General features: G+C 36.5%; 55 protein-coding genes (1 of these 55 only partly in view). 28 read left to right on the forward strand and 27 right to left on the reverse strand.

Annotated elements, in window-relative coordinates:
- Window positions 1–897: 897 nt before the first annotated feature.
- From AC27H3_RS10060 to AC27H3_RS10080, 5 genes are all read left to right on the forward strand, one after another.
- Window positions 898–1,278: an ACT domain-containing protein gene (locus AC27H3_RS10060; RefSeq protein ID WP_487105878.1), complete on the forward strand. Its 381-nt coding sequence runs from the start codon at window positions 898–900 to the stop codon at window positions 1,276–1,278.
- Window positions 1,279–1,290: 12 nt separating this feature from the next.
- The gene (locus AC27H3_RS10065; RefSeq protein ID WP_487105880.1) at window positions 1,291–1,635 is read left to right on the forward strand and encodes an ArsC family reductase; all 345 of its coding nucleotides are present in this window, start codon (window positions 1,291–1,293) and stop codon (window positions 1,633–1,635) included.
- Window positions 1,636–1,651: 16 nt separating this feature from the next.
- Window positions 1,652–2,800 (forward strand): succinyl-diaminopimelate desuccinylase, encoded by a 1,149-nt coding sequence (gene dapE, locus AC27H3_RS10070; RefSeq protein ID WP_487105881.1) that lies wholly within the window; start codon window positions 1,652–1,654, stop codon window positions 2,798–2,800.
- Window positions 2,793–3,488 carry a M15 family metallopeptidase gene (locus tag AC27H3_RS10075; RefSeq protein WP_487105883.1) on the forward strand — a complete coding sequence of 232 codons (696 nt, stop codon included), beginning with the start codon at window positions 2,793–2,795 and terminating at the stop codon, window positions 3,486–3,488. Before dapE ends, AC27H3_RS10075 begins: the two co-directional genes overlap by 8 nt.
- 134 nt (window positions 3,489–3,622) lie before the next feature.
- Window positions 3,623–3,871, forward strand: a complete 249-nt coding sequence (locus tag AC27H3_RS10080) for a hypothetical protein (protein WP_487105885.1) — start codon at window positions 3,623–3,625, stop codon at window positions 3,869–3,871.
- 48 nt (window positions 3,872–3,919) lie between these two features.
- Here the strand turns inward: AC27H3_RS10080 and bamC are convergent, their stop codons facing one another.
- The 4 genes from bamC to AC27H3_RS10100 all read right to left on the reverse strand — a co-directional run bounded on the left by bamC (window position 3,920) and on the right by AC27H3_RS10100 (window position 7,529).
- Complete coding sequence (gene bamC, locus AC27H3_RS10085) at window positions 3,920–5,005, reverse strand: NlpB/DapX family lipoprotein (RefSeq protein WP_487105887.1); 1,086 nt, start codon at window positions 5,003–5,005, stop codon at window positions 3,920–3,922.
- 570 nt (window positions 5,006–5,575) lie between these two features.
- The gene (locus AC27H3_RS10090; RefSeq protein ID WP_487105888.1) at window positions 5,576–6,133 is read right to left on the reverse strand and encodes a DUF7010 family protein; all 558 of its coding nucleotides are present in this window, start codon (window positions 6,131–6,133) and stop codon (window positions 5,576–5,578) included.
- Window positions 6,134–6,334: 201 nt separating this feature from the next.
- The gene (locus AC27H3_RS10095) at window positions 6,335–6,574 is read right to left on the reverse strand and encodes a CDGSH iron-sulfur domain-containing protein (protein ID WP_487105890.1); all 240 of its coding nucleotides are present in this window, start codon (window positions 6,572–6,574) and stop codon (window positions 6,335–6,337) included.
- Between the two features lie 163 nt (window positions 6,575–6,737).
- The gene (locus tag AC27H3_RS10100; RefSeq protein ID WP_487105892.1) at window positions 6,738–7,529 is read right to left on the reverse strand and encodes a PhzF family phenazine biosynthesis protein; all 792 of its coding nucleotides are present in this window, start codon (window positions 7,527–7,529) and stop codon (window positions 6,738–6,740) included.
- A gap of 185 nt (window positions 7,530–7,714) precedes the next feature.
- Here AC27H3_RS10100 and AC27H3_RS10105 point away from each other — a divergent pair, with 185 nt between their 5' ends.
- Both AC27H3_RS10105 and bcp read left to right on the forward strand, forming a co-directional pair.
- Window positions 7,715–8,245, forward strand: coding sequence for a glycine cleavage system transcriptional repressor (locus tag AC27H3_RS10105; RefSeq protein WP_487105894.1), 531 nt, complete (start codon window positions 7,715–7,717; stop codon window positions 8,243–8,245).
- A 59-nt stretch (window positions 8,246–8,304) separates the two neighbouring features.
- Entirely contained in the window at window positions 8,305–8,766 is a 462-nt protein-coding gene (gene bcp / locus AC27H3_RS10110) for a thioredoxin-dependent thiol peroxidase (protein WP_487105896.1), read from the forward strand.
- 205 nt (window positions 8,767–8,971) lie between these two features.
- Here bcp and cobA read toward each other — a convergent pair whose 3' ends face one another.
- The 3 genes from cobA to AC27H3_RS10125 form a co-directional block, all read right to left on the reverse strand.
- Entirely contained in the window at window positions 8,972–9,802 is an 831-nt protein-coding gene (gene cobA / locus AC27H3_RS10115) for a uroporphyrinogen-III C-methyltransferase (RefSeq protein ID WP_085304893.1), read from the reverse strand.
- A 610-nt stretch (window positions 9,803–10,412) separates the two neighbouring features.
- Entirely contained in the window at window positions 10,413–11,486 is a 1,074-nt protein-coding gene (locus tag AC27H3_RS10120) for an AI-2E family transporter (RefSeq protein WP_085304896.1), read from the reverse strand.
- Between the two features lie 5 nt (window positions 11,487–11,491).
- Complete coding sequence (locus AC27H3_RS10125; RefSeq protein ID WP_085304898.1) at window positions 11,492–11,716, reverse strand: sulfurtransferase TusA family protein; 225 nt, start codon at window positions 11,714–11,716, stop codon at window positions 11,492–11,494.
- 117 nt (window positions 11,717–11,833) lie between these two features.
- On the opposite strand from AC27H3_RS10125, the gene AC27H3_RS10130 reads away from it, so the two are divergent.
- The 6 genes from AC27H3_RS10130 to AC27H3_RS10155 all read left to right on the forward strand — a co-directional run bounded on the left by AC27H3_RS10130 (window position 11,834) and on the right by AC27H3_RS10155 (window position 18,271).
- The gene (locus AC27H3_RS10130) at window positions 11,834–12,430 is read left to right on the forward strand and encodes a hypothetical protein (protein ID WP_487105899.1); all 597 of its coding nucleotides are present in this window, start codon (window positions 11,834–11,836) and stop codon (window positions 12,428–12,430) included.
- Window positions 12,431–12,474: 44 nt separating this feature from the next.
- The gene (gene bepA / locus AC27H3_RS10135; RefSeq protein ID WP_233131422.1) at window positions 12,475–13,929 is read left to right on the forward strand and encodes a beta-barrel assembly-enhancing protease; all 1,455 of its coding nucleotides are present in this window, start codon (window positions 12,475–12,477) and stop codon (window positions 13,927–13,929) included.
- 56 nt (window positions 13,930–13,985) lie between these two features.
- The gene (gene arsC, locus AC27H3_RS10140; protein WP_487105902.1) at window positions 13,986–14,336 is read left to right on the forward strand and encodes an arsenate reductase (glutaredoxin); all 351 of its coding nucleotides are present in this window, start codon (window positions 13,986–13,988) and stop codon (window positions 14,334–14,336) included.
- A 1-nt stretch (window position 14,337) separates the two neighbouring features.
- On the forward strand, window positions 14,338–14,730 hold the full coding sequence (locus AC27H3_RS10145; protein ID WP_085304904.1) for a DUF2069 domain-containing protein: 393 nt from the start codon (window positions 14,338–14,340) through the stop codon (window positions 14,728–14,730).
- A 444-nt stretch (window positions 14,731–15,174) separates the two neighbouring features.
- Window positions 15,175–17,139 (forward strand): hypothetical protein, encoded by a 1,965-nt coding sequence (locus AC27H3_RS10150; RefSeq protein WP_487105904.1) that lies wholly within the window; start codon window positions 15,175–15,177, stop codon window positions 17,137–17,139.
- A gap of 847 nt (window positions 17,140–17,986) precedes the next feature.
- Window positions 17,987–18,271, forward strand: a complete 285-nt coding sequence (locus tag AC27H3_RS10155; protein ID WP_487105906.1) for a hypothetical protein — start codon at window positions 17,987–17,989, stop codon at window positions 18,269–18,271.
- 88 nt (window positions 18,272–18,359) lie between these two features.
- Here AC27H3_RS10155 and hda read toward each other — a convergent pair whose 3' ends face one another.
- Together hda and AC27H3_RS10165 are read right to left on the reverse strand one after the other, a co-directional pair.
- Window positions 18,360–19,070 carry a DnaA regulatory inactivator Hda gene (gene hda, locus AC27H3_RS10160; RefSeq protein ID WP_487105908.1) on the reverse strand — a complete coding sequence of 237 codons (711 nt, stop codon included), beginning with the start codon at window positions 19,068–19,070 and terminating at the stop codon, window positions 18,360–18,362.
- On the reverse strand, window positions 19,067–20,188 hold the full coding sequence (locus AC27H3_RS10165; RefSeq protein ID WP_487105910.1) for a DUF2066 domain-containing protein: 1,122 nt from the start codon (window positions 20,186–20,188) through the stop codon (window positions 19,067–19,069). The genes hda and AC27H3_RS10165 overlap by 4 nt, the downstream gene beginning before the upstream one ends.
- A 141-nt stretch (window positions 20,189–20,329) precedes the next feature.
- Between AC27H3_RS10165 and purM the strand changes: the two genes are divergently transcribed.
- Genes purM through AC27H3_RS10180 form a run of 3 tightly spaced genes read left to right on the forward strand, consistent with a single transcriptional unit; the run spans window position 20,330 to window position 22,796 of the window.
- Window positions 20,330–21,376: a phosphoribosylformylglycinamidine cyclo-ligase gene (purM, locus tag AC27H3_RS10170; RefSeq protein WP_487105912.1), complete on the forward strand. Its 1,047-nt coding sequence runs from the start codon at window positions 20,330–20,332 to the stop codon at window positions 21,374–21,376.
- 6 nt (window positions 21,377–21,382) lie between these two features.
- Window positions 21,383–22,027 carry a phosphoribosylglycinamide formyltransferase gene (gene purN, locus AC27H3_RS10175; protein WP_487105914.1) on the forward strand — a complete coding sequence of 215 codons (645 nt, stop codon included), beginning with the start codon at window positions 21,383–21,385 and terminating at the stop codon, window positions 22,025–22,027.
- A 25-nt stretch (window positions 22,028–22,052) separates the two neighbouring features.
- Complete coding sequence (locus AC27H3_RS10180) at window positions 22,053–22,796, forward strand: DUF3108 domain-containing protein (protein ID WP_487105916.1); 744 nt, start codon at window positions 22,053–22,055, stop codon at window positions 22,794–22,796.
- A 139-nt stretch (window positions 22,797–22,935) separates the two neighbouring features.
- Here the strand turns inward: AC27H3_RS10180 and AC27H3_RS10185 are convergent, their stop codons facing one another.
- Window positions 22,936–23,724, reverse strand: coding sequence for a class II glutamine amidotransferase (locus AC27H3_RS10185; RefSeq protein ID WP_487105918.1), 789 nt, complete (start codon window positions 23,722–23,724; stop codon window positions 22,936–22,938).
- Between the two features lie 330 nt (window positions 23,725–24,054).
- On the opposite strand from AC27H3_RS10185, the gene fadE reads away from it, so the two are divergent.
- The 3 genes from fadE to AC27H3_RS10200 all read left to right on the forward strand — a co-directional run bounded on the left by fadE (window position 24,055) and on the right by AC27H3_RS10200 (window position 30,220).
- Window positions 24,055–26,472 carry an acyl-CoA dehydrogenase FadE gene (fadE, locus tag AC27H3_RS10190; protein WP_487105920.1) on the forward strand — a complete coding sequence of 806 codons (2,418 nt, stop codon included), beginning with the start codon at window positions 24,055–24,057 and terminating at the stop codon, window positions 26,470–26,472.
- Between the two features lie 535 nt (window positions 26,473–27,007).
- A complete protein-coding gene (ushA, locus tag AC27H3_RS10195; RefSeq protein WP_487105922.1) occupies window positions 27,008–28,645 on the forward strand; it encodes a bifunctional UDP-sugar hydrolase/5'-nucleotidase UshA in 1,638 nt (545 codons plus the stop codon).
- Between the two features lie 522 nt (window positions 28,646–29,167).
- Window positions 29,168–30,220: an aldo/keto reductase gene (locus tag AC27H3_RS10200; protein WP_487105924.1), complete on the forward strand. Its 1,053-nt coding sequence runs from the start codon at window positions 29,168–29,170 to the stop codon at window positions 30,218–30,220.
- A 47-nt stretch (window positions 30,221–30,267) separates the two neighbouring features.
- On the opposite strand, the gene AC27H3_RS10205 is transcribed toward AC27H3_RS10200, so the two are convergent.
- From AC27H3_RS10205 to AC27H3_RS10220, 4 genes are all read right to left on the reverse strand, one after another.
- Entirely contained in the window at window positions 30,268–30,660 is a 393-nt protein-coding gene (locus AC27H3_RS10205) for a DUF1801 domain-containing protein (protein WP_487105926.1), read from the reverse strand.
- 159 nt (window positions 30,661–30,819) lie between these two features.
- Entirely contained in the window at window positions 30,820–32,640 is a 1,821-nt protein-coding gene (locus AC27H3_RS10210; protein WP_487105928.1) for an acyl-CoA dehydrogenase C-terminal domain-containing protein, read from the reverse strand.
- A 357-nt stretch (window positions 32,641–32,997) separates the two neighbouring features.
- Window positions 32,998–33,417: a hypothetical protein gene (locus AC27H3_RS10215; RefSeq protein WP_487105930.1), complete on the reverse strand. Its 420-nt coding sequence runs from the start codon at window positions 33,415–33,417 to the stop codon at window positions 32,998–33,000.
- Between the two features lie 96 nt (window positions 33,418–33,513).
- Window positions 33,514–34,041 (reverse strand): hypothetical protein, encoded by a 528-nt coding sequence (locus tag AC27H3_RS10220; protein ID WP_487105932.1) that lies wholly within the window; start codon window positions 34,039–34,041, stop codon window positions 33,514–33,516.
- Between the two features lie 335 nt (window positions 34,042–34,376).
- Between AC27H3_RS10220 and AC27H3_RS10225 the strand changes: the two genes are divergently transcribed.
- From AC27H3_RS10225 to AC27H3_RS10235, 3 genes are all read left to right on the forward strand, one after another.
- Window positions 34,377–34,880 (forward strand): hypothetical protein, encoded by a 504-nt coding sequence (locus AC27H3_RS10225; protein ID WP_487105933.1) that lies wholly within the window; start codon window positions 34,377–34,379, stop codon window positions 34,878–34,880.
- A gap of 112 nt (window positions 34,881–34,992) precedes the next feature.
- The gene (locus tag AC27H3_RS10230) at window positions 34,993–35,463 is read left to right on the forward strand and encodes an SPFH domain-containing protein (protein ID WP_487105935.1); all 471 of its coding nucleotides are present in this window, start codon (window positions 34,993–34,995) and stop codon (window positions 35,461–35,463) included.
- A gap of 52 nt (window positions 35,464–35,515) precedes the next feature.
- Window positions 35,516–36,475 (forward strand): SRPBCC family protein, encoded by a 960-nt coding sequence (locus AC27H3_RS10235; RefSeq protein ID WP_487105937.1) that lies wholly within the window; start codon window positions 35,516–35,518, stop codon window positions 36,473–36,475.
- A 32-nt stretch (window positions 36,476–36,507) separates the two neighbouring features.
- On the opposite strand, the gene AC27H3_RS10240 is transcribed toward AC27H3_RS10235, so the two are convergent.
- Both AC27H3_RS10240 and AC27H3_RS10245 read right to left on the reverse strand, forming a co-directional pair.
- A complete protein-coding gene (locus tag AC27H3_RS10240) occupies window positions 36,508–36,849 on the reverse strand; it encodes a hypothetical protein (protein WP_487105938.1) in 342 nt (113 codons plus the stop codon).
- Between the two features lie 81 nt (window positions 36,850–36,930).
- Window positions 36,931–37,821 carry an alpha/beta fold hydrolase gene (locus tag AC27H3_RS10245; protein ID WP_487105940.1) on the reverse strand — a complete coding sequence of 297 codons (891 nt, stop codon included), beginning with the start codon at window positions 37,819–37,821 and terminating at the stop codon, window positions 36,931–36,933.
- Window positions 37,822–38,476: 655 nt separating this feature from the next.
- On the opposite strand from AC27H3_RS10245, the gene AC27H3_RS10250 reads away from it, so the two are divergent.
- Window positions 38,477–39,646 (forward strand): hypothetical protein, encoded by a 1,170-nt coding sequence (locus AC27H3_RS10250; protein WP_487105942.1) that lies wholly within the window; start codon window positions 38,477–38,479, stop codon window positions 39,644–39,646.
- 107 nt (window positions 39,647–39,753) lie between these two features.
- Here the strand turns inward: AC27H3_RS10250 and AC27H3_RS10255 are convergent, their stop codons facing one another.
- Entirely contained in the window at window positions 39,754–40,617 is an 864-nt protein-coding gene (locus AC27H3_RS10255) for a MipA/OmpV family protein (RefSeq protein WP_487105944.1), read from the reverse strand.
- Window positions 40,618–41,122: 505 nt separating this feature from the next.
- On the opposite strand from AC27H3_RS10255, the gene AC27H3_RS10260 reads away from it, so the two are divergent.
- Both AC27H3_RS10260 and AC27H3_RS10265 read left to right on the forward strand, forming a co-directional pair.
- Window positions 41,123–42,958, forward strand: coding sequence for a GNAT family N-acetyltransferase (locus AC27H3_RS10260; protein WP_487105946.1), 1,836 nt, complete (start codon window positions 41,123–41,125; stop codon window positions 42,956–42,958).
- A gap of 91 nt (window positions 42,959–43,049) precedes the next feature.
- A complete protein-coding gene (locus AC27H3_RS10265; protein WP_487105948.1) occupies window positions 43,050–43,973 on the forward strand; it encodes a histone deacetylase family protein in 924 nt (307 codons plus the stop codon).
- Between the two features lie 322 nt (window positions 43,974–44,295).
- Here the strand turns inward: AC27H3_RS10265 and AC27H3_RS10270 are convergent, their stop codons facing one another.
- The 5 genes from AC27H3_RS10270 to AC27H3_RS10290 form a co-directional block, all read right to left on the reverse strand.
- Entirely contained in the window at window positions 44,296–44,745 is a 450-nt protein-coding gene (locus AC27H3_RS10270; RefSeq protein WP_085304957.1) for a hypothetical protein, read from the reverse strand.
- A 179-nt stretch (window positions 44,746–44,924) separates the two neighbouring features.
- Window positions 44,925–45,221: a DUF6172 family protein gene (locus AC27H3_RS10275; RefSeq protein WP_487105950.1), complete on the reverse strand. Its 297-nt coding sequence runs from the start codon at window positions 45,219–45,221 to the stop codon at window positions 44,925–44,927.
- Between the two features lie 294 nt (window positions 45,222–45,515).
- Window positions 45,516–45,851: a ribosome hibernation-promoting factor, HPF/YfiA family gene (hpf, locus tag AC27H3_RS10280; RefSeq protein ID WP_487105952.1), complete on the reverse strand. Its 336-nt coding sequence runs from the start codon at window positions 45,849–45,851 to the stop codon at window positions 45,516–45,518.
- A 145-nt stretch (window positions 45,852–45,996) separates the two neighbouring features.
- The gene (locus AC27H3_RS10285; protein ID WP_487105954.1) at window positions 45,997–46,935 is read right to left on the reverse strand and encodes a DUF808 domain-containing protein; all 939 of its coding nucleotides are present in this window, start codon (window positions 46,933–46,935) and stop codon (window positions 45,997–45,999) included.
- A 42-nt stretch (window positions 46,936–46,977) separates the two neighbouring features.
- On the reverse strand, window positions 46,978–47,322 hold the full coding sequence (locus tag AC27H3_RS10290; RefSeq protein ID WP_085304965.1) for a YajD family HNH nuclease: 345 nt from the start codon (window positions 47,320–47,322) through the stop codon (window positions 46,978–46,980).
- Window positions 47,323–47,540: 218 nt separating this feature from the next.
- Between AC27H3_RS10290 and AC27H3_RS10295 the strand changes: the two genes are divergently transcribed.
- The 3 genes from AC27H3_RS10295 (at window position 47,541) to AC27H3_RS10305 (ending at window position 49,424) form a co-directional block, all read left to right on the forward strand.
- Window positions 47,541–48,068: an Mpo1 family 2-hydroxy fatty acid dioxygenase gene (locus AC27H3_RS10295; protein ID WP_487105956.1), complete on the forward strand. Its 528-nt coding sequence runs from the start codon at window positions 47,541–47,543 to the stop codon at window positions 48,066–48,068.
- A gap of 248 nt (window positions 48,069–48,316) precedes the next feature.
- Window positions 48,317–48,907 (forward strand): TetR/AcrR family transcriptional regulator, encoded by a 591-nt coding sequence (locus AC27H3_RS10300; RefSeq protein ID WP_487105958.1) that lies wholly within the window; start codon window positions 48,317–48,319, stop codon window positions 48,905–48,907.
- Window positions 48,908–48,923: 16 nt separating this feature from the next.
- The gene (locus AC27H3_RS10305) at window positions 48,924–49,424 is read left to right on the forward strand and encodes a YqhR family membrane protein (protein WP_487105960.1); all 501 of its coding nucleotides are present in this window, start codon (window positions 48,924–48,926) and stop codon (window positions 49,422–49,424) included.
- Window positions 49,425–49,497: 73 nt separating this feature from the next.
- Here the strand turns inward: AC27H3_RS10305 and AC27H3_RS10310 are convergent, their stop codons facing one another.
- The 5 genes from AC27H3_RS10310 to AC27H3_RS10330 all read right to left on the reverse strand — a co-directional run.
- Window positions 49,498–50,814 carry an outer membrane protein transport protein gene (locus AC27H3_RS10310; RefSeq protein ID WP_487105962.1) on the reverse strand — a complete coding sequence of 439 codons (1,317 nt, stop codon included), beginning with the start codon at window positions 50,812–50,814 and terminating at the stop codon, window positions 49,498–49,500.
- A gap of 565 nt (window positions 50,815–51,379) precedes the next feature.
- Window positions 51,380–52,069 (reverse strand): glycerophosphodiester phosphodiesterase, encoded by a 690-nt coding sequence (locus AC27H3_RS10315; protein ID WP_198946918.1) that lies wholly within the window; start codon window positions 52,067–52,069, stop codon window positions 51,380–51,382.
- A 130-nt stretch (window positions 52,070–52,199) separates the two neighbouring features.
- Entirely contained in the window at window positions 52,200–54,170 is a 1,971-nt protein-coding gene (locus tag AC27H3_RS10320) for a tetratricopeptide repeat-containing sulfotransferase family protein (protein ID WP_487105963.1), read from the reverse strand.
- Between the two features lie 116 nt (window positions 54,171–54,286).
- A complete protein-coding gene (locus tag AC27H3_RS10325; protein WP_487105965.1) occupies window positions 54,287–56,686 on the reverse strand; it encodes a TonB-dependent receptor in 2,400 nt (799 codons plus the stop codon).
- Window positions 56,687–57,109: 423 nt separating this feature from the next.
- Window positions 57,110–57,671 carry the 3' portion of an MFS transporter gene (locus tag AC27H3_RS10330; protein ID WP_487105967.1) on the reverse strand. Its footprint extends 788 nt past the window's final position, so the window shows 562 of its 1,350 coding nt (coding positions 789–1,350); its start codon lies beyond the right edge, outside the window; it ends in the stop codon at window positions 57,110–57,112.

Consider the following 57,671-nt stretch of genomic DNA (forward strand, 5'->3'; position numbering starts at 1 on the left):
GAGAATATTTCCTTTTTATTGGATGAAAGCAGGAAATAGCACCAAGCTGTACAAAAATACAGTGCATTTTATTACATAACAAAATAAATATAAACTGCGGAGTCAGGTTCATTGAAATATCAGCAATATGCTTAAGACGAAATATTAGTCGAGTTATACTACGTCTGCTTTAGGCTCACAATTGCCATAAAATAAATGAATAATTACATCTTTATTCTAAATGCTTAAAGATTTTAGGGTGGCAAACTTAAATATAATTTGCTAGCAACGATAAATGCAATTCGGTGGCACTGATGATCGATATTTCCAACTTATTAAACTTATATTAAATCAAACCTACTAATCGTAGAAAATTATTACTTTTATCTTGCCTTGTGAGTAAAAGTGCATTAATGCAAAAAAAACTATGGTTACAAATCACACGTATTATTACTCTACTCTGTGTATTCATGGTTAATATTACGATCTACCCTGATAAAAATACGATCTTTTAGCACTTTGATTACAAATGGGATATTTTAATAACTTATCTAAAAATTATTTTTTTAAATTGCACCTGTCACTTTTTAACCAACACGACAAGGGCTTTACAAACAAACACTTACACAGTTAAACAATAGTTGTACACAATGATACCCACAGCTTATGTGGATATCATTAAATGCACAATTTTTAAATTAGTACATTTAAATAACTTTATATTTAACTCTAGACATATAAATACACTAGCTTGACAGCAATAATTCATTTAATACGACCTAAGCACAGGTTAACCAGTTTATTAAATAGCAACTTAAGCATACTAGGTTGCACTGTATTGCATGATAATCGCTAGAGATCATACGTATTAACCGTTATAGTAATGCCCACAAGATTTAAATTATCGAGAAGTTATTTATGAGCAATTTAACCCTGCGCCGTTTAACTGAAACATTTGCGATTCATAGCTTACAGCATGAAAGTGCTATACCCGATGCGGTATTTAATGCGCCAATATTTTTTCTAGCCAAAACCTATGATGAAATTTCAATTGTGTTACCTGAACACATTGAAATTGATAGCGAAGAAGCTGAACTTGGTTGGCAAGCATTTGAAGTGGTTGGCCCATTAGATTTTAGTTTAACAGGCATAATGTCAAACATATCTACAGTTTTAGCGAATGAAAAAATCAGTATTTTTGCTATTTCTACGTTTGATACCGACTATGTGCTCGTAAAATCAGATAAAATAGCAGCAGCGACAAACGCCCTTATAAAACATAATTATCAAGTAATATAATCAGGAAATAAAATGACAATACTTTATGGCATTAAAAACTGCGATAGCGTAAAAAAAGCAAAAAAATGGTTAGAGCAAGAGAATATTCCTTACCAATTTCACGACTTTAAAACTGACGGTTTAAGCGCTGAATTATTACAAGAATTTATTAGCGCTTCAGATTTAACTTCCTTATTAAATAAACGCAGCACTACATTTCGTAATCTCAGTGATGAAATTAAAAACAACCTTAGCGATGAAGTTATAAAAGAAAACATTCTAGCACAACCTACGTTAGTAAAACGTCCACTGCTTAAACATGACCAAGCATTTTTAGTCGGCTTTAAAGACAGTCAATATCAAGAAATTTTCTGCTAGTTATAACGGTACCTTCATGACAAAACATACAAATATTACCATCTCATTAGCCCAAGCATTAATTGAACGTCCTTCTGTAACCCCAGAAGATTTTGGCTGTCAGCAGCTTATGTCTGAGCGTTTAGCCAAATTAGATTTTAATAATGAAAGCATGGTATTTGAAGATACCACCAACTTATGGTCTCGACGAGGTAACACTGGCCCGGTATTTTGTTTTGCCGGTCACACTGACGTTGTACCCGCTGGAAACCTTGACAGTTGGCATACTCCTCCATTCGATCCTGTAATTACTGACGGCATGCTTTATGGTCGAGGTGCTGCAGATATGAAAGGCAGTTTAGCCGCTATGATTGTCGCTACAGAACGTTTTGTTAACAATCACCCAGATCATAAAGGCTCAATTGCATTTTTGATCACCAGTGACGAAGAAGGCCCATTTATCAACGGTACTACGCGCGTTATTGATACTCTTGAAGCACGAAATGAAAAAATTGATTATTGTATTGTTGGTGAGCCTTCAAGTACGAGTAAACTAGGTGATGTTGTTAAAAATGGCCGTCGAGGCTCTATATCAGGTGAATTAACTATACATGGTAAACAAGGTCATGTCGCCTACCCTGAACATGTTATTAACCCTATTCATAAAGCTATGGCCGCATTAGATGAATTAAGCAAACTTCATTGGGATAACGGCAATGAATATTTTCCACCGACAAGTTTTCAATTATCTAATATACAATCAGGCACCGGGGCAACTAACGTAGTACCGGGTCATTTAACTGCCTTGTTTAACTTAAGATATAGCACAGAATTAACAGCAGAAATGATAGTAGAAAAAGTTGAGGCACTTTTAAATCAGCATCAACTCGACTATGACATAAAGTGGGTATTTAACGGCCAACCTTTTATAACTGAACCGAGCACACTGGTTGACTCTGTTGTTCAAGCGATTAAAACTTGCTGTAAGATTACTCCTGAACTCTCAACCAGCGGCGGCACATCAGACGGCAGATTTATTGCGCCAACAGGTGCACAGGTTATTGAGCTTGGCCCTTGTAATGCAACTATTCATCAAGTTAACGAATGCGTTGCAGTTCAAGACTTAATTTTATTAACTGATGTTTATTACCAAACCTTAGTTAATGCATTAACCGACCATGCCTAACATACCTAACATGAGCGAACTTGAGTTAATATTAACCGGTAAAACTGAGCGTCATATTCATTGGTTAACGCAAAATGTGGGTATTCACCATGAAATGCTATCAGCATTCGCTCAGTTAACATTAGCTGCTAAAGCTGCCGGTTTCGAGCTTTGTATAGCAAGCGGTTTTCGTAGCTTTGATAGACAGTTGGCCATTTGGAACAATAAGTTCTCGGGTATTACTGCTATTAAAGATAAAGCCAATCAAACATTAGCCATTGAAAAACTCAGTGAGCGTGAAAAAATAAACGCCATTATGTTATTCTCCGCATTGCCTGGTGCGAGTCGTCACCATTGGGGCTGCGACATTGATGTATATGCAAAAAATTTATTACCTCAAGATCAAGCGTTAGCACTAGAGCCATGGGAATATCAAAGCTCCGGCTATTTTTATCCTTTAAGTGTGTGGCTTAAAGAACATGCAAAATCGTTTGGCTTCTTTTTACCTTATGATAAATTTCGTGGTGGTGTTGCACAGGAGCCCTGGCACCTTTCGTACCTGTCACTATCGAAAGAATACAAAAAAGTTTATAGCGAGAAACTCTTAGCTGAGACATTGTTAAATACTGATATTCAGGGAAAAAACGAACTTTTACATTTATTACCAGAACTATATCAACGTTACATCATTAACACTGCTAAAGCTTAAAAGTAGCAAACAGCAAAACAGCATTCTTAACTAAAATAAACTAACAGTTTTGGTAAACATAAGATTTAGCCATAAACAGTTTCATTACGACAATAATGAAATTAGATTTATACCTGTATTTGGAGTATTACACTATGACCACTATGAGCACTATGAGCAGCATATTAACTGAAGCTTGGGTTGCACCCACCATTGTCATTATTGCCTTAGTTATATTAATTGGTAATTTAAGTACCTTTCAAAAAAGTGCAAAAACACCTTTGCGTAAAAAAAGTTTAAATGACTTAAAAGAAACCCTACCTAGAACACAAAAATCAGCTCACAAAATGCCAACAGTAACCAAAGAAAGTGATTTAGCCCAGAAAACAAAAAACTCCGATTAACGGAGTTTTTTATCACAATTTATCGCTGAGGATAATTCATTCAACGCATTAAAATGTATCTTTAAATGACAGTCCTGATTCCATAACGTCAAATATTTTTTCTAACGTTGCTTCAGGTAATGCATTGCCTTCACTATCAAATAGGGTAACAACAGATTTATCTGCCATTTTTTCTAGTTGAAATTGGTATTTACCATTCGGTAAATCTACAACAGGCACGCTATCGCCCCAAATACTATCCCAAAAACTGGTTTCAGGTTTAACATAATCAACAAAGTAAATTTTGGTTGATTCGTTAAGATCTTTAATTGTAAAGCCATGCTCTTCAAAGAACAACGGTAAATTAGACCACAACAAGTCTTCGTCAATTTCAACAATAAACGCTGGCTCGCCAGAAACATTTTCACCTAAGCTAACAAACTTATGATTAGCGCGTAACAAACGGTTTTCTTGTTGTTTTAAACGATATTGGAAATCAACTTGTGCAATAATTTCATTTAGCATGTTCATTTCAGCACGTTGTTGGTCAATAATATCTATTTTTTTACTGCCACCTGATTTATCGGTTTTCATGTAATCAAGTAACTCAACCACTAAAGCAACACTTCGTCCGTGCGACTTACTTTCTAGTAAGAAACGATATTTAATGCTTTCAGCAATGGTTATTTCTTTAAATAACCAGCTACCTTCTTCTACTTCTTTATGATACCAGTCTGATTCGAACTCAAAACCCTCTTCGTCGATTTGGGTTAGTTCAACGTTGTCTGATGCTAACTGGCCTTTTATGGCTTTTATGATAAAAGCACGTAAGTCTTCATCGTCAAGCACTTGGTCGAACCAAACTTTAGACGCTGAGGTAGTATTTTCTGTTCTTGTAGATGCGGCAACCGGCAATACAAGCGAAGGTGCTCGTACATCAACACTAGCGCCAACTGGCCCTTCATGGTTTATTTCATCAGTAACAAAGTATGTATCAACTTTTTTAGGCTTGGCTAAGCCTGAAGGTATTTTTAACGCAGGTACTTCTTTATGTTTCGCGTATTCAAAATCGCCTACTGCTTGCTTATTATTTACTGTACTACAGCTAGCAACTGCAACACTTAATAATGAAAAATAAAATATCTTGCGATTCATTAACACTCCCGAGAATACAAATCTGAATCTTTCTAAATTTAATTTTGCTTGTTATATTTATGATTAACATTTTTATTTATTACGACACGCTGTAAAAACATAAGGTCGTAAAGTTCAAGCAATACATCTATAACGCTATTTGATGACTGAAACAGGGCTAAGTTCCCTAAATCATCTCATTTATTTCATCGCTACCAAGTTAATGAGTTTATAGCTAAAATCAGCAGCGCACCATGGTACTTGCCTGAAAATACAAACACAAGATATTGAGGGTATATTTATCACAAAAGATACGAAAATAGTAACGCATTTTCTTTAGGTTTTATTTAACAAGGCGAAAATGCACCAATAGTAACAATTGAATGAGTGATTTACTTTTATTTGAGCCTCAGTTAAACCGCGATTAAAAGTTAGTTAACCTTTAGCTAAGCTTATTCTCGACAAGATGTTTTGTTATAAATACACCTAAGCTATGATTTATAATCAGGTCATTCAATAAAAACTGTTATAAAAGTTAGAACAAATAAAGCGAGCAATTTTGAAATTAAGCTATAAGCTAATTGTTAATTGTTAATTGTTAATTTTAAATTGGCTTAAAGCTTGCTCACTAGCATGTTTAAAAATAACTAACGAAAATATTATTTCTATAAGCCCACCAATAAAAGCCCCTATAAAAAAGTTAGCCGCGAACAGAATACAAAACATACCAGAAAACATTAGTACCGCACCTAAAATCCAATAGGTTTTAATGCCGTATAAAGTGTTAAAAACTAAGTAACGCACACCTATCGCCATTAACATTATTGGGAAAAACCATTCAATTTTAAGTTGTGAGACATAAAAAGCGATGAACAAGCCAACAAACAAAATAATGGTACTTTCTAAAGCGAGCTTACCCAGTGGATTATCTGACTGATGTTTTGCGGAACGTTTTAGCAATTTTGCAAGCAACAATGCTAATGGGTGAATAAGCATCCCACCAAAAAACAACACCAACATACTTGATTGATTGGAGTATAACAGTGCTGTAATGCCAGCTAGGCACCAAATAACACCCGAAACTAAAACCCCTGCTCCACCGCCAAAATACGCAGTGTTCATATCTTTTTGTGCAAGATCAAAATTCATTGTTAATACTTATAGCTCATTAATCGAAGTATCAGGCGAGTCGTTATTTTATCTCAGCCTAAAACGGATAATTTAACTTAACATACCTTAATATTAAATTAACCGCGTTATTTGTGTCTTAGTATTTCAGGATTAATATTTCTTGCTCGGTATCTGTGACTGGGTATTTTTAACTAGGTATTTGTGATTAGCTATTTGTGATTAGCTATTTTTATGACTACCATCACACAAGGGTTGATTATCAGTTACTTTACAGCCACAAAAATAAACCTTTTTCGATGCTATTGCTGTATATTTAACAGGAGTAAATTCAGTTCCTTTATGCGAACCATCACAAAATGGTTGCTTGGTACTTTGCCCACAAGCACACCAAAAATATGATTTTTCAGCTTCTACCTCAATGCCGTACGGTGTATCAGATGCTCTAACAGGTTTATTCATTATGTATTCTCCGTTATTTATAAAACGCTTAAATAAGCTCACAACAAATCTAATTAATCTATCAAATATAAAGGTAAGCCAATTAGAGGCTCAATAAGTATGTTAGCTATTCAGTTTTTCTCATCGTTCTACTACATACTTAGTTTATATTTTTCAAAGCGCATTAAACTGAAATGATTCCTTCAAGATATTGCACTGCTTTACCTGAAATATGAACTTTATCGCCTTTTACACTGCACAATAACTTTCCTCCGCGTGCAGATGCTTGAAAAGCGACTAAATCAAGTTTATTGAGTTTTATTGCCCAAAAAGGCGCTAAACCACTATGGATAGATCCTGTAACAGGGTCTTCGTGCCCGCCATTAGCTGGCCAAAAATAACGAGAAACAAAGTCATATTCAGTCGATTGAGCGGTAACGACTACATCAAAAGGCGCAAGCTGTTTAATCCATTCAATATTTTGTTGTACTGAACGAACAGCTGATTCATCTTGGTAAACCGCAAAATAAGCCTGATCATTTAGCAAAACTTCTTGGGGTTTAATTGATAAGCCATTGATTAGGGCAGCGGGTATATCGTCAACAATTTCAGGCATTTTATTTGGAAATATCATTTCAATATAACCATTACTTTGTTCTGTAACCGATAAATTTCCGACAGCTTTAGCGTAAAAGTTAATCTTCTTTACATCTTGATGTAGCTTAAAAATAACAAATGAAGCCGCTAAGGTTGCATGACCACAAAAATCGATTTCTGTTATCGGTGAGAACCAACGTATTTCATAACTATTCGTGGCTACTAGTTTTACAAATGCCGTTTCTGATAAGTTATTTTCCAAAGCAATTGCTTGCATTAAGGTATCATTGAGCCAATCTTCAACGATAATAACCGCTGCTGAATTACCTTTAAATGCTATATCAGTGAATGCATCAATGACATTAATTTTTAATTCCATAGGGGCAACATGCTCCGCGCGTTTAAGTAGAGTAGAACTGTGCTGTTATATTTATCAGCTTACCTTGATATTTAAAAGCTTAATCCAAATACTGATACAAAATGAACAAACATTATTCACGTTGGCTTTAGCTATGTAACATACGTTACAATAGCTTTTTTTAAATATCACAGTTAGGTTTATTGATGAGCGAGTATTTAGTTTTAACGGCCATGGGACCAGATCGTAAAGGTAGTGTTAGTGATTTAACTAAACTAGCCAGCGAATGTGGCTGTAATATTATAGACAGTAGAATGGCAATTTTCGGTTTAGAATTTACCTTAATTATGTTGCTTACTGGTAATAATAGAGCTATTCATCAATTAGAAAGTAAACTCCCCGCTGTAGCACATAAACTTGAACTTATCACTATGATGAAACGAACTTCAGGTTACCGGGATCAAGATTTTGTTCATCACTATCAAGTGGATTATGCCGGTATCGACCAGCCTGGCGTTTTAAAAGCTGTTACCGCATTTTTTGCTACGCGTAATATCGACATATCATCATTAAAGTCTGAAATTAATCAAAAAAACAATCATATGAGTGCATCCATTTTAATCGCACTGATGGAAGAAACCAGTATTGAAAATCTTGAAAGTGATTTTCTCCAATTGTGTGAGCAATTCGACGTTCAAGGCTGTATAAAGAAAGTCCAATCTAACCAAATAGATTAAACAACCAAATAACCGTTACACTCCTCGTGTATTAGCTAAATGAGAAAGGATAATAACAAATGTTAGAAATAGGCCAACCTGCCCCGAAATTTACATTACTCGATCAAAACAGTAATTCTGTTGAGTTAGACTCATTCAAAGGTAAAAAAGTACTGGTGTACTTTTACCCAAGAGCTTCAACACCGGGTTGTACCGTACAAGCTTGTGCATTAAGAGATTCTAAATCAGCACTTGATGATTTAAATGTAGTTGTATTAGGCATAAGTCCTGATACGCCCAAAAAACTTACAAACTTTATTAATAAACAAACACTGAACTTCACCTTATTATCTGATGAAGATCACGCAGTATGTGAAGCTTATAACGTATGGCAATTAAAGAAGTTTATGGGTAGAGAAAGTATGGGAGTGGTAAGAACATCATTTCTTATTGATGAGAATGGAAATTTAGAACATATTTTTAATAAATTTAAAACCAAAGATCATCACGAAGTTGTTCTAGAAGTATTAAACAAGCTGTAAATCATCACTGATTATTGCTTGAAAACACTCGCAAAAATATCTACACAAGTACCGACAAAAAAGGCTTAACAATTAAATTGTTAAGCCTTTTTTCTTACCAAATAATGGCGTGAAATATAGTCAACTTAGTATTATCCCAATTGATATAAACAATCAATCATTCTAAAGCGGTTTAAAATTGATCAGTTCATTAAGTCAATTGGTATTAGCTATTATCTGAGGAAAGTTGTAAATTTTGTTGATAATTATCAGCGTCTAAAAACCCAGGTTTTGCTAGTGCAACATCAGTTAACTGATTAACTACGTCACCAATAACAATTAATGTTGGTGGGGTAATTTTATGCTCTGCTACTAATGCTGCTAGGTTCGATATTTTTCCGCGAAAAATTTGTTGCTCGGGTTGCGTGCCTTTTCTGATAAGGGCAGCAGGTGTATTAGCATTGCGGCCATGCTTTATTAACTGCTCTGTAATACTTGGCAGAGTATTAATGCCCATATAGAACACTATGGTTTGGCTACTATCACTTAAGCTTTGCCAAGGTAAGTTCAACTGTCCGTCATTTTGCATATGACCGGTAATAAAAGTACAGCCTTGAGCAACACCGCGATGAGTTAAAGGTATGCCAGCGTAAGTGGTACAACCCGAAGCCGCCGTTATGCCAGGACACAGGTGGCAGCTAACACCATTTTTTAATAAATATTGGGCTTCTTCACCACCGCGACCAAATATAAAAGGGTCGCCACCTTTCAAACGAAGTACTCTTTTACCTTGCTGAGCATATTGTAATAAAAGTTCATTAATTCTATCTTGTGGTACACAGTGTTTAGCTTGTTCTTTGCCAACATATAGGCGTTCACAATCAGCCGGTAAAAGCGCCATTATTTCATCACTAACTAGGCGGTCATAAATAGCAATTTCTGCTTGTTCAATAAAACGTAAGGCTCGAATGGTAAGTAATTCTGCATCACCAGGGCCAGATCCAACAAGCGCTACTTCACCAGCTTGTAACTTAGATTTGCTATTTACGTTTTTCAAAACACTTATACTCTATTGATTTTTATATTAAAAAATTACGTTTTATATCGATATGGCAATATTTTGCCTTATTACAACTATTCGATTATAGAATAAAAAAAGTGAATTTTATAAACATTTTATTCAATAACTTAGTGCTAATTAACCTAAGCTATTTTAAATTTATCAAGGTTAGTAAAGGCAGAAACAACGCCAAGTTTAAGTTATAGCAAATGTAATAAGTTATTGACGATTTAAACCGCCTGAAAATAATCGATTCTTTATTTCAATGGGTATTTGCAGGTTTAATAGCCGAGAGTCAGTACAAGGGGAGTGAAAATGTAAACTAAAGCCTGAAGTAAGGCTTTAGTTTTTATAGCGCAGACAAGTTATCTAACCTGAACTCTGGATAATGAGTGCTTGAAACTCAAGTGAACCAAAAGCTTAGGTAATAAAGTAAATGCTATAGCCAGGTGAACATCAATAATAGACATCATCAATGCTTCATTTTATGCCATTTCCAAGGCAAAACGTTTATGAATAGCGCGCTATTTATCGACGTTTTAACACAGAAAATGGCTTAAAAGGGAGCATTGAGCAAGTGCTGCTTATCCAGAGTTCAGGTTATCTATTAACTCTCGGTAATGCCTTCAGCTTGTGTCGTTGTCGACCAAGCATTAAGCACTGCCTTAACAAGCGTTGCTAAAGGAATAGCAAAAAATACGCCCCAAAAACCCCACAAGCCACCAAACAATATTACCGCAATAATAATAGTAACAGGGTGTAAATTAACCGCTTCAGAAAAAAGTAATGGCACTAACAAATTACCATCAAGCGCTTGAATAATTGCATAGGCTATCATCACATAACCAAACTCAGCGCTGGTACCAAATTGAAATAAAGCCACCAATAAAACCGGTAAGGTTACTATGGTTGCGCCTACATAAGGAACAAGCACTGAAAACCCGACTAAAACCCCAAGTAAAACGGGATAGTTAAGCCCTAAGGTTATAAAAGCTATGGTTGATGCTGTGCCAATGATAATAATTTCGATTAATTTACCTCGCATGTAATTCATGATTTGTTGATTCATCTCACTACCCACTTGCTTTGCCATTCGGCGGTCTTTGGGTAAAAATTTACGCAAACTATCAAAAAGTACACTTTTATCTTTCAAAAAGAAAAACACCATTAACGGCACTAAAATAAGATAAATCAATAATGCGACCACATTTGAAATTGAGCCAAGCGATGCTTGTAATGCTAACTGCCCCCATTCAATTAACTTATCATTAACTAAGGTAATAACGTTGCCGATTTGTTCGGCACTAACCAATTCAGGGTACTGCTCAGGCAAGGCCAATAAATAGGTATGCCCTTTGCCAACCATTTGAGGTACTTCTTGAAGTAAATTAGAACTTTGCTGCCATATCACTGGCATTAAACCTAATATTCCCACTAACGTTAGTCCGACAAATACTGACACCACAATAACGACAGAAAGACTACGAGACAAACCAAACTTTGCGAGTTTGTTTACCGGCAAATCTAATAAAAAGGCAATGGCAACGGCGACAAAAACAGGCATTAACAAACTACTAAAAAAATACACAAACAAAAAAGTACAAATTAGGATAACCATTAAGGTTACCGCACTCGGATCCGAAAAATTTCTTTTGTACCAATCGCTAAACAGTGAAACCATAATATTTATTTTTCCATTCTAATCATTAATTCAATAATATGTTGATCAATAATACGCTCTTCAAAGTAAAACCCTTGCTTTAATAACAACTTAGGAATATCTTTTTTAGACCCGTTATCGCAAATACGTATCAGACAACTATCAGTGGGTGTTAACTTTCTTAGTATTAAGCGTAAATTTACCAGTGGAACCGGACATTTATCTTGTGTGGCATCGTATTCGTAAGTCATAAATAAACTATGCGTGGTGCTTTAGTTTGATTATCTAATTTGCGACAATTGATTACAATGACATTTGGTAATTCTTTTGATGTATTTTTAATAATTTAAAGAGGTTATAGAAAATATATGAGCAAACTTTCTGAAAATCCAAGTCTTAAAGAGATTAATGCTTATAAAAATAAATTAAACTGGGGCGATATTCCCTCGATTTATCAATTAGCGAGCAATGCTATAAGAGAAATGGACGGAATGTTAACTCATGGTTTCAATAACCCTTTTAAACAATTACTCGACCAAAGCAATTGGAACCTAAAACTTGCTAAGCAATCGAGTAATATTACAGGTAAAGTATCGACAGGTAAGCCAAAAATTTCACTTTATCATAATATTAATGAACAAGATTATGAGTTACATTGTTACCCAATGAATAATAATGAACCGGTAAAAGAAGCTCAGTTTAATAATCCGCATTGTCCATTTATTGTTTGGACACCGCAAACAATGCAAATATTGTTTAAATTGAACTCATTAGTACCTTTTATTGTCTACACCTTTCAAAAAGGTGATATCGCCGATTATGCCCTTATTCGTTATGCAAACCAGCGTGTTGATGAACTTATTAGCGTGCTTAGCCAGTCTTTTGACATTATTGATATCAAAGGTTACTCAATTGCTGAGTTTTGCAAAGAAATTTATCGTAAACACTCAGAATTACAAAGCTAAATTATGACTAACGATAATACATTTTATAAAATGGAAAACTAAATTTGTTTAAATTAAAACCGCTTATTATTGCACTTGCCTTTACTTCAATAACAACGAGTGCTTTGGCAGCGAGTGCTGAAACCAATAGAAATAAATTACCTGAAATAGGATCAGCAGGTGTCAGTGTTCTCTCTATTGAAAAAGAACGCCAAATAGGCGGTGAAATGATGCGTCAAATTCGTGCCACTCAACCGATATTGCATGATCCCGTACTAACAGAATATATCAACGATTTAGGCAATCGCATGGTGCGAAACGCTAAAGATGTTAACTACAGTTTTGAGTTTTTTGTTATTCGTAACCAAGAGCTTAATGCCTTTGCTTTTTTTGGCGGACATATTGCTATTCATAGTGGCTTGATCACAACCGCAAATACAGAAAGTGAGCTAGCCTCAGTTGTTGCACACGAAATATCTCATGTAACGCAGCGCCACTTAGCCAGAAGACTTGAGTCTCAAAACAAATCTCAACCATTAACTATGGCGGCTATGGTGTCTAGTGTTTTACTTACGCTAATAAACCCAACCGTAGGCATGGCAGCGCTTAGTACAACAATGGCAGCCTCACAACAAGCCAGCATAAATTACACGCGAGGCAACGAGCAAGAAGCCGACAGAGTTGGCATTATGCTACTCGTTAATAGTGGCTTTAACCCGCAAGGTGCACCTGATTTTTTCAACATAATGGCAGAAAAGTATCGCTACACATCAAAGCCCCCTGCCATGTTGTTAACTCACCCACTACCTGAGTCACGTATTGCAGACGCCAGAATTAGAGCACAAAACTTTTCACCTCGCCCATTAGCGCCAAGTTTAGCATTCGAGCTCACTAAAGCCCGAATAAAGGCAAGATATGAAGGCGATGCTGAAAGTAACATTATTAATTTTCAACAAAGCATAGATAAACAACGTTATGCTATTGAAGCAGCAGCGCGTTATGGCCTAGCGTTATCTTATTATGAAAATAAAGACTATGAAATTGCCGTTAAGCAGCTAGAGGCTTTATTAAAAAATGACAATAGAAATTTATTTTATGCCGATGCCCTAACCGACGCCTATATTGGGGTTAAAGATTTTGATAAAGCGATTGCAATGCTTGACGAGTTAAACTTATTAATGCCGAACAACCAAGTCGTGACATTAAATTACGCGAACGTGTTAAATGAAGCCGGAAAATATGCGCAAGCCGAATCATTACTGCAAACTTTTTTAGTGTTAAGTCCGAAAAACTTTATTGCTAATGATTTACTCACCGAAGTGTATAGAAAACAAGATAAAAAAGCCTTAATGCATGCAACGAAGGCTGAAGTTTTCGCACTATTAGGCGCTTACCCTAAAGCGGTTGACGAATTGCAAACAGCATATAACTTTGTTGAAGATAACCCATTATTACAAAAACGCATGAAAGGTCGAATATTGCAACTGCAAGAACAACAAGAAAAGCTTAAACGCTTGTAAAAAATCAGTTAAAATAAGCTTAATTTGATGAACTTAAAATAATCTAAGAGAAATACATGTTAACGATTTATCACAACCCTCGTTGCTCAAAAAGCCGACAAACACTAGCACTTATCGAAGAACAGAACCATGAAGTCACTGTTGTTGAATATTTAAAAAACCCTTTAAATGTTACTGAAATTGGAGCTCTGTTAACCTTGCTTAACGTTTCGCCGCTTGAAATGATGCGAACAAAAGAAGCCGAGTTTAAAGAGCAAAATTTATCTCAAGCTGATAACGCTACGTTAATTGCTGCAATGGCTGCAACTCCTAAGTTAATTGAGCGCCCTATTGTTAGTGATCAAACACGTGCCATTATTGGTCGCCCACCAGAAAACGTGCTGACATTAATGCAGGCTAAAAATTAAAATGGCAACTACACCACGCTTTTCAACCACAAGACTTAAACAAATAACCTTATTTGGCTACTTTTCATTATTATTTTATATGCCATTTTGGTTGATCATTGTTAGTGATGACACAGCGTTATCAGTACCATTAACACTGGCATTTTTTACACTACCTTTATTGTTTCCCATGAAAGGCTTAGTTCAGGGCAACCCATATACTTATGCATGGTCAAACTTTATTGTGATGATTTATTTTTTGCATAGCTTAACAACGTTGTGGGTTTCAGCTGATGAGAAATTATGGGCTGTAGGTGAACTAATTTTAGCTACCACTATGTTCATTGCTGGTAGTTACTATGCTAAATATCGCGGACAAGAGCTTGGCTTAAGTATTCGTAAAAAGAAAGAATAAACAACGCTATTCTTCGATAATTTCTCTCTAAACAAGTAGTTTGGTTTTTTAACCAAAACTAAGCACGAATCACTTGCCATTAAAAAAACACTAAAGTTACCTTTCATTAGTGTTTTTTTATCTTCGCTTACCGTGAATTAACCCATCTTCTTTCTTAAATAGCCTGATCTCTGGATAATGAGAGCTTGATACATAAGTGAATCAAAAGCTTAGGTGGTAAAGTAAATGCTATATCGAGCTATTTATAAACGTTTTAACGCAGATAATGGCTTAAAAGGGGCATTGAGCAAGTGCTGCTTATCCAGAGTTCAGGTTAAACACATTACTCTTTACTAACAGAACAAATTTGTATAAAAATAGTGCAGTATATTTATTATCTGATGACTAAAGTAAACTCAGCTACAACAGTACTATATATTAACCACACAGCAAACAGGGGCTAAAATGAATACTATGCATTTACAACCTAATATTTTCTCCCGCATAAAGTATCGTACGATATTAGCTGCTGCTGTTTTAATAATACAAGGTTGTGGAGGTGGCAGTGGCGCTAAAAATGAAAGTAATGAACCTATTGATGCCTATACACCTGTGGTAACACAAACAGGTATAATCGCTTTTAACGAAAACAGCAAAACTAATCAACCGGTTGAACTGTTTCTTTACTATCCTGACGACTCCCTAAATAATATAAGTTGGCAACAAACTGCAGGCAATGCAGTTGTATTTCTTGCTGACAATTCAAAAGGCATTGCTTTTACTCCTTCTTTTGCTGGTGATTACAGTTTTCAAGTAAGTTTTAATCGAAATGGTCAAAGTGAAACCCTGTCTCATTCTTTTACCGTATCAAACGAAAATAGCCAAATAGCGGCCAGGCTCGGGCATACAGTATTAGAAGGTAACAAGGTTTCTTTGCGAGTCAGCCTAGAAGGTGAACTATTACAAAATAGCATTACTTGGCAGCAACTTTCTGGCCCAAATGTTACTTTTAATGAAGCCACTGATGGTCAATATGCTGTTTTCTTTACGGCACCTGCGGTAAGTGCTGATAGTTTAGTTACCTTTAGCGTTAGCGCTTCAAACGGTACATCACAGCAACAAGATACAGTGGCTATATTAGTAGAAAACGCTGCAAGTATTAGTGGTAATGAGGATATCGCCTACGACACAAGGTTAGCCAAGGTTCACCCGTTTAATGCTAATTCACCCTATGCTGATGTATTGGTAGATTGCGTTTACAGTAATGCCATAGATTTTCGCACTAGCTGTCGCTTAAGTGACTTACCCTTAATAGCGCAAGATACAACCAACCCCACTGTTGAAGATATAATGAACCGTGTTGTGGTTTCACATGACTGGATGGGGCAACGCTTTAAAGAGTTTTTACAAAACTTTGATCCACAAGACGACTTTAAAAATTTATTACGCGCCACCACCGCCATTGTTATCTCCTATGACGTTCGCCCTTCCTATTATTGGGTAGTTACTGGTGCTATTCATTTAGACCCGAATAACTTTTGGTTAACCCCCGATGAAAGAGACACCATAAACGAAGCGCCCGACTATCGCGCCTCATTTGGCGACAGTTTAAACTTTGCCATGCCCTGGAGATATGTTAAAAATAATGATTACGCTAGCTATTATTATCCAGGAAATAGCCGAGTAACACGCAGTGCGAACGACGGGCTTTATAATTTGGCCTCTTTGATGTATCACGAACTCGCCCATGCAAATGACTTCTTTTCCCAAAGCACTTGGCAAAACTTAAACCGCAATGATCGTATACTCGACGCTGCCGATAAAATCATACAGTCTACAGGTATACCCTCAGATTTATTAAGCCAATCGTATCCGCTAAACGGCGCTGAAATGTACGGCTTAGCAAAAGTTCGCTACCAAGGCGAAACAGCAACAAGCCTTGAAAAAAGTTATACTCCAAGTGATGTAAGCCATTTTTTCAGCCCTGAACATGCGCCACAATTTTACAATTACACCAGTAAACGCGAAGACTACGCTATGCTATTTGACGGTTTTATGATGAAAGCCCGATATAATGTTGACCGCGATATAGCGGTTACAAATCAACCTCAAAGTGAAAGTGAAGAGCACCGCGTAAATTGGGGACAACGGGGTCGTATTGGCGATGAAAACATTAAACCAAGAGTTGATTATGTAACACGCAGAATATTGCCTGAATTTACCTCTGCCGCTAGCATGATTAATAATTTATCAGCGCCAATTGCCATGGAGCCAGGTAAAACGTGGAACGAAAATTTAGCCATTAGCCCTATCATTAATCAGCTTAATACAAGCGTAATTAATGATATAAGCGCTAAAAATATCAAACAGAATAAAATTAATTTAAACGGCCCTATGTTTTATGAGAAAGCTATACCTATTCGACAATAATAGTAACGTGTTTATTAGTTGTATAAATTTATACCGTGTTCAGTTATTCATGTAAGCTGATGGGTGTCACCTTATATTACTGTTTGATTGTCTTCAAACTGAGTGTCATTATTAACTTTTCTTAACATGGCGTTATATGTAAAAAAGGTTTATATGGGGACTCTAAAATTAATACTGATTTTTTCAATTATAATTACACTAAAAGTACATTCAATTGAAATTTCAGAAGTGCAATCTGGATACATGTGTGGAGTAGAATCGGGCATGTCTTTCGTTTGCCATGATACGCAGGATATTTACCTTACCGACCAGAGTAAGTGTACCTTTAATAAGGAGGTAGTTCCTTGTACTTGGTACGGATACTCTTTCATATACACCGAAAATATAAAAGGTTCTAGTCTCCAGTGTCTCTATAAATCATCAAAGAAGGCTACGGCTGGAAACACTGTTGAAATAACCGGTAGGAATGTTAATTCTTTCGAGTTCGAGTTGGTACTGGAAAAAGAGTCCGGCTTCTTCTCTAATCCACTATATTCAGTGTATAAAATTCGAGATAAAAAAGAAGAACCAGAAATAGCTAGATGGTTATGTAAAGCTGAAGGTAAAACAGTTTTAGATATTTCTCTAAGGCTTTATTCGCCCGCACTGCCATTCTAATTACAGAAATTAGCAAGAAAACTCATCCTAAATGTTATTGCTATGTAGTAAATTGTATTTATCTTGAGTGTCATAGATTAATCACGTAATTTGAGGCTTAATTTTAAAAGATAAACTCTAAGCATTATTTTAAGCAAAGGAGTCTGCATTGCTCTCTTACCTCAAATAAGCTAAGTTATTTTGGCTGTTAATGTTATTTAGCTGGCCATTTTCATGGTTTATAAGTTTATTCGCTAATGACTATAATGGTTCAAGTTTTTGGCACACGATGTTTTTTGAGTACTTAGCTTGGTCTGCTATTTTATTTCCATTATATTATCTTTTAATGCTTTACCTTGGTTATAAAGCTAATAAAAATCTTGCACCTTCATGGGTTAAGGTTTTAGTGACATTTTTACCTTTATTGAGTGCAACACCATACGCTACCTTATTCTTATTTGTATTTTCAATTATTGCTGCTGTGAGTGCAGTGTAAAATTGCTTATAAAAAATAATAAAAGAACTAAATGATGTTAATGTGCTCTCTAGCTATAAGCTTTATAAACGGCTTATAAATTGAGGCATTAAAACAAAACATCTTTAATGAAAGGAATAGTAATTCGGCGCTGGTCTCTTATAGAGGCTTGATCAAGTTGTTCTAACGCGGCAATTAAGCTGGTCATATCTCGAGATAATCGATTAATTAAAAAGCTAGCCACCTCATCACTTATATACAACCCTCTTTGCTGCGCTCTGTATTGCAATGAAAAAGACTTTTCTTCATCGGATAATGGTTTTACTTGTTCCGTTAAGCCCCAACTCAGTCTAGAAACTAAATCAGGCAAGCTAATATTTAAGTTCGTTACACTTTGATCACCGGTAATAATCAAACATTTATTTTGTTCAACCATACGGTTATATAAATCAAATACGCCTTGTTGCCATTTTTTATTGCCAGCAATCAATTGAATATCATCTAAACAAACTAAATCTATATTCTCTAAGCCATCTAACACATCAACCGAAAGCTGTGTGAGCTCAGAAAAAGACAAGCATAATGAGGTAATGCCTAACGTGTCAGCATAGGCGCAACTAGCATGTAGCAAGTGGCTTTTTCCAACGCCAGATAAGCCAAATAAATACATACTGTGTACTTGTTTGTTGCTTTTAGTTATTTGATCAAGAAAGTGGGTTAGTTGTTGCACAACCATTTGGTTGCTTTGGCTTTTAAAGCTCTCGAAAGTTTCATCGTCGGGTAATTGTACCGATAGCGTTAATTGCGATACTTTTTTCACTTTTCACCCCAATAAAACATTGGTATTTGCTCGCTATTTTCAGGTGCAGCTAATGGGTCTATATAGCGATTTAGCTGTTCGCTTAGCTTTAATGAGGCGAGTAAAGCTTGTTTTGAGCCAATTAAAGCGAGCTTAAAACGTCTATTGGTTGCCTTTGCACTGATCAATTGCACTGACTGCACAGCCGATAAATCAGCTAAGAAGTCTGACACAGCAATTAAGTCTGCTAAAGTTGCGATATTTGCCACATCTATTTCAAACTCATTACTGTTGGTTGTAGAAAGCGCATATTGTTGATAAATAATATCAGTAATGTCTGACAATGCCGTCGTTAATAATTCTTCAGCATTATCTCCAGAGTATGGCTGACTAAATACTTGTGCATGCTCACTTTCTGCATCTGTCATTAAGCTCCAATCAACAATTAAACTGTGATTTTGACAAAGCGGACAAGCTTGTGGATCTTCTGGAGTTGGCACTAAACTCGAATTAGATAGCCTGATCACGACCACGGCCTCTGCTGAATATCGTGCAGAAGCTTGTGCAACGGGTTGAGAAAAACGCCCCCAAACATCGGTGAGTGTTAAAGCAGTAACATCGGTTAAATCCATAATAGGCATTACAACAGGTAAACCGCGTAACTGAGAAAAGTTGTCAATTACGGCAGGCAACAAAGAGTTTGACGTTGAAGAAACTATTTTTCGTTCGAAGCCATTTTCTTCAACCAACCAAAGCATAACCTGAGGTCTTAATCGCCCCCAAATAGCTAGGTCACTGTCTTTAAAGAGTTGATTTATTTTGTCTTCATCAAATGAGACATTAAGCAATACATTGTTATTGTTGTCACGTATATATTGATATTGAGTGACATATTTATTGTAATTTTTTTGCGCTTGATTAATTAGCGGATGGTCAATTTTTTTCCCACCAACTTTCACTAATATAGCACTCAAGGCACTTTTAAGTGCTTGGTTACGATCGTCATTCGATTGTGACGTTACAGCAACTTTTGCGCTGTACAAATTTTCAACTTCGATAGCGCTAATATTAAGCGGTAATACAAAGCAAAAGAAAAGTAGACAATTTCTGAACATATATGGCTTAAGCATGTGTTTCATAATGAAGATCTTACCATAATGTTACTGATTTTTATCACATATAAAAAATAATTTATTTTAAAGATTTTCAGCGGGTCTTTGCGCTGATAGAATGTGCGCCTTTATCGTACAAGTAAACTAACAACATAATTGAGGTTTCCCGTGAGCGAAGAAAAACAGTCTTTAAGTTATAAAGATGCTGGCGTAGATATAGATGCAGGTAATGCCCTAGTTGAAAATATTAAAGGTGCAGTAAAACGCACTACTCGTCCAGAAGTTATGGGAGGGCTAGGTGGTTTTGGTTCTGTCTGTCAACTTCCTACTGGCTATAAAGAACCTGTACTTGTTGCTGGTACTGATGGCGTAGGTACTAAGTTGCGTTTAGCTATCGATCTAGAAAAACATGACACTGTAGGTATCGACTTAGTTGCCATGTGTGTTAATGACCTAATTGTACAAGGTGCTGAACCGCTATTTTTCCTCGATTATTATGCTACAGCTAAACTTGACGTAGCTGTAGCTTCAGCTGTTGTTGAAGGTATTGCTGAAGGTTGTGTACAAGCAGGCTGTGCGCTTGTTGGTGGTGAAACCGCTGAAATGCCAGGCATGTATCACAAAGGCGATTACGATATTGCTGGCTTTTGTGTTGGTGTAGCTGAAAAGTCTCGTTTATTAGACGGCACTAAAGTTGCTGCTGGCGATCAACTAATAGCATTGGGTTCTTCTGGTGCTCATTCAAACGGTTATTCTTTAGTGCGTAAAGTGTTAGAAGTAAATAACACCAATACTAATGACTTGCTTGACGGTAAACCATTAGCAGAGCATTTATTAGCGCCAACAAAAATTTATGTTAAATCTGTTTTAGAATTACTTAAGCATGTTGATGTACATGCATTGTCACATATTACGGGTGGCGGATTTTGGGAGAACATTCCACGTGTTTTACCAGAAAGTGCACAAGCAATTATTGACGGTAACAGCTGGCAGTGGCCTTCAATCTTTAACTGGTTACAAGAAAACGGCAACATCAGCGAACATGAAATGTACCGCACATTTAACTGTGGTGTTGGTATGATCATTGTTGTGCCTGCTGACGAAGTAGAAAAAAGCATTGAAATTCTTAGTGCTCAAGGCGAAAATGCTTGGCACATAGGTGCAATTGCTGACTTACAAGCAGATCAAGAACAAGTTATTATTAACAAAGGTTAATCATTAATGCGAAGCCGAATTGTAGTACTAATTTCTGGCGGCGGCACTAACTTACAGGCAATTATTGATGCCAGTAAGCAAGAAAACTACGGCGGCGAAATAGTCGCTGTAGTTTCTAACAAAGCTGACGTTTATGGGTTAACTCGAGCACAAGATGCCAACATTGCAACCGCTGTGCTTTCACATAAAGACTTTGATAGTCGAGAAGACTACGATACTGCGCTGATAAGTGAAATTAACCATTACCAACCTGACCTCGTTGTTCTTGCTGGCTTTATGCGTATTTTAACGCCTAAATTTGTGCAAAAATTTCAAGGTCGATTAATCAACATACACCCTTCTCTACTTCCTAAATATCAAGGTTTGCATACACATCAACGTGCTATTGACGCCGGTGATAAAGAGCATGGTGTTAGCGTGCACTTTGTTACTGAAGAGCTGGATGGTGGCCCAGTAATTTTGCAAGCAAAGGTTCCTGTATTTCCAGAAGATACCGCCGATGAATTAGCGCAAAGAGTTCATCAACAGGAGCATCGAATTTATCCTATGGTGGTAAACTGGTGCTGTACTAAGCGCGTTACTATGGCTCAAGATCAGGCATTATTTGATGGTGTAATCTTACCTGTTTCAGGTTATGCTAGTGAAGAGTAGCATTTAACCTAGAGAGTTTACCATTTTGAAATCATTAGCTTATATACCTTTATTTTTATCTTGTATTACATGTAATGTCTTGGCAGAAGATAAAGCAGCAAGCAAAGTGATACCGGCGTTTAGTGCAAAATATGTTATTTTGAACAACGATAAGTCGGTTGGTGAAGCAACACGTAAATTGAGTTATCTCGATAATGGTCTGGCAAAATACAGTTATCATACCAATATTGAGTGGTTAATTTTTTCTGATGCCCGTGATGAAACGTCAATTGTTAAACTTGAAGGAAATAAAGTTATTCCGCAAAGTTTTGAATATGTTCGTGAAGGCACTGGCTCAGATAAACATTATAAATGGCGTTTCGACATTGAAAACAACCTTGCTGTTGATGAAATTAAAAAGCGTAATAAAAATGTTGAATATCCTGAAAATATTCAAGACCCGCTTAGTTACCATTTACAGCATCGTCTTAATTTGATTGATAACGCTAAACAAGAGCATTTTGTTTACCCTGTTATTAAAACATCGGGCACTATAAAAAACTATGTTTACCAATATGACGGTGAAGAAGAGTTGATGTTGCCCTATGGCTTGGTGAAAACCATTAGGTTGAAGCGTGAAGTTGTTGAGAAAAAACGGGTTACTTATGCTTGGTTTGCACCTGAGTTAAATTACTTGTTGGTAAAACTGAATCAAACTAAAGGTGATGTAGAACAATTCGAAGCACAATTAAAATCTGTTGCTAACGATAATGCACCAACTATCAAGTAGTTTGAATAAGAGACAAAGGTAAGCGACAGTTTATTTCGCTTACCTTAACGTTTAAAACTAAAGTTTTTATCTTAATTTTCTTGATTCTATATTTAGCCTATTACTCATTCTGCATACTCTACCTGTTTAGTCACTCTGCTTAGTCTTCCTGCTTAGTTTGAAACATTAATTCCCCTTTGCAAAACAATAGCCCTTCACCAGCATACATTCTTTGCCAGGTTTCATCGCCGGTTAAAGGTTGTGTAGCAATTACAGTAACAATGTCATTGTCTGTAGTTTCATGATCAAAGTTCACCACCATTTCTGCATCTATTAAACTTGCATTACCAAAAGGTGCCCTACGTGTTAACCAATGTAAATTATTACTGCAGTAAACCAATAAAAAGTCACCGTCGGTTAATAATAAATTAAACACACCTAATTTATGTATTTGCTGACAAAGGCTAATAATATAGTGAAACATCACTTCGGTGTTAGGCTCTTCACCATCAAATTTTTTCAGCAGTTGATCTAATATCCAACAAAATGCTTGTTCACTGTCAGTCTCACCAATGGGTAAATGATATTTAGTGGTTAATTGAGCTTTATAATCCGCTAACTGGCCATTGTGAGCGTAAGTCCAATTTTTTCCCCACATAGGACGAATAAAAGGATGGGTATTAACTAAAGAAACATCACCAGAATTGGCTTGTCGAATATGACAAATCACGGTTTCGCTTTTTATTGGATAGTTAGTTACCAACTCAGCGATAGGTGAATGCGCTGAAGGTAAAGGATCTTTAAAGCTCCTGCAGCCTTTACCTTCGTAAAAGGTAATGCCCCATCCATCTTTATGTGGTCCGGTATTACCACCTCTCTGCATTAAGCCACTAAAACTAAAGCAAATATCTGTTGGTACGTTGGCACTCATAGCCAGTAATTCACACATAATATAAAACCAAATAAATAAACAAAGGTAAAACCTAAAAAGTACACCATGACAATAACGACATTATTCCTCATAATTACGCTAAACAGTATTGTTTTTTATTAACTATAATAAATAATACTGATGTATTTTACGTTGAGCTAAGCGCACAATAATCGTGTTTTGAGTCAATGTTACCAATATTTGGAGATAAAGCAGCTAAGTAACTATAAATAATTTGAAATTATGTGACAGACGAATTAAGCTTAAATAATTGATCTGGTCTGACCTTTCTTTCGTATAGTATTTTTAAGATAGCGTTAAACCTAAATTTTACACTAAGGAATAAATGTGGACTACTTAACTTGGATACTCATTGCTATAGCATTATGCGGGTATATGGCTTATTCACGCGCCTCACTATCAACTTTTACTATGTCATTCGCTTTACTGATGATTGTTGGCACTTTTTTCGGTGTTATCGGTTTCTTCGGTTGGTTACTTTTCGTTATTATTGCCATACCGCTAAATATTAGCGATATTCGAAAGCAATATATATCTAGCCCGTTACTTGCAATGTTTCGCGGCATTATGCCCGAAATGTCAGACACTGAACAAGAAGCTATTGATGCAGGTACAACTTGGTTTGAAGCTGAATTATTTCGCGGCACTCCTGATTGGAAAAAGCTACATAATTACCCTAAGCCTCGACTAACCCCTGAAGAGCAAGCGTTTTTAGATGGCCCAGTAGAAGAAGTTTGTCGCATGACAGACGATTGGGAAACCACACATGAGCTTGCCGACTTAACACCTGAAGTATGGCAATATTTAAAAGATAATAAATTCTTCGCCATGATCATCAAAAAGCAGTACGGCGGTCTTGAATTTTGTGCTTATGCACAATCTCGTGTGCTACAAAAGCTTTCTAGTGTTAGCACTGTGCTTGCTTCAACGGTCGGTGTACCAAACTCACTTGGTCCTGGCGAATTATTACAACATTACGGCACTAAAGAACAACAAGATTATTATTTACCTCGTCTAGTTAAAGGTGATGAAATTCCATGTTTTGCTTTAACTAGCCCTGAAGCTGGCTCAGATGCTGGTGCTATTCCTGATTTCGGCGTTGTTTGTCGTGGTGAGTTTAATGGTGAAGAAGTGCTAGGTATGCGCTTAACATGGAATAAACGTTACATAACTTTGGCTCCTGTTGCCACTGTTCTTGGTTTGGCATTTAAATTACAAGACCCTGATCACTTGCTAGGTGAAGAAGACTTAGGTATAACTTGTGCGTTGATACCTACAGATCTTGAAGGTGTTATTACAGGTCGTCGTCACTTCCCACTTAACGTACCATTTCAAAATGGTCCAACTCAAGGTGATGGCGTTTTCGTTCCATTAAGTTTCATCATTGGTGGCCCTGAAATGGCTGGCCAAGGGTGGCGTATGCTAGTTGAATGTTTATCTGTTGGCCGTGCGATTACTCTCCCCTCTAACAGTACCGGTGGTATTAAATCACTTGCGCTAGCAACGGGTGCTTATAGCCGTATTCGTCGTCAATTTAAAATTTCAATCGGCAAAATGGAAGGTGTTGAAGAAGCACTGGCTCGAATTGGCGGTAATGCTTATTTAATGGATGCCGTAACGACAATGTCGACAGGCGCTATTGATATGGGCGAAAAGCCAAGTGTGATCTCGGCAATTGCAAAATATCATTTAACTGAAAAGATGCGTTCTTGTGTTGCTGATGCTATGGATATTCATGGTGGTAAAGGCATTTGTATGGGCCCAGGAAATTACTTGGCTCGTTCTTATCAAGGTGCTCCAGTTGCCATTACTGTAGAAGGCGCTAACATTTTAACACGTAGCATGATTATCTACGGTCAAGGTGCAATTCGTTGTCATCCTTATGTTTTAGCTGAGTTATCTGCCGCTAACAATAAAGATAATGACCAAGCACTTAATGATTTTGATCATGCGTTATTCGGCCATATCGGTTTTGCTATTAGTAACATTTGCCGTAGTGTTTGGTTCTCATTTACCGGTAGCTATGCATTAAGCTCGCCATACAATGATGAAACAAAACGTTACTACCAATTAATGACTCGTTTTAGCTCAAATTTAGCCATGCTTTCTGATATTGCCATGTTAACTCTTGGTGGTGATTTAAAACGTCGTGAGCGTATTTCAGCAAGATTAGGTGATATTCTTAGTTACTTATACTTAGCATCTGCAACACTTAAGCGTTATAACGATGAAGGACGTCAAAGTGCTGATTTACCACTAGTGCAGTGGGCGCTTGAAGATAGCTTATATAATATTCAACAAGCAATTGATGAGCTTATTAGTAACTTCCCTAACCGTATTGTAGCTAAAATGTTACGTATGATCATTTTACCGCTAGGTAGCTGGTTGAAAAAACCATCTGACGTTACGGATCATAAAGTAGCTGCTTTATTGCAGTACCCAAATGAAACACGTACACGTTTAGGACATGGTCAATACCTAACACGCGAAACAGGAAACGTTTTAGGCGAGTTAGAACAAACACTAGAAGATATTATTGCTTGTGAACCTATTTTTGACAAAGTTTGTCGTGAATTAGGTCAACGATTACCATTTTATCATCTTGATTTAGTAGCAGAAAAAGGCCTAGCTGCCAATATTATTACTCAAGAAGAAGCTGACTTATTAACAAAAACTGAAGTAGCACGTAAAGCGACTATTGATGTTGATGATTTTGACTCTGACTATTTAAAAGCAGGTAAATAAACAACAATTAACTATTGTTGACAAATTTAAAGCCCATTACTGCCGCGTGTATTAATGGGCTTTTTAATTCGCTGCTTTAACTCATTTTGTTAATGACTTATCTAATACAAAATAATAACGGCAAAGCCTAATAAATATAGACTCTGAAATAGTTAATAATTTCCTTCACTGACCTTGATAAAGTTACTAACTAATTGAACGGACATATCCCCCAATACATTCGAACTTCATAGCATTGTTTTGACCATTTGATATCATTTAGACTTATTATGATTTTTTGATAAATCATAATAATTTTAGGAAAGCTGTATTTAGCATTTAGATGGTTTTGCCCTACCTTTATTAATACCAAAAAGACGTGTTCTTTCGGTATAGAAATCAAGTTTAATTTCATTTTGATAATTTATACTATTCATAATAAAATAACGTTGGTTTGAGTGTTGATTGACTGTTTGTTTTTACACAGCACTTATTGCTCAACACTTTAACCAACTACACTTTTCCTTAACATGCACTAGCCAAAATAAGTTGAACTATGCGTATTTTAATTTCATCACTGCTACTCGTTTGTCTTTCTGCATGTAGCCAATCCCAGAAAGAAACAGAAACAGAAGTAAGCTATTTAACTGTACTTCATACTAACGATAATCATGGTCGATTTTGGCACAATAAACATGGTGAATATGGCATGGCAGCACGTAAAACATTGATTGATCAAATACGTGTCGAAGCAAAAGCAAAAGGCCATTCATTATTATTACTTTCTGGTGGAGATATAAATACAGGCGTACCAGAGTCTGATTTACAGTTCGCAGAGCCTGACTTTAAAGGCATGTCTGAAATAGGTTATGACGCCATGGCTATTGGCAACCACGAATTTGATAACTCACTTGAAGTACTTGATAGACAACAATCGTGGGCAAACTTCCCTTTTTTATCCGCTAACATTTTTGACAAATTAACCAACACGCCTCGTTATCAGCCATATACAATAATAAAGAAAAATAACTTAACTATAGCCGTTATCGGTTTCACAACAACCGATACCGCAAAAATTGCTAATCCAAAATATGTGGGTGGCTTAGTATTTAAAAAGCCAGAAGCTATTGCTGCCTCTTTATTGTTAGAAGTACAACAAAAATATCAACCTGATATAACGATTGCGGTAACGCATATGGGACATTATGCAGATGCTAAGCATGGCGTAAACGCCGCTGGTGATATTACGCTTGCTCGTTCGCTACCTAAAGGAGCATTAGATATTGTTGTAGGAGGACATAGTCAGGAGCCTGTTTGTATGGCAGCAGAAAACAAGGTAGATGAAACGTTTTCACCAGGTAAAAAATGCCGTCCAGATCATCAAAATGGTACTTGGATCATGCAAGCACATGAATGGGGAAAATATGTCGGTAAAGCTGAGTTTAAACTAGAAGATGGCCAACTCACTTTACTTAACTATGCCTTGTTACCGGTTAATTTATATAAACAAGACAGTGACGGTGCACGTTTGAAGCAGCTTGCTAATGAATATATTGAACCCAACCAAGCGTTAAAAGCATTGTTATTACCTTATCAACAACGAGGTGAAAAACAAATTTTAGGTAAAGTAGGTTATGTCAACGGCAAGCTTGAAGGCGATCGAAGCAAGGTGCGTATGCAACAAGTCAACCTTGCTAGTTTAATTATTAGCGCACAAATGAGTGTGGTAGAGGCTGATTTTGGTATTATTAGTGGCGGAGGAATTCGCGATAGTATTCAAGCAGGTGATATTAGCTATAAAGATATTTTAAAAGTGCACCCATTTAATAATCGTATTAGTTACATTGACTTGAGTGGTCAGCAAATAGTAGATTATTTTTCTGTTGTAGCTAAATTCCCACCAGATTCTGGCGCCTATTTACAATATAAAAATATCAACTTTGATTGGAAAAATGGCCAAATATTTAATGTTAAGATCAAAGGTAACCCTATTCAGTTAAATAAAACCTATCGCATGAGTATTAATGGCTACAATGCCTCTGGAGGAGATGGATATCCAACGCTGACGGATTTTCCAGCTTATGTCGCTAGCGACAAAACAGACTCTGAAGCACTTAAAAGCTATATTGAAAGACATACACCACTTAACATAGCCGATTATACCATTGATAACGAAGTGACAAACACGCATTAGTTGCGATGTATTAAGTAGGGTCAGGTACACTTTATTGATTATTCACCTAGCAATAAAAATTTCAATAACTGCAATGAGCGCTAACCTCCTGCCTCACAAGTTAATGTAATAACTTGGGCTGACAATGTTTTCAACACTATCACTTCTTCAAATAATTTGAATGACTCAGCGCCGACAATTACTTGTAAAGTCTTAAATATTTAAAGGGCAAACTTAAATGTAATTAGCTAGTTACGCTAGATTCAATTGGGTTGTCTTGATGATAGATATTGCCCAAATTACATCAATGTTTTGTGAAACGGCCTAAAATCGGGTAAATTATCTCTCTTAATTAGCAACACATGCGTAAAATAAATTCATAAAAAATATTGATTCCAAGATTGAGCAAAGCGAGCTAAATTATTTAAAAGAATAAACAGTTTATACCAAGATAAATAATTAAACTGGTATTATGTTCAGCTGAGTTTATCTACTCAAATGAAGTTATTACACCGCTCCATTTTGTCTTTATAAGGTTAAATCATGAAGTATGTTCGATTAGGTAGTAGTTCATTAGACGTATCACGTATTTGCTTAGGCAGTATGACCTGGGGTTTACAAAATAATCAACAAGATGCAAACGCTCAAATCGATTATGCCCTTACCCAAGGTATTAATTTTATTGATACCGCAGAAATGTACGCTGTACCGCCTACTGAAGATACCTACGGTAAAACAGAAGCTATAATTGGTAACTGGTTTGCTGCTGATCCTGCACGTAGAGAGAAAGTTATTTTAGCGTCTAAAATTGCGGGTCCTGGTTTTTCCTATATTCGTGATGGGAGTAAAATATCAGGGGCAAATGTTATTAAAGCTGTTGATGCATCACTCAAGCGTTTGCAAACTGATTATATAGATCTTTATCAGTTACATTGGCCGAATCGTCAATCGCCACACTTTGGTAACCATTGGCCAAATGATGTTATTCACACCAATGTTAATGTTGAACAACAAACAGCAGAGATGTTAGACATTTTACAAGGCTTAGCTACTTGCGTTAAAGCGGGTAAAATTCGTTATTGTGGGCTTTCTGATGATACCCCTTGGGGCATAAACCAATATCTAAAATTAAGCGCAGAGCATAACTTACCGCGTATGGTGTCGATTCAAAATGAATTTAGTTTATTACACACGAAAGACTCGCCTTACTTGATCGAAAACTGTGTGCATGAAGACATAGCTTTCTTACCTTGGTCGCCACTTGCAACCGGCGCACTTACCGGCAAGTACTTAAATGGTCAACGCCCAGAAGGTAGTCGTTGGACCTTAACTCAACGTCATGGACTTTATCGTGATACAGCGAATGCGGAAGCTGCAATTAGCGCGTATATCGAAATAGCTAAAAAACATAATGTTTCGCCGGCACATTTAGCATTAGCCTGGTGTGATCAAGTTAACGGTGTATCTTCAACCATTATTGGTGCCACTAATATGCAACAGCTAAAAGAAAATATAGCAGCATTTAAGCAACCTCTACCAATAGAAGCAATTGACGAGATTAAACAGGTATTACAACAGTTTCCAATGCCCTTCTAGATAAAGGTATACAGTAAAGTTTTAACATAAATAGTTGCTTCGATTTTTCAAAAGCAGCTATATTTACTTTGCATTTCTTTAACCGATAACAAGGCTATTTCCTTTAATACTTCAAGATCAATATCCGCTAGTTTATTTATATATAAACAAGACTTACCCACTTTATGCTTACCAAGTACTTTTAATTGGGCTTGGTAATGCGTAAATCCTGGCATAATATAAATAACAATATTTTGTGCACGAGGAGAAAAAGCTATAACGACACTATCACCCTCACGTCCACTTTCATATTTATAATGATATTGCCCAAAGCCGATTATACTGCCTTGTAAAATGGGCTTATAACCTGATACATCGGCTAATAAACCTAACAATTGTCGACTATCATCTTGCTTAGTTTTATTCGTAATATTGGCAAGAAATAACGCTATTTCATCCATAAGATCACCTCAGTGGTTCATTAACAAAAGTATAAACTAAAATTATGTTGTAGGGTGATAGATCGAAAAAGGCTGTATTTTAAATAAAATACAGCCTTTAAATATTGTGCTTCAGTTTATATGTAATATTTTACATCGTCACTGATTAACCATTCCCGATTACAAGAAAGACAATAACTCTTCATCTAACTGCATTAAGGTTTTAGGGTCTGCCATCATAGTTACAGCTAAAGACTTAGTTCGTGGTAATAAACGTTCAAAGTAAAACTCTGCCGTTTTAATTTTTGCACGGTAAAAATCTCTGTTTTCAACATCTGTAGCTAGTTTTTCGTAGGCAGCTTGTGCCATTTGAGCCCAAAAATAAGCCATAACGATATAGCCAGAATACATTAAAAAGTCGACAGAAGCTGAACCAATAACATCGCGATCTTTTTTCGCTTTAAGGCCTAAACGAATAGTATATTGTTGCCATTTCGCAACCGTAGTACTTAACGGCCAAATAAACTTGTTCATTTGACGTTTATGCGGGTTATTCGAGATCATACTTTGGTCTTTACAAAAAATAAGTACTTCTTTAGCAAAAGCATTTAAAGACTTACCACGTGTCATTAGTACTTTACGCCCCAATAAATCAAGTGCTTGAATACCGGTAGTACCTTCATAAAGCGTTGAAATACGAGTATCACGAACGATTTGCTCCATACCCCATTCTTTAATAAAACCGTGACCACCAAAAATTTGTAAACCGTGGTTAGCACTTTCTTGGCCAAGCTCCGTTAAAAATGCTTTTAAAATAGGGGTAATAAAGCCTAAACGATCATCCGCTTTTTTACGCTCTTCTTCAGATTTCGCGTTTTCTATTTCATCGACCAATTTAGCCGTGTAATAGATCATTGCACGTCCGCCTTCACTAATAGCCTTTTGGGTCATTAGCATTTTACGAACGTCTGGGTGAACAATAATTGAATCAGCTATTTTGTCAGGTTGTTTAGTACCTGATAAAGAACGCATAGACATACGCTCTTTCGCGTAAATTAATGAGTTTTGATACGCTAATTCTGCTGCACAAACACCTTGCAGTGCTGTACCAACACGCGCTGTGTTCATAAAGGTAAACATACATTCTAAACCTTTATTTTCAGGGCCAATAAGTACACCTTTAGCATTATCAAAGTTCAGTACTGCTGTTGCAGAACCTTTAATACCCATTTTGTGCTCAATTGAGCCACAAGATACATGGTTGAATTCGCCAATATTACCTTGTTCATCTGTTTGCATTTTAGGTACGATAAATAGAGAAATACCTTTAGTACCCTTTGGCGCACCAGGCAATCTAGCAAGTACAATATGAATAATGTTGTCGGTTAAATCATGCTCACCGGCTGAGATAAATATTTTCGTACCTGTAAGGTTGTAAGTACCGTCACCATTAGGCTCTGCTTTAGTTTTCACCTGGCCTAAATCAGTACCACATTGTGGCTCAGTTAAACACATAGTACCCGTCCACGAACCTTCAATTAAACGCGTAAGGTATAATTCTTTTTGTTCAGCTGTACCATGAGTATGAATTGTATTCATTGCGCCGTGGCTTAATCCAGGGTACATAGCCCAAGACCAGTTAGCAGTTCCCATCATTTCTGACATAACCATGCCAAGAGATGCAGGTAAACCTTGACCACCATGCTCAACAGCATGAGGTAAACTAGGCCAACCACCTTCAACAAACTTTTGATAAGCTTCTTTAAAACCTTTTGGTGTTGTTACTTCACCATCGTTAAAGGTACAGCCTTCTTCATCACCACTTTGGTTAAGTGGCAATAATTCATTTTCACTAAATTTTGCACACTCTTCCATAATGGCATCAACCAAATCGGGTGTTGCTTCTTCAAATTCTGGATGCTTTTGGTAATGCTCATAATAATTAAATACATCTTCGAACAAAAATTTGATATCTGCAATTGGCGCTTTATAACTTAGCATGGCTAACTCCTAACACTTGTAATAATAATTTTTTGCATTTCTGCATAACTGTATCGAGTATACACAGATCCACCCACTGGTCCAACCACTATTTTTATTTTTACTTAAACAACGTGCAAAAATAAATTATAAACAATTAAAATCAGCTAGTTAGATATAGTTAGCTGTGTGATATTGATAGATATTTTTATAATAAAACGATATATAAAGCGTTTAAATTAGCAATATAGTTTAGAAAAATTTTGCTTATTAAGAAAAAATTGCGGTTTTATCAATATATATAGGAATTAAATAAGCAGTGAATAGTCTATTAACAGCTGTACAGAATAGAATGAATGTGAAGCTAGTATTAAGGATTTAAAGTGTTGACCAGACCTGCTTTAATCCGATTAAGTGCACAAGGCCAATAATAAGACAGATACTTGAGCTCCAAATCCAGAATTCTGGTGTGCGCCCTAGCGGATTATTCATAAAAAAATATCCTGCCACACCGCGGAATATATAAATAGCAGTAATCAACATCAATATAACGCGAATAAAGGGTAATTTAATTATCGAACCTGCGGCTGAAAAAGCATATAACGACCAAGTCATCAAGACGAACGTAATGCTTAAGGTTATTAAAGTCGGTTTAATACTACCTTGCTCCGCCATTAATGCCATGTGTTCGCCAGCACCAAAAAGCCGATACCAACTAGCGCCGAAATATATACAACCTAAATGAAGAGCAGCAGCGATTAAGCTCATAGTGCCTGCAAGAATAAGCATTACATTCATCTGTTTATACCTTTTAGTCCGTTACTTAAAATGATATTTACTCATATGAAATACAGCCTTTATTGATTTTACGCAACAGCTAACTATCAGCGAAAGTTACTCTTCAATAAGCCAATCAAGATAACATTGCATAAATAGTTGCCAAAAATGTTGGCAACCTGATACTTCAATCAGTTGTTGCTTTAATTGTTGCAATATAATTTCATCGGTTACAGTAGAATCGTCAGGGAAAAACTGCGCTTGTGTTTGCTGACCATGGTCAAATAAAAGCTGAATACACGCTACATAAGCCTCTAAACTTTTGGCCACTTGCTCTACTTCCCAGCCATTCTCCGCTAAAAAACCTGTGTAAACAGGCAATAAGTCTTCGCGCGTATCAACAAAGTATGGGTCGCCTAATTCAGTATCTCGAGCAATAACTTGCCAAGCAGTTTGCCAACATCCAGCTTCTTTGCTAGCTAAATTATCTTCAGTTGTTGCTTGCCCTAATTCACTTACACCAAAACCCAGTTGCGCCTCAATCAATTCATCAACAGTGGTTACATTATTAAAACCCTGTGGTCCAAAAAACACTTCATGGTTTGTTAAAGTAGTTAATTTACTGATCAGTTCTTTATCTGTCATATTTACCTAATAATTTAAAAATAATTGATACATTGTGTTTGTTTTTTCGGGTTGTTTGAATAAATATTATTGCAACGCTTAATTTGCCAATTAGCATTATAAGTTGTGAAAGATTTAAATCAAAGACTGTCTAATAGAAAACGGCTAAATAATCCAAATTTTCAGAGCAGTGAGAGCCGCCAAATAATCTAATAACATTCTGTAAAAAAAAGGAAAAATGGTGGTTTGCCCTCACCTGAATATTCTAGTATATTGCTTTCAGGTCCTTCTTGGGCAGTTATATTCAAATACCAATATTGGCATTTGATCGGATTTCTAAAATATAAGGATATACCTTGAGAAAATTAGCTTTACTCCTACCCTTCTTATCCCTCAATTGTTTTGCCGAAGATGGCATGCGAGATAACAATTATTCTGTTGGCCTTGGTATAGGAGCTATGTACGCCGGTTTAGGCACAAATTTTTCATTAGTGTCTAAAAACGATTTAAAATATATTTCTGCTGGTTGTGTGGAGTATAACTCTAGCACTAAAGGTACTTGCGGTTTTGGTCTAGGCTGGATTAAAACCGACTTGTTTGACACTAACTCTAACAAGCATGGTTTTGGCCTTTATGTAAGCTTAACAGGTTCAGAGTCATACGTTAGCTACACATCGTCTTCAACCCGTGATGAATCTTTTAGACACGACAGTGATATATATGGCGCAGGTGTTAGTTATACCTATTTTATGAACGGTATAGATGAACCAGGTACCACTTTCGGCCTTTCTATTCATGCAACTAATGCCGATTTCGAAGATAGCTATGGCGGCTTTTTTCAAGTAGGTTATCAGTTTTAACCTTTAGCAAACACTCAAAGAGAAATTGTGAAACTTGTCAGTTTCTCTTTATTATACTAAGTAAAGTTATTAATATTTACTCAAAACTAGATATAAACATTAAGGAATTTCCATGCACCCAAATCGAAATGCAATTGCACTTGGTGGTTTAGCTTTTTTATTCGTTTTATTTGTTTTGATTATTACTATTGCTTTGTGGGCATGGCCAAAATACAAAGTTTATAGTATGGAAATGCAGGGGAAAGCGTCTTTAAAAGAAGCGCAATGGAGCAAACAAATTTTAATTGAAGAAGCTAAAGCGCGTGAGCAAGCAGCACTTATGCAAGCCAAAGCAAGAGTTACTTTAGCGCAAGCAGAAGGTGAAGCCAAACTCGTTCGCGCTAAAGCAGAGGGAAAAGCTGATATTGAGCTTGCTAAAGCAGCTGCAGAGGCAAACAGAATAATCGGCGAATCATTAAAAAATAACGAGGCTTACCTTCGTTATATTTGGATTAAGGGTCTTCAAGAAGGTAATGGTGAACGTATTTATATTCCTACCGAAGCAGGTATGCCTATTTTAGAAGCTGGCAAGGCTAAAGATTGATAAATAAGCAATACACACTCTGTAAATTTAAATTATCTCGACTTTATAATCTATGAATTTAAATAACCCTAAAAACTTAGGTATATTATTAGGGGTTCTTTATGGAATTTCTATTCGTTTAGTTTTAGACCTCGAAATATATGAAAAACTAGGCGATTTGGTTTCCATTTCCTTTATGTTTCTAGTGCCTTTTGTTATTGGCTTTATTCGAATTTATTTTGAAGTAAAAATAAAACCGAATATATCAGTCAGAAAAATGATAACAGTATCGTGGCAACCTATTTTTATATTCTTGCTAACCACTTTCGTTACACTTCTTGAAGGCAGTATTTGCATATTAATGGCTTTACCTGCATTTATGTTTTTTGCCAGTTTAGGTGGAATTACGGCGGGTTGTTTATCGCGAACTCTCAGAACTAAAAGCACAATTACTTGTATTGCTGTTTTTCCGTTGTTGATGGGGCCAATCGAATTAAACTTTCTAGAGCTATCTAAAACATATACGGTTGAAAATCAGATAGAAATAAATGCTACGCCTGAAATCATTTGGTCACAATTAGGGAATGTACAACAAATACAAAAACATGAAATACCGACATCGTTAACTACATTAATAGGCGTGCCTTCACCTATTTCAGCAGAAATGAATGGGTTAGCTGTGGGAAGTGTTAGAACAAGTCGTTGGGAAAAAGGTGTAGTGTTTAAAGAAGTAATAACACAATGGTCTAAAGGAAAAGTAATGGCTTATGATTTTGATATTGACCCTGAGCTGATTCCAGATAATTCTTTAGATAAGCATGTAAAATTAGGTGGTGAGTATTTTTCTCCTCTTTCAGGTAAATACGAAATTGAACCGTTACAGCAAAGTGGAAAAAGTATATTAAAGCTTTCAACAACCTTAAGAGATGATACAAATTTTGGCGTATATTCTCGATTCTGGGGTGAGTTAATATTCAGTGATTTTCATAATAGTTTGTTAAGTTTAATCAAGCAGCGCTCAGAAAGTCCATAGCTAATATTTTAATTCAACCCAATAAAAGTACTTTATTTCTTTAAGCTATATTTTAACCAAAGTTTATAATACACAGCATTGCAGGTTTGGTTATCATCCATTTTGCCATCTCTATCACAATCTGAGCCTGTTAAGCCTTTTACAACTTCTGGTCCAAATTCTGCTACATCACTTTGTTCAGTTGGCACTATAATAGTCACTTTTGGAGAGTGATCTATAAATTCAGCTACATTTTTATATGATGTAAATTCTGCTTCGCTTATTAGCTGAGTAATATCATTCGATGCCAAGGTATTATTCATCGTTAATAGTAATATTAACAACGCTAGGCTTGTTGAAAATAGCATTTTATTTTTCATTTTCGTTTTATTCATTTTTGCCGTTTCTAGCACTTATTGAGCAGATAATATTAATATGAAATTTAAAAATATCATAAATACTTTACCTAAACTATGTTAACTAAACTCTTTCAGCCAAAGGGCGAGTTTCGGAAAATGATCATTTACCGCCTGCGGGTGAGTTAAAATATTTATATGATCATAATTTACCTTATCGCCTGCTTTTTTTGACAGTACCGTGAATTTTGCATTGTGGTTATTACATTCATCAATAAAAAGTTTTACATCTTGTTGATGGCCTAAAGCATAATCGCATACACCGGTTAAATGCCATGTTGGTGGCCAAGTAACATTTTGTGCCGCAGTGTGGTAGTTAAAACCATCAACGAGATCATGCCATTTATTACCGGGAATAACCCAAGCAATACTTTCTTTTAGCGATTGTTTTGTTTCACTGTCCGAGCCAAAACGATATTTTTTCGCATCAAAATAACCGTTTTTCTTTGCAACTATTGGCGCGATATATCGCCACATAAAAGCCATTTTAAAATACGCTTCAAAAGTATTTGCAGTAACTACGCGTTTAGAGGCAAAGCAAGTTTTACTGTGCACTTTGTCAAGCCACTGAGGATAACGCGCTAAAAAACTACTCATTAATACACCGCCCCAAGAATGAGCAATTAAATGTATTTTTTGAGGATTAAGCTGCTGAATTTTTTCTAAAAATAATGGAATATCGCGCGTAATGGCTTCGAATTGGCCAAAAGCCGAATTAGCACTAATAGCGGGTTTACTTTTACCACGGCCCCGTAAATCTGCAACATAAACATCAAAGCCTTGTTCCGCTAGATAACAGGCTAAACCTTTACCTTTTTCAGTGTAAAAAATGAAACCGTTTTCTATTAAACCATGCAACATAAAGATTGGTACACCACCTTCGCGTTGCCATATATGCCGTAAGTGAAGTTGCTCATCACCTTCGGTAATAAAAATTGATTCTTGCTGCATTACAACTTACTCGATATGTTATTGAATTACGTGTTATCTGGTTAGAATGTATATACTGCGACAATACTAAACCTAGCTATGTCGTTATAATACAACCACTAACCCCATGGTCAGACCAGAAAGGTAGGTTACTCATTTTTCAACTTAAGAACAAGTAAGATAAAGCAATTACTTGCTCGAACACCCTCCTTAACACACTAAATATGAGAACAAGATCTTTTGTATATTTTCAACGTGTTGGAGTAAAACGACGAACTATTTAATGATTAGAAAATTCAAGCCAAAAAGTTTAGCCTATCATCTTATTGCTGAAGTTTTACTGCTTATTTGCCTTTGCTACAATTTCGATTTAACCAATTTTGTAATTGAAGTTTTTTAGATAAGCGCTTCAGCTATTTACTTAATAAAGTATTAAGCAAAACCAACACTAACCGTGAGTATTTAATAAGCAAATTGATTACAGCTAATACCTATACTGTCTCAGTTATTATAACTGATGCGATAGAAGTTTTAGTTGATAAACCCTTCAGTTATTGTTTGATTTTACACCAGTTAAGTATTTATCCTCCAAATTACGTTTTTTCACTTGCGTTAGCCTTTTTTATACGTATCATGCCGCCCTTATTTTAAGTTTATATCGCTGGAAACCTGTCAAATGAGAAAATTACTTACCTCGCCTAACGCCATGCCCTTGAGTACAACTGAACAAATAATTTACCAAAATGCATTGACGTTTGTCGCAGATCTCAGTCTTAATTTAATGGCTGTGAAAGTAGATAGTCATCCAGATAATTTTCTTGATTGGTGTCGAGAATTACACCGCATTTGTTTACATGATATAAACCGTGATTTACTTGAAACTAGTCAAGAAAAGCCTTTAAAGAAATTGCAAGAAGTCCTGTCAAATGGTGTTAGTGCATGCCAATTAAAAATGGCCCGTGTGATCCCTTGGCCGTTATTCGCTAGCTTTATTCAAGAGCATAGCGGATTACAAGCATTACCTGAAAGACTGAAGTTAATTAACTATGTAGCAAAACTACCCTCTACAAAGTTGTCTGAAATGATAGAAGAAGACAGATTAGCTTTTGCGGGTAAACATACAGCGCAGCACGATATTAGTGTTTACGACTTTGACGTAGAATGGTTTGCAGGCACACGCGGCGCAAAAACTTTTCACCAGTTATTAGCATCTCACCCTGAAAAATTCGATACCGCGCTTGATTGTATTCCGCTTGAAGGCGAAGTTTCATCAGTACATTATCAAAACTTTGTTGAGGCCTATAAAGCTATTTTCGCTACCCATGCTAGCGATGTAAAAGCACCATTGAGCGCGGCAACAAGATTACTTGCCATGCGACGCCCTGATCAATTTATTGCATTAACGAGTGCTAAATTAGACATTCTTTCGCAAGGATTAGGTTTAGTTAAACTGAACAATCAAAGTTTCGACGATTACTGGTATGAAATGATCGCCAGCATTAGAAGCACGCAATGGTGGCGCAGTGAAATGCCATCAGATGAAGAAGTAATCCGCCTTTGGAAAAACCGTGCTATTTTGATTGATTTATTTTTATTTGCCGATAAAACACTAGCAGAAAATTCAAACTTTATACGTATGCGTGACAAGCCTAAAAAGATTAAAATTGGTGTGGCTAAAGCGGTTAAACGCAGTAAAGAATCAGCAGAAGCTATAGTAGATAAAGCGTTTGAAGCTGATGATATTCCAGACTTCATTATTAACATGCGCAGTACTATCGTGAATAGTGTTAAAGATGGCAAAACGGTTGATCAAGCCATTACCTTAATGCGTAATATTTTTGGCTAATTGATTTATTAACATTAGCCAAGCTCAAATTAAAAAGCCCAATTTTATTGGGCTTTTTAATCGCTGAAATTAACCAGCTATAAATAACACTGCATATCTAACGGTAATTAATTAGATTGATATAGAGTCCACTTTAACCCAAGGCCAAATGAGTAGTTAAAGTCTTTTTTGAATAACGGACTTTCCTCATTACTTGCACCTTGATAAAAACCTACTTTGCTGCTAAAAAATATAGAAATATTTTCACGAATTTCAAACCTATTAACCAGTGTTACTTCACTACCCAAATAGCCACCTTTAGCATTATAGTTTGGCCTTTCTAGAGTGCTATACACCTCATCAACTTGATAAAAGTACTGATGCATTTTCTTTGTGGCAAACGAAGATGAGAAAGTGAGTTTAAAAGAGTCATTATCACCAAAAAGCTGCTTGCCTTGATATGACAGTTCAGGCTGGAATATGTAGCCTCGATCATCAATACTTGAAAAGTCAGTCGAAAAAGCCTGCCGAAGTTGAAATGTTAACCAAGTTTCACTTTGCTTAGTATTAGTTAACATAACACTGACTTCGGGGCCTATTTCAAAAATAAAGTCTAAATCAGGCATACCCTCTCTAACTTTCGCGTCATCCGAATTTGCAGCAAAAGCTGCTCCGAGTGACAAATCTACTTTAAAGCGAGGTTTATCAACCGCCATTGCTTTAATAACCCCACCCTCACCCACTCTTAATCGTTCGCCTCTATATATAACAAAAGGCACAGGGAGGAACTTACTTTGATTTTCAGCCGCAGCTGGGTAAAGAGGTGTATTAAAGGCCGCGACAAAAGCACCGACTTCCCATTTTGGTTTGGCTGCATTTGTATCTAACTCTGGTAACTCGCTCATGGCTTGAATAGTAAACGACAAAGTTAAATTTACAGCCGTGGTTACAGTCAAAATAATGAGTTTTAAATATCCGCTTATGTTTTGCATCCGCCTCTACTTATTATTAATTTATGTGTTTAGCGATTGAGCTTAAGTTGATAAGTATCTTAGCAAAGCTATGAGTAAAGCTATGAGTAAAGCCATGAACAAAGTTATGATTAAAAAGCTTTATCCTTTGCTAGAACTTACCTTTTTTACGTTAATTAGCCTATATGTTATCGAGTAACGGTTCAATGAGTTTAATACTGTATTCGCTATGATTTAGATCAATCCATAAATCAATAATTTAAAGCATACTACTAGTTAATCAGTTAACTTACTGTTGATAACCAAGTATTGAAAGCATAACGCTTTCATCTGGAATAACGTGATGAAATTATTAATAACGCACGGATGAATAAATCACTATGAATGCACGTAAAATAGTAAAGTAGCGAGTTAATAGTCCAAGATATAAAATATTTAACCCTTAGCGCACCCGCTTGATATTTACTGAATTTTTAGTAAATTTTATGTTAAATTAAATTTCACAGTTGAAAATACAGAGAGGCCTATGCCATTAAGAAAACAGCAACCATCTAGTGTCGACTGGTCTAAATATCTAAAATCTGGCAACAGAATGTTTATTGGCTCTAATGCCGCAGTACCCAATGCATTAATTGCAGATATTATTGCCAACAGCCAAGGTTTGCATGATATAGAAGTTGTGCATATTTTAACACTTTCAAACGATGTTTGGTCAGAGCCAAAGCATAGCGACTTATTTAAAGTAAATGCTTTTTTTATTGGCGGTGAAAAAGTCCGCAACGCCATTAAAGAAGGAAGGGCTGACTATACACCTACTTTCTTATCTGAAATTCCAAAGCTATTTAATGAAAACATTTTGCCTTTAGATGTTGCATTAATCATGGTTAGCCCACCTGACGAATATGGTTACTGTTCCTTAGGTGTAAGTGTCGATATTATTCAAGCAGCAATCAACAAAGCAAAATATGTTATCGCTCAAATAAACCCACATATGCCTCGCACTAATGGCCATAGTTTTGTGCATGTAAATCAAATTCATGCTCATATGACTGTTAAGCAATATTTACCTGAAACACCCTTACCTGAGGTTGATAGAGTAACCGAACAAGTAGGTCAATATGTAGCTATGCTGGTTGAAAATGGCGCTACTATACAAATTGGTATCGGCAATATTCCATCGGCTGTATTACGTTATTTAGCCAACCATAAAGATTTAGGCGTACATAGCGAGTTAATTTCTGATGGTATTATCGACCTCATGCTTTCAGGGGTTATTAACAACCGCAAAAAAACCTTTCATAAAGGTAAAACCGTTGTCAGTTTTTGTGTCGGTACACGCCGATTATATAAGTTTGTTGATAGTAATCCACATGTGGCGTTTTATCCTAGTGAGCACGTTAACTCACCGGTAAATATCGCTCGTAATGACAATATGGTTTCTATTAATAGCGCTATTGAAGTTGATTTAACCGGCCAAGTAGTTTCAGACTCAATTGGTTATCATTTTTACAGCGGTATTGGCGGACAAGTCGACTTTATTCGTGGCGCTTCTTTAAGTAAAGGCGGTAAACCTATCATTGCGTTACCTTCAACAACCAAAGACGGCAGAATATCGCGCATAGTAGCGCATATTACCGAAGGTGGCGGCGTGGTAACCTCCAGAGGACATGTTTCGTATGTGGTTACTGAATATGGTATTGCGTCATTGCAAGGTAAAAGCATTCGTGAGAGAGCCCTAGAGTTAATTCGTATTGCCCATCCTAAGTTTCGCGACCAATTACTCAAAGATGTTCGCAAACACTATTGGGTACCTGAATATCAAGAAAATACTCCTACCTCAGTACCTGAACTTGGTGACGTTGAAATAAAGCGTTTTACCTTTGCTGATTCAGAATATTTTCTTCGTGCTCTATCTCCTGCAGATGAACGTAAGTTACAAGAGTTTTTTTACTCGCATAATCAAGAAACTTTAATGATGCGTTACAACCATCACACAACACAAATGACGCGCGAAAAGTCTTGTGATTTAGTCAGCGTTAATCAGCATGTTGATTTAGCCTTGTGCTTAACTGAGCGAGACAACAAAGGTGAATCTATTCAAGGTGTTGGCCGCTATTACTATCTTGAAGCAAATAACAGTGCCGAAGTTGCATTTGTTATTAAGGAAAGTAAACGTGGTAAAGGAATGGCTAAAGCACTGCTTACTGAAATAATTACCATTGCAAGAATTCGTGGTGTTGAGCAATTAATAGCAAGCGTTAGGCGAGACAATGCCCCCATGTTAAAAGTGTTTGAAAAAGCAGGTTTCGTCAGAAAACCTTCTGATGGCTACGACGAGGTGAGTTTAACTTACACGCTATAGCTAAACACATATTGCTTAAGTACAGCTCAAGTTTGAATCATTAAGTTAACTATAAAAAACTTAGTAATGAAAAGATAAAGGAATGTAGATTATGACAGTTGGCGTTATTAGTCATCACCAATGTTTAACTCACGACATGGGAGATTATCACCCTGAAGCACCTGCGCGCATGGCTGCGATTCAAGATCAACTTATTCGTAGTGGTTTGGAATATGTTATTAAGCAATTTGATGCAAAACCTATAGATAAAGAACTGCTCTATTTAGCTCATGACAAAAACTATATCGCGTCAATCTTTGAAAATGCCCCCAATGAAGGCACATATAACGTTGACGACGATACTGTAATGAACCCCAACACTCTCAATGCTGCTCTTCTTTCTGCAGGTGCAGCTAAAGACGCGGTAGATTTGGTCATGTCAAAAGAAATAACCTCAGCTTTTTGTGCTACTAGGCCGCCTGGTCATCATGCTGAGTATGACAAAGGGATGGGCTTTTGTTTTTTTAATAATGTTGCTATTGCTGCAGCTTACGCAAAAGAAAAATATAAACTTAAACGAGTCGCTATTGTGGATTTTGACGTGCATCATGGCAACGGTACTGAGAATATTATTAAAGGCAAAAAAGGCTATTTATTTTGTTCTACTTATCAATATCCTTTTTACCCGTTTGAAGTACAAGAAAGCACCAAACCACCCATTATTAATACCCCACTTGCAGCTACCACTAAAAGCACCGACTTTAGACAGGCAATTTTGGATCATTGGCTGCCAGCATTACAAAAATTTAAACCACAAATTATTTTCATTTCCGCTGGTTTTGACGCTCATGTTGAAGATGAAATGTCTCAAGTTTCTTTAGTCGATGAAGATTATCGTTGGGTGACAGATCAAATTAAAGACATTGCCGATAAATACGCCAATGGTCGTATTGTATCTGTGCTAGAAGGTGGCTATTCGCTCAGCGCATTAGGTAGAAGTGCTGTAGCACACATTAACGGATTAATTGGCTATTAGTGAACATTGCTCAAAGATTCACAACGCGATAATAAATAATGGTAAGTTATACTAATTGATTTAATGAATCGATCAATTTTAAACGAGGATAAATTTTCAGTAGCAAGGCGCTTGATTGATTCTTACATGGATGTAAGTCATTAGAGCAATGCAGGAGCATATTGTCGAGTAATAGCAGGCTATTGGGATTGAAAGCAACGTAGATACTGGTTATTTAAGCCGCTTTAGAATGATCGATTGCTTATATCAATTGGTATTAAGCGCTAATACGAACATACCTAAAGCTTATGCTTCAGGTATGTTACAGCGAATACTAAGTTAATTATTTGAAGATAATTTCTCTTAAGCGATATTCACCGGTTAAGGTTCTAACATTTGGGTAAGTTTTTGTTACTTCTCTGGTATTTTCTTGATTAGCTTTACCCCAGCTCTTCATAAAAGTATTGTATTTTTCTTGGTTTGGTTCTAAATCACTACTGTTTTCAAAAATAACCATTAGCACCAAATTAAATTCACCACTTTGTGGTAATTCGCTGCCATATATTTTCCAATCTTTGATGTAGCCCAACTTCTTTTGCAAACGAACTGCTTTCACCCAGCTTTCCCGAAGTCCTTCTAAGTAGATATCTTCCATATTGGGGTCAACACGAACAGTGGTCATTGAAGTAATTTCACTACCAATATCATAATCTTTATAGATCTCAAGCTCTGCCTGAGAAAAAAAAGCAAAGAGTATGCAACACAATCCAAAAACTTTGGTGATATGTTTCATTTTATACTCTCCATTATTTGTCGGAAAATCGACAAGAAAAGTATAGTGAATTAACGCTAGATTGCGAATGAACTAACGAATACTAACTGATGATGTGGAATGAAGTCTGTACAGAAAGGTTGTGCATTTATAAAAATTTACTATAAATGCACATAAACTTAATACTATCTAATAAAAAATTAAAGCTCTTTTTCTTCAAATGAACGAACGGCAGGTTTAACCAATATCTCAAGATAAAATGAAGTAGTATCTTCCGCTAAAATTGTATCAATTTCTTTGCTAATCGTTGCTACATGTATAACATCAGCCGTTTGCTCTGTTTTACCTATTTTACAATCGAAGTCCCAATAGTCAGCGCCTTCAGGCAATGTTTTATTACGCTCACGCTTTAAGTATTTTTTAACTTCGTGTTTAGCTGACTCAACCATTCTAGCGAGTTTGATTTTAGGGTGAGTTAACTCGAATGTTTTTTTCATGAAATTCCTTGGGGCAAATAATAGTGCGCTCTACAATAAATTATATAAAGCTAATAACGCTATTTTACGTAAACATTTCACTAATAGCCATACTTCTTCTCATGATAGTTAAATAACCTAAAAAGCTGACGATGAAATGCGATTAATTATAATCTGCCATTATTTTTAATACTGATTGAAAAATTTAGCAGTATTTGGTTTGGGTTTAATTTGAATTTAATTTTGGTTTAATTTTGGTATAAAAAAAGGCCGTTTAATAACGGCCTTACATAGTTACTTACTAGCTAGTTTATATTAAGGGCTTTCAAAAGCGTTTGACTGCTCTACTTCAAATTTCTTTTTCTGTTTAGCGGATAATACGCCCTTTCGATGTGCTAATGCGGCCTCAAGTTTAGTCGAAGCACTTGCGATTGCAGCATATAATTCTTTATCAACGGCGTGAACTGAAACTGTTGCGCCTTCATAAGTGGTAGATACTTCTAACTTCTGTTGATGCGGTTCTACGGTAATAATAACTTCTAAGGTCATTAGGCTAGGGAAATGTTTAGCAACTTTAGCAAACTTATTTTCAATTGCTTGGTTTATACCTTCGGTGATTTCAACGTGATGTCCGGAAATGATTATTTTCATATTGCTACCTTTTTTGTTGTCTTCAATTATATACTCAGGGCGATGACTACAAAAAACAATAGCTAAAATGAACTAAATTGTAATATTTCGCTAAATAATTGAAATAATGAATAAAAGTTAACCGAAATATCTAATTACTTAACCGCTAATGTTTACTTTTTAATCGAGATATTACGTTAACAATAGCCAATACTAGACCACCTGCAACAATTCCGGTAATACCATCGAGTAATATCGACAAAATACTTTCAGATATTGTGCCTAAATATCCACCTATCCATTGTTCAATTTGTAGGAATTGACGATTCAGCCATGAAAAACTATGAACAATAATGCCACCACCTACAAGGAACATAGCAATAGTCCCAACAATCGTTAACAACTTCATAAGAAATGGCGCGAAGATAAGTAAGCCTCGACCTACAGAACGTTGTAAAGCGTTAAATCTTCCTGATACTGATTTTCGCAGCAAATAAAGCCCTAGGTCATCTAACTTTACAATGCCGGCAACAAAGCCATAAACCCCGACAGTAAACGCAATAGCGAGCGCAGAAACCACTAACACTTGTGTTTGGAATGCCGCATCTTGTACAGAACCTAATACAATCACGATTATTTCAGCAGACAGTATAAAGTCAGTGCGAATAGCACCTTTAATTTTTTCTTTTTCAAAAGCTTCAATATCTATATTGTCATTACTCACGGCTTCAACCAATGCTTGATGATCTTCAGCTAATGACTTTTTACTATGAAAATATTTATGTGAGACCTTTTCAAAACCTTCAAAACACAAAAACAAACCGCCAAGCACTAATAAAACCGTGATCAGCGGAGGTAAAAAAGCACTGATCAATAAAGCAGAAGGCACTAAAATAAGTTTATTGAGAAATGATCCTTTAGCAACAGCCCATACAACTGGTAACTCTCTATCAGCTTTAACGCCTGAAACTTGCTCAGCATTAAGTGCTAAGTCGTCACCCAACACACCTGCTGTTTTCTTCATAGCTACTTTAGATAAAACAGCCACGTCGTCTAACACCGTAGCAATATCATCCAATAAGGTTAATAAACTTGCCCCTGCCACATGTAATTCCTTTAAAAAATATCGTTTAGGTTAAATAAGGTTTTATTTTTTCAACAATGACTTTAAGTCAGCAAACGGATTATATGTTGCCGTGTCTTGATTAGTATCACCGGCTTTAACTTCCGTATGATAATTGGCATGGTCAGTATACTTAGCATGCTCGTTATCGTGGCAGTAAATACAAAGTAGCTCCCAATTGCTTCCGTCATTAGGGTTATTGGTATGATCATGGTCAATATGGTGAACGGTTAATTCTCTAATATTAGAATATTCAAACGCTCTTGCACAACGGCCGCAAACCCAAGGATATAGTTTAAGCGCTCGATCACGATAACCTTGCTCTTGACGTTTATAATTGAGGCTAGAGCCTAATCTATCTGAGGACATAATATGAACTTTTTCAGTAATTAATAGCTCATTGTATGAATAAGCCAGTCCAACTGCAATATGGTAATTATAATAAGGGGCATTGTTGTAATAGATGCTAATTTAATGTTGATAATATTATCTCGTCATAGAATTAATCATATCCTTCTGGTCTGCTCTCTTTACTTCTAAACAATAACTTGCCATGATATTTGGCTATAGAAGAATGAGGAACTGTCATGAAAACAGTCGAAGAACAATTATCTAGTTACAAAAGTGTTCATTTTAACAAACTCAATATAAAAACTCACTTTGTTGGCGTGCCACTTATTGTTTGGGCTGTTACAGTATTGCTAAGCTTAAACACATTCACCCTTGAGCTTGCCGGCCAAACCATAACTTATACACCAGCAATAATATTTTTCACCCTTTCAATGCTTTACTATTTAAAGTTACATATTAAGTTAGGCCTTGGTATGTTGGTATATACGGTTATAAATATTTACTTGGCTAGCTTAGTTGCTGATATGGAAAATGCCGTTTGGATAGGTATAAGCGCCTTTGTTATTGGCTGGGTAATACAATTTATTGGCCACATTTACGAAAAAGCTAAACCGGCTTTTTTTGATGATATTATGGGTTTAGCTATCGGGCCGTTATTTCTGATGTCTGAAATATATTTTATACTCGGTTTTGAGAAAAACCTTGAAAAAAGCATTACCCCCATGGCAATAGAAAAACGTCGATTATTAGAGCGAGCAAAATAAAATTAGACGTTAAAAATGAAAGCCATAACTAGGTTGATGGCTTTCACCTCCCCACCCCACCCTCCATTAAATTAATTTCAACTTTATTCGTTAGTAAGCTTTCCCCATAGCCTCATAAAATTAATGTATCAGCATCTATTAACATATCAAACAACGTTAAATATTTAAAAATAGTTATTGACCAATCGGTAAACAACCTGTAAATTACAATTATTGACCGAACGGTAAATAATTAATGAGACGCTACTATGGCAAGGCCAAGAGAATTTGAAATAAGTGATGCGCTAGAAAAAGCTATGGAAGCTTTTTGGGCTAAAGGTTATGACGCAACTTCCATGGTTGATTTGATGCAGGCAATGAATTTAAACAAAGGTAGTATCTATGCAGCGTTTGGAAACAAGCATGCTTTATTTACCAAAGCATTAACACAATATACTGATACAACATATGCACGCATAAAGCATATTTTTACAAGTGCGGATTCACCACAAGCAGCGATGAAAATTTTTTTTGATAAAATGCTAGTAGAACAATCAATATCAACAGAAAATGTCAAAACAGGTTCCCTTATGGTGAACTCTATTATTGAACTTGCCCCTCATGATGAAGAGGCAAAAATTATATTAAATCGTCAAGTAAAAAGGCTTGAAGCAGTATTCACAAAAGCCATTACACATGGCCAAAATACCGGAAGCTTTAGAAGTGATACTGAGGCTAAAGATATGGCTATCGAAGTAAGCGTGTTTACTTTTGGCATTATGTCTTACCGTAAAACAGGTTGTGATATTACCAAAATACAAAATATTACTAATAACTACTTAAAATCGCTTTTAGCGTAATTTTTTTACCTAATTATTGACCGAACAGTCCACAACTAAAAAGGAAAACAACATGAACTTTACTATTTCAAATATAACAAAAGGTATAATCGCCGGTTTAATTGCTACATTAGTGCTTACTGCCCTCATGATGATGAAAAAATTCATGGGGATAATGCCTGAGCTTGATCCCGTTCACATGATGGCCACTATGGCCGCACAAAAATCAGGAATGGAGACAAATATGATGATTGGATGGGTTATGCACTTTATGATCGGAGTGGTTGCATGGGGTAGTGCATTTGCTGTACTTAACAATATTTTGCCTACAAAAAATCAACTGACAAAAGGTATTGTTCTTGGAATAGCCGCTTGGTTCATCATGATGCTTGGTCCAATGGTAATGGCAGGTAATGGATTGTTTGGTTTAGCCTTAGGGCCAATGGCACCGGTTATGACCTTTATGCTTCACATAGTTTTTGGTGTGGTTTTAGGCTTTAGTTTTGAAAAGTTAACCATAAAATCAACTCGCGTTTAACACATTAAATAACTCGCAGCATAACAACATAAAGCCAATCAACTTAACGATTGGCTTTATGCTTAATAGCTAATTAAAAGCTTTTGTTATATTGCACAGCTAACAGTAAAGCATTACCTTCTGAGCTAAATTGCCAATCTTTTTGGCCAACGAATGGACTTAAAGATGTTGGTAATTGACCTAATAAAGCATCTTCTTCGGTAACTAATACTTTGTCACCATTTACATACGCAATAGCAAAATCTACGCTGTCTGTGTCGTTTAACTTATAAGTGGCACCAGCACTATACCAAAGGCGATCACTATCAGGGATTGAAATTGAACGGTGATCTGCAGCCGCAGATTGATCAAATGCTACACCCATTCTTAAGGTTAGGTCTTGATCAAAGTTATAGGTTGCGCCTAAAGCAAAACGGTAAGTATCTTCAAAGCTTTCTTGTTTTTCAAAAGCAAGTGCCCCGCCGGCATAAGCTTCAAGTTTTTCAAAACTAGACCACTGTGTAAACATAATGCTGTAATGAGCAGCCCACTGTGCAGTTAATTGATGAAAACCTGAAAACTCTGTAATTGCGGGCATATCTATCGTTAAATTACCATCTTCTGTTGGAGTGCCTAAACCTGTGTAATCACCTTCAAAAGCAAGCTCTACTTTGCTGCGATAGGCAAAACCAAGTCGATGATCACTATTTATTTCATAAACAACACCAACATTGAAACCAAAACCAAAATCGTCACCTGACATGTTAACGACTTCAGTACTGCTAGGTACTGGTGGAAACACTAAACCAACACCCGGAATGCTGATGCCGTTTTCTAGCACACTACCCGCATGTCTAATAAGTTCGGCTTCGCCATAAACAACATTTAAGCCTAAACCTAAACTAAGCTGGTCATTAACACGGTAAGAGCCACTAATATTAGCATTAATGGTTTTTAAGTCGGTGATACCACCAATAGATCCTGCCGCGTAGTTAGTATCATACTCACTTTTTAAGCCATAATTTGAGTTGATCGCTAAACCATAAGCGAAAGTATCATTTACTGGATTAATAAAGTAAGCCGCTGGGATAATAGCACTAGGTACAACGCCGTCTTGATCAAGCTCATTCGCATCGAAGTCTGTGCCAAGAATATCAGGGCCACTAACACCCTCAATTTTTACACCGGGATCAATATAAGTTGCTGATAACGATAAAGACTTTTTGTCAAATAACGCCATGGCGGCTGGGTTACGGGCTAAAACAGCTGCATCATCGGCGATTACAGCATCACCAGCAAAAGCACGGCCTAAGCCTGAGGCACTTGTTTCGTTTAACTGAAAAGAGGCTGAGTAAGAATTAAAAGCGGCCAAGGTGATTGCAGTGGCGATAATTGATTTTTGAAATGTCATGCTAAGATCTCGAAATTATGGAAAAATATATTTATCGTATTGGAAAACAATGTATTTATCGTATTGATAACTAAGGTAATAATACATGAAAAACTGTATTCTACTTGTAAGTAAGTGTAACTGAAGCATCAATAAGCGTTTGCTGGATAATTTATTAAATAAATCCCCGTTTGAAGTTGGTTTAATCTGCTAAAACATGCAATTAACTAACGGTGCTGCCTAAATCCGTTCTAAAGGCAGCACACTATTCCATGCAAGTAAGTCCCTGCCGATTTCTATTCAAAACGGCCAAGCTGTAGATTTAAAATTGCTATAAAGTTCTATTTTGTGGTTACTAATTAATTGAAAGCATTAAATAAAGGTACCAAGCTTATTTGATTTAGTTAACTTAGTTAATGCTACAGTCGGTTGCTGTAAATGGCATAATGTAAGATGATTCGTTGAATACATATTTCAATTGTCGTGATGTTAGTCTTTCAGCGCTGCGCAATATTGTTTTATTGAAACAACTAATCCCTGAGACCGCCCTATTGGTAGATTTAATATCACATGTAACTTATCTTAATTAGAGCCTTTCGGGAAAGTTACCAAAAATACCATCTACGTTTAGGTTTTTTATTTTGGCAATATCATCACTGTCATTCACCGTATAAACATAAACTTTTAGACCTTTGTCATGTGCATCATTCACAAAGTCTTGGTTAACGAAGTCTATACTTAAGTTGATAGATTGAGCATTAAGTTGAACGGCACATTCAGCATAAGTAAGCGGAATACCTTCAAGTAAAGCACCAATAGGAATTTGAGGACACAAGTGTTTAAATTTATTTAATTCAGGGTGATCAAATGAAGAAACCATAAAATCAAGCTCGTTCCAGCCGTGGTTTTTTATGTATTTATCTATTATTTGATACGTTGCAACTGCTGTGTTTCTTCCCTTTAGCTCAATATTGACGATCACCCTTTTATCAACAAGATCCAATACTTCTTCAAGTGTAGGAATTAACTCACCTTTACCCGCATCTAGTTGTCTTAACTCTGTAAAAGTTTTATCTTCGGTATACCCTGTGCCATTCGTAGTTCTGTCTATTTTATCGTCATGTATTACAACAAGTTCGCCTGTTTTACATACATATACATCTAATTCTATCGCATCAACATTTAACGCTAATGCTTTTTTAAAAGATCTTAACGTGTTTTCAGGTTCATGTCCCATTGCGCCACGATGCCCTATTTTTAGTATCTTTTTATCCAAAATTTATTCCTATTTGTTTCTATATTAGAATTATTAGCGCAATTAACACTATTAGCTTGCCCACAGTTAAATCAACACAGCGTTATATCAATACCCACCTATTGAACAAGCATAAGCAGTTTTAAATGATTTAAGACAATTGTTTTAATGCTTTTTTTAGTGGCTCTAGATGTGATTCATAGTTGCGCCATTGTTCAAGGCCACTTTGATAAATGGGTTGTCGTACCTGCTCCGAACTCGGTGTGCGAACAGCACGCTTATTTCGATGAAAATCAATACAAGTCTGTTCAAAAGGAAGCCCACAATAATCTAATATGCGCCGAACCTGAGTTTCAAGATCCGCAACCACATCCTCATACTGCACTCGTAAAATTTTGCCTGGCAATTCTTTATCCCAATGATCCATAAGCTCAACATAACTGCGATAATAATGTCCAATATCTTCAAGACTATAGGAAAACTGTTGACCCTCACCAAACAACTGTTTAAAACCACTAAAACAACAAGAAAAAGGGTCGCGCCTTGCATCAATAATTTTGGCGTTAGGCAAAATGAGGTTGATAAGGGCAATATGTCGAAAATTATTTGGCATTTTGTCGATAAAATACATGGCACCCTGGCGATGATGCTGGGTTTCTTCGATATACAACTCGCCCATTTTAGTTAAATCATCAGCGGAAATATTGTTTAAAATACTCGGATATTTGGGGTTGTCCTGTGTGGCTTGTCGCCCATTCAAGCGGTGTGCTAAACCAATAATATTGGCCAACTCCATTGTTCCGTCAACTTGTGAATGAGAAGAAAGTATTTGTTCCAAAAGTGTTGAACCCGCTCTTGGTAGTCCGACTATAAATATAGGATCTGGGGCAAGACAACCGGCCGATTTATTTCGATTGAAAAATTCGGCATCAAAATTATTTTTCTGAAATTCAAACGATGCCTCTAGAGATTTACGATCAAACCGGTCTTGCTCACTTTTAAGCTTATTGCCGCGATGGTAAAAAGAAAACGCTTCGTCAAAACGCCCACTGTCTTCTAAGTCTTTGCCAAGTGCAAAGCAAAAGTGAATTTTATCGTTTATAGCTATTGTAGCGCTTGCTTCCTGAGACCGCATTTGTTCACGTTCATCTGCTGAAAATCGATAAGTTTTTAAATTAGCCAAACTCCAGAACGCATCGCCAAAGTCTGGTTTGATTGTATAGCTTTTGCGATATGCTTTAATTGCATCTTCAACACGGCCCATTGTTTTTAAGGCATGGCCAAGTGTTAAATATATTGAATAATTATCTTCGTTATTTAGCAATACACTTTCAAAGGTGTTGATAGCCCCTTCAAAATCTCCCGTTGCTTGTTGAGCATTACCAAAGCCAATTTTGAACGTTGAATTTTCTGGGTCTGAATCTAACAAAATTTTGGCTTGTTCAAGTGCCTTATGAAATTTTTGGCGCTTATGCAGCACATGCACATAGTCCAAACGGGCCCTTTTAAAGTTTGGTTCAAACTCTAAACAGCTGGCTAATAAGAATTCTGCGTCGTCAAGAATTTGAAACTTTGTCCCTAATTCAGCCAGTAGCCGCATAGCTTCTGGTTGATGTGGGTTCTCTTTGAGAAAATGACGACAAAGCCATTCTGCACGGTGTAATTGTTTTTGGTGTATTAGGCTAGAAACAGAGACTAATGCAGGCGGTAGGCTAGAAAGCCAATCAACTCGGTTCTTAGCTTCCTGTCGCATAGGATAGCCTGGTTCATCAGCCAGTACTCGCCAACTTCCAAACAAAGCAGGATTTAAGCTAACCGCCTTTTCAAGTGCGGTAATGGCTTTAGAGGTATTCCCTAGCGCTTTGTGAATATACCCCTGCTCTTGATGAGCCCTACCATGATCCGGTACTTTTAACAGAATTTGGTCAAGGTTTTCCATCGCTTGGCTATAATTTTTTTGTTTACGCTGACAAACGGCAAGACAATAAATCCCTTCAATGTGCCCAGGATTTATTAATAGCATTTTATGAAGAGTTTCAGACGCTTCGTTTAAGTGACCTTTACTAATTAAGCGCTGGCACTCTTTAATCGTTTGTTCAGGTGGGATCAATTTATTTGGCAAAATAATGTCTCAGTAAATATTAAGATACAGCTGATATTATCTATAGAGGTCAAAAAGTAAGAAGGGTCGACATGATTAAACGCCGACCCTTACGCATTTTAAATTATCTTAAAATGCTAATAATCATAGCTTATTCTAAAACCAATAGTACGAGGTCTTGTTGGCGAAACCCTATATACATTATCGGCTGAACCTGCTGCAACTTGCCCAAGCGAGTCTGTAGCATTGTCAATAAAGAGCGTTGCTTTCCAGTCATCTTTACCAATAGAAGCTGACAAATTAACTTGAGTATATGACGGTAACTCAACGCGATCAGCTTCAACTAGGCTATTAAATCGTGAGTCTGTCCACTTAAATATACCTTGAAACACAGCAGAAAAATCACCTATTTCTTGGTAGTAACTTGCGCCTATAACGCCTTCAGTTTCAGGTGCGTAAGGAAGGTTTGAGCCTACAGGTGTAATATTCACCAGTGTATTTGGAATATCAGTCAATTCTGAATCGATATAACTAAATGAACCAAAAACATCAACGTTATCGGTTGCAGCCCAGTTAAGTTCAAACTCTAAACCATTGATTTCGGCCGATCCAACATTGTCGAAGAATGAGTTATTGGCGATACTCAGATCAAGAACACCTTGTTGCATATCAGTAAAGTCAACATTATATATAGCGCCGTTAAAGCGTAATGTGTTATTTAGCCATGCGGTTTTCCAACCTAATTCAACACTGACTACATCATCGGTATCAAACGTAGCCGGGATCCCGCCAGTACCAACTGAGCGGTTAAATCCGCCGCCTCTAAAGCCTTCAGAATACGTAGCGTAGAACATTGCATCAGCATTCATTTTCCAGCGGATATTCGCTTTGTAAATGGTTCCTGATATGGTTGAAGGAGTCAAACCTTCTAATCTTGAATCTACATTTGTTCCAGCATCAGCTTCTGGTCCAGACGCTCGTTGGCCAAAAGGCGATTGCCCCATTAAGCCCATTTCAATGTCATAGCGACGGGCACCAACTGTTACGGTTACATCTTCAGTAACATCATAAGCAAGTTCACCAAATACTGATATCTCTTCACGATCTGCTTGGTAATCATTGAAGTAGGTTACGCCGGCAGGTCGAGCACTGCCGTCTGTATTAGTGAAAGCGCCTGGTATCGGAAAGTTTGGCGAGAAACCAGCTGCAATAGAGCCAGCATAGTTAAAATCGGTTAAAGTGTTAAGTTGTTGATCATCATAAAACACACCACCAATCGCTCTAAAACGATCATTAGCATTTGTTGCAACACGAATTTCGTGCACGCTACGTTCCGTTTCAAATTGTTCAGAAGTCGTCATCACAGGACTAAAACATTCATCATAACCTGGGTAACTACAAATGTAGTAAGGAACAAAAGGGCCTATTTCAATATAAGCGGTATAATCTGTATTACCTTGGAAAGTTCGGCTGGTGAATGAGCCATTATAGATAACTTCTAGTCCACCAAGCATGCCATTCACAGTCCATTGTGTCAGGTCTACCTTGTCATCGCCGTCAGTAGGAGAGAAAGTCGAAACATTTAAGTCATCTTCAGAACTAATAGTGGGATCGTATTCGAAAGAGCCTTCGGTATCTAGCTGTTGACTTGTGTGCTGTACTAACAAATCCCATTCGTTATTGATTTGCCATAATGCACTGACTCTCATGCCGCGGTATGTCGCTTCATTGTAATCGTCTTTTGCAAGCGTGGCGTTACTTACTTCCTGTCGAGACGAAGGTACACTTCCACCCAACGCTGGATTAGTCAATGGTAATTGCGTCGTGGCAAGAGGATTATCTATGAAGCCAGCATCTGTAGAGTTATAAGCAGCAACACGAATTGCAAATTTATCGTCTACAATAGGAACATTAATATAACCTTCAGATTTATTACTTATGCCACCGCTCTTAGTAGATGACATACCTATTTGACCACCAGCTCTAAATTCGTCCAATACTGGTTTATTCGTAATAAGGCGCACAGTACCCGCTTGTGAGCTGGCACCAAATAATGTGCCTTGAGGGCCTTTTAACACTTCAATGCGTTGCAAATCAACTGCATATAAATCTATATTACGACCGGGTGTAGTTACTGGTGCTTCATCAAGATAAGTGGCAACACTTGGTTCGCCACCAATGCCGGCAAGTCTAACATCGGCACGACCTGCCGATACACCACGGATATATGTTTCTTGTTTACCTGGTCCTTGGCCTTCAGAGCTTACACCTGGTAGCATTGCGATGTAATCGCCAAAGCTATCAACACCTAACGCTTGAAGTTTTGCACCACTCATTGTTTGTACAGCGAGTGGTACCGTTTGTTGATTCTCTGATCTTCGAGTGGAAGTAACGACAATAGTTTCAATTTGACGTTCAGTCTCAACTTCTTTTTTTTCTAGATTACTATTTTCTTGAGCTTGTACGTTGCCATTGCATAATGCGAGTGTTATCGCCATAGTCAATGCTGTTTTAACCGGTCGGTTTATTTGATACATGTGTATCCTCTTTTATTATCTTGGTTGATTATCTTGGTTGATTATCTTCATACGACGTAGTGAGCTTTAATTGGCGCTAGGGAAATTAATATATTGATTTTGATGCAAAGCATTTATCGACAACAACATCCCTTTATCTATTACCTCCTACCTCTTCACGACATACCGTTACAAATAAATAGATAACGGCAGTCGCATAACATTTTCTGTCTTATAGTTTCATGACTTTATACGATAGTAATTTTACGCTACAGCATACTACAATATTTAAAAGATTACTGAATATAGGCAAAATAAACTGCAATCTTCGGTGAAAAACGCCTATTTAGCTGAAGTTCTTGTTGAACAGTTTAACAAAATTACTTCAGCGAATAGTGACTAAATATTTAAAGGCACTAAAAATTTTAGGTCATTAACGCTTAATTAACGTTTAAGTAAAGCTTCTCCTAATTTTGCCGCTTTATATTCAGCATGCATAAATGCCCAAACTGAGATAATGCCAACAGAAGAAATTAATATCAGCATGTTCATAAAGCTAGACCAGCCACCCACACTATCTGCCAATCTTCCCCCGATAAAAGCAAACATTGCACTTGCTGCAAAACCGAAAGCATCAATCAAACTCACCAACTTTGCACTATGCGGCCCACCGTATTCGATAGAAAATATTGACATCGGCAAGTAATAAGCTGGAGAAATTGAAAAGGCAAACAAGAATATTGCGCCTAGCGCCACAAAGTAATTAACTTCAACACTCAAATTAAACCAATATAGGTATTTCAAGGTAAGTACACTTAATAAACTAAGCGTCATTGCTATAGTCAATACAGTACGGATCCCCTTTTTTGAAAAACGGTCATAAAATGCTATAGAAGCTAACAGCCCAACCAAAGAACCTATGGGGAATATAGTAGAGGCCATTGCTGCCTGCGATGGTGATAATTGATACGTTTCCATCAGATAAACCGACACAAAGTCTAAAAAG

This window comes from Colwellia sp. NW0002-52-1 (genome assembly GCF_057550865.1).

Coding starts and splice junctions, on each gene's coding strand:
- AC27H3_RS10060 (WP_487105878.1), top strand. CDS start 898: ATGAGCAATTTAACCCTGCGCCGTTTAACTGAAACATTTGCGATTCAT.
- AC27H3_RS10065 (WP_487105880.1), top strand. CDS start 1,291: ATGACAATACTTTATGGCATTAAAAACTGCGATAGCGTAAAAAAAGCA.
- dapE (WP_487105881.1), top strand. CDS start 1,652: ATGACAAAACATACAAATATTACCATCTCATTAGCCCAAGCATTAATT.
- AC27H3_RS10075 (WP_487105883.1), top strand. CDS start 2,793: ATGCCTAACATACCTAACATGAGCGAACTTGAGTTAATATTAACCGGT.
- AC27H3_RS10080 (WP_487105885.1), top strand. CDS start 3,623: ATGACCACTATGAGCACTATGAGCAGCATATTAACTGAAGCTTGGGTT.
- bamC (WP_487105887.1), bottom strand. CDS start 5,005: ATGAATCGCAAGATATTTTATTTTTCATTATTAAGTGTTGCAGTTGCT.
- AC27H3_RS10090 (WP_487105888.1), bottom strand. CDS start 6,133: ATGAATTTTGATCTTGCACAAAAAGATATGAACACTGCGTATTTTGGC.
- AC27H3_RS10095 (WP_487105890.1), bottom strand. CDS start 6,574: ATGAATAAACCTGTTAGAGCATCTGATACACCGTACGGCATTGAGGTA.
- AC27H3_RS10100 (WP_487105892.1), bottom strand. CDS start 7,529: ATGGAATTAAAAATTAATGTCATTGATGCATTCACTGATATAGCATTT.
- AC27H3_RS10105 (WP_487105894.1), top strand. CDS start 7,715: ATGAGCGAGTATTTAGTTTTAACGGCCATGGGACCAGATCGTAAAGGT.
- bcp (WP_487105896.1), top strand. CDS start 8,305: ATGTTAGAAATAGGCCAACCTGCCCCGAAATTTACATTACTCGATCAA.
- AC27H3_RS10120 (WP_085304896.1), bottom strand. CDS start 11,486: ATGGTTTCACTGTTTAGCGATTGGTACAAAAGAAATTTTTCGGATCCG.
- AC27H3_RS10125 (WP_085304898.1), bottom strand. CDS start 11,716: ATGACTTACGAATACGATGCCACACAAGATAAATGTCCGGTTCCACTG.
- AC27H3_RS10130 (WP_487105899.1), top strand. CDS start 11,834: ATGAGCAAACTTTCTGAAAATCCAAGTCTTAAAGAGATTAATGCTTAT.
- arsC (WP_487105902.1), top strand. CDS start 13,986: ATGTTAACGATTTATCACAACCCTCGTTGCTCAAAAAGCCGACAAACA.
- AC27H3_RS10145 (WP_085304904.1), top strand. CDS start 14,338: ATGGCAACTACACCACGCTTTTCAACCACAAGACTTAAACAAATAACC.
- AC27H3_RS10150 (WP_487105904.1), top strand. CDS start 15,175: ATGAATACTATGCATTTACAACCTAATATTTTCTCCCGCATAAAGTAT.
- AC27H3_RS10155 (WP_487105906.1), top strand. CDS start 17,987: ATGTTATTTAGCTGGCCATTTTCATGGTTTATAAGTTTATTCGCTAAT.
- AC27H3_RS10165 (WP_487105910.1), bottom strand. CDS start 20,188: ATGAAACACATGCTTAAGCCATATATGTTCAGAAATTGTCTACTTTTC.
- purN (WP_487105914.1), top strand. CDS start 21,383: ATGCGAAGCCGAATTGTAGTACTAATTTCTGGCGGCGGCACTAACTTA.
- AC27H3_RS10185 (WP_487105918.1), bottom strand. CDS start 23,724: ATGTGTGAATTACTGGCTATGAGTGCCAACGTACCAACAGATATTTGC.
- ushA (WP_487105922.1), top strand. CDS start 27,008: ATGCGTATTTTAATTTCATCACTGCTACTCGTTTGTCTTTCTGCATGT.
- AC27H3_RS10200 (WP_487105924.1), top strand. CDS start 29,168: ATGAAGTATGTTCGATTAGGTAGTAGTTCATTAGACGTATCACGTATT.
- AC27H3_RS10205 (WP_487105926.1), bottom strand. CDS start 30,660: ATGGATGAAATAGCGTTATTTCTTGCCAATATTACGAATAAAACTAAG.
- AC27H3_RS10210 (WP_487105928.1), bottom strand. CDS start 32,640: ATGCTAAGTTATAAAGCGCCAATTGCAGATATCAAATTTTTGTTCGAA.
- AC27H3_RS10215 (WP_487105930.1), bottom strand. CDS start 33,417: ATGAATGTAATGCTTATTCTTGCAGGCACTATGAGCTTAATCGCTGCT.
- AC27H3_RS10220 (WP_487105932.1), bottom strand. CDS start 34,041: ATGACAGATAAAGAACTGATCAGTAAATTAACTACTTTAACAAACCAT.
- AC27H3_RS10230 (WP_487105935.1), top strand. CDS start 34,993: ATGCACCCAAATCGAAATGCAATTGCACTTGGTGGTTTAGCTTTTTTA.
- AC27H3_RS10235 (WP_487105937.1), top strand. CDS start 35,516: ATGAATTTAAATAACCCTAAAAACTTAGGTATATTATTAGGGGTTCTT.
- AC27H3_RS10240 (WP_487105938.1), bottom strand. CDS start 36,849: ATGAATAAAACGAAAATGAAAAATAAAATGCTATTTTCAACAAGCCTA.
- AC27H3_RS10245 (WP_487105940.1), bottom strand. CDS start 37,821: ATGCAGCAAGAATCAATTTTTATTACCGAAGGTGATGAGCAACTTCAC.
- AC27H3_RS10250 (WP_487105942.1), top strand. CDS start 38,477: ATGAGAAAATTACTTACCTCGCCTAACGCCATGCCCTTGAGTACAACT.
- AC27H3_RS10255 (WP_487105944.1), bottom strand. CDS start 40,617: ATGCAAAACATAAGCGGATATTTAAAACTCATTATTTTGACTGTAACC.
- AC27H3_RS10260 (WP_487105946.1), top strand. CDS start 41,123: ATGCCATTAAGAAAACAGCAACCATCTAGTGTCGACTGGTCTAAATAT.
- AC27H3_RS10265 (WP_487105948.1), top strand. CDS start 43,050: ATGACAGTTGGCGTTATTAGTCATCACCAATGTTTAACTCACGACATG.
- AC27H3_RS10270 (WP_085304957.1), bottom strand. CDS start 44,745: ATGAAACATATCACCAAAGTTTTTGGATTGTGTTGCATACTCTTTGCT.
- AC27H3_RS10275 (WP_487105950.1), bottom strand. CDS start 45,221: ATGAAAAAAACATTCGAGTTAACTCACCCTAAAATCAAACTCGCTAGA.
- hpf (WP_487105952.1), bottom strand. CDS start 45,851: ATGAAAATAATCATTTCCGGACATCACGTTGAAATCACCGAAGGTATA.
- AC27H3_RS10290 (WP_085304965.1), bottom strand. CDS start 47,322: ATGTCCTCAGATAGATTAGGCTCTAGCCTCAATTATAAACGTCAAGAG.
- AC27H3_RS10295 (WP_487105956.1), top strand. CDS start 47,541: ATGAAAACAGTCGAAGAACAATTATCTAGTTACAAAAGTGTTCATTTT.
- AC27H3_RS10300 (WP_487105958.1), top strand. CDS start 48,317: ATGGCAAGGCCAAGAGAATTTGAAATAAGTGATGCGCTAGAAAAAGCT.
- AC27H3_RS10310 (WP_487105962.1), bottom strand. CDS start 50,814: ATGACATTTCAAAAATCAATTATCGCCACTGCAATCACCTTGGCCGCT.
- AC27H3_RS10325 (WP_487105965.1), bottom strand. CDS start 56,686: ATGTATCAAATAAACCGACCGGTTAAAACAGCATTGACTATGGCGATA.